The 46951-nt window shown below is 60.7% G+C and carries 44 protein-coding genes and 1 pseudogene; 20 read left to right on the forward strand and 25 right to left on the reverse strand.

The window, feature by feature from the left end:
* The 3 genes from ABR948_RS10520 to ABR948_RS10530 all read right to left on the reverse strand — a co-directional run.
* On the reverse strand, nt 1-618 hold a 618-nt coding region (locus tag ABR948_RS10520; protein WP_428116837.1), incomplete at its 3' end, for a cysteine hydrolase family protein.
* 3 nt (nt 619-621) lie between these two features.
* Nucleotides 622-1041, reverse strand: coding sequence for a cupin domain-containing protein (locus tag ABR948_RS10525; RefSeq protein WP_428116840.1), 420 nt, complete (start codon nt 1039-1041; stop codon nt 622-624).
* A 28-nt stretch (nt 1042-1069) separates the two neighbouring features.
* Entirely contained in the window at nt 1070-1888 is an 819-nt protein-coding gene (locus tag ABR948_RS10530; protein WP_428116843.1) for a creatininase family protein, read from the reverse strand.
* Nucleotides 1889-2107: 219 nt separating this feature from the next.
* Here ABR948_RS10530 and ABR948_RS10535 point away from each other — a divergent pair, with 219 nt between their 5' ends.
* Nucleotides 2108-3010, forward strand: coding sequence for a LysR family transcriptional regulator (locus ABR948_RS10535; RefSeq protein WP_428116846.1), 903 nt, complete (start codon nt 2108-2110; stop codon nt 3008-3010).
* 9 nt (nt 3011-3019) lie between these two features.
* On the opposite strand, the gene ABR948_RS10540 is transcribed toward ABR948_RS10535, so the two are convergent.
* Nucleotides 3020-3892, reverse strand: coding sequence for a Bug family tripartite tricarboxylate transporter substrate binding protein (locus ABR948_RS10540; protein ID WP_428116849.1), 873 nt, complete (start codon nt 3890-3892; stop codon nt 3020-3022).
* A 206-nt stretch (nt 3893-4098) separates the two neighbouring features.
* Here ABR948_RS10540 and ABR948_RS10545 point away from each other — a divergent pair, with 206 nt between their 5' ends.
* On the forward strand, nt 4099-5328 hold the full coding sequence (locus ABR948_RS10545; RefSeq protein ID WP_428116851.1) for an FAD-dependent oxidoreductase: 1230 nt from the start codon (nt 4099-4101) through the stop codon (nt 5326-5328).
* A 13-nt stretch (nt 5329-5341) separates the two neighbouring features.
* Here ABR948_RS10545 and ABR948_RS10550 read toward each other — a convergent pair whose 3' ends face one another.
* From ABR948_RS10550 to ABR948_RS10590, 9 genes are all read right to left on the reverse strand, one after another.
* Nucleotides 5342-7030, reverse strand: a complete 1689-nt coding sequence (locus tag ABR948_RS10550; protein ID WP_428116854.1) for a GMC family oxidoreductase — start codon at nt 7028-7030, stop codon at nt 5342-5344.
* An 81-nt stretch (nt 7031-7111) separates the two neighbouring features.
* Nucleotides 7112-8443 (reverse strand): MFS transporter, encoded by a 1332-nt coding sequence (locus tag ABR948_RS10555; RefSeq protein WP_428116856.1) that lies wholly within the window; start codon nt 8441-8443, stop codon nt 7112-7114.
* Nucleotides 8444-8477: 34 nt separating this feature from the next.
* Entirely contained in the window at nt 8478-9284 is an 807-nt protein-coding gene (locus tag ABR948_RS10560) for an enoyl-CoA hydratase/isomerase family protein (protein WP_428116859.1), read from the reverse strand.
* 32 nt (nt 9285-9316) lie between these two features.
* A complete protein-coding gene (locus ABR948_RS10565) occupies nt 9317-10864 on the reverse strand; it encodes an AMP-binding protein (RefSeq protein WP_428116862.1) in 1548 nt (515 codons plus the stop codon).
* Nucleotides 10857-11375, reverse strand: coding sequence for a (2Fe-2S)-binding protein (locus tag ABR948_RS10570; protein WP_428116865.1), 519 nt, complete (start codon nt 11373-11375; stop codon nt 10857-10859). Before ABR948_RS10570 ends, ABR948_RS10565 begins: the two co-directional genes overlap by 8 nt.
* Nucleotides 11372-12184, reverse strand: coding sequence for an FAD binding domain-containing protein (locus ABR948_RS10575; protein ID WP_428116867.1), 813 nt, complete (start codon nt 12182-12184; stop codon nt 11372-11374). Before ABR948_RS10575 ends, ABR948_RS10570 begins: the two co-directional genes overlap by 4 nt.
* Nucleotides 12181-15213, reverse strand: a complete 3033-nt coding sequence (locus ABR948_RS10580; protein WP_428116870.1) for a xanthine dehydrogenase family protein molybdopterin-binding subunit — start codon at nt 15211-15213, stop codon at nt 12181-12183. The genes ABR948_RS10575 and ABR948_RS10580 overlap by 4 nt, the downstream gene beginning before the upstream one ends.
* A gap of 128 nt (nt 15214-15341) precedes the next feature.
* Nucleotides 15342-16181, reverse strand: a complete 840-nt coding sequence (locus ABR948_RS10585) for an AraC family transcriptional regulator (RefSeq protein ID WP_428116873.1) — start codon at nt 16179-16181, stop codon at nt 15342-15344.
* A 123-nt stretch (nt 16182-16304) separates the two neighbouring features.
* Entirely contained in the window at nt 16305-17723 is a 1419-nt protein-coding gene (locus ABR948_RS10590; RefSeq protein ID WP_428116875.1) for a UbiD family decarboxylase, read from the reverse strand.
* Between the two features lie 251 nt (nt 17724-17974).
* Here ABR948_RS10590 and ABR948_RS10595 point away from each other — a divergent pair, with 251 nt between their 5' ends.
* Nucleotides 17975-18895 carry a LysR family transcriptional regulator gene (locus tag ABR948_RS10595; protein WP_428116878.1) on the forward strand — a complete coding sequence of 307 codons (921 nt, stop codon included), beginning with the start codon at nt 17975-17977 and terminating at the stop codon, nt 18893-18895.
* A gap of 11 nt (nt 18896-18906) precedes the next feature.
* Here the strand turns inward: ABR948_RS10595 and ABR948_RS10600 are convergent, their stop codons facing one another.
* From ABR948_RS10600 to ABR948_RS10610, 3 genes are all read right to left on the reverse strand, one after another.
* The gene (locus ABR948_RS10600) at nt 18907-19746 is read right to left on the reverse strand and encodes a helix-turn-helix domain-containing protein (protein ID WP_428116880.1); all 840 of its coding nucleotides are present in this window, start codon (nt 19744-19746) and stop codon (nt 18907-18909) included.
* A 161-nt stretch (nt 19747-19907) separates the two neighbouring features.
* A complete protein-coding gene (locus tag ABR948_RS10605; protein WP_428116883.1) occupies nt 19908-20549 on the reverse strand; it encodes a DUF1989 domain-containing protein in 642 nt (213 codons plus the stop codon).
* Between the two features lie 102 nt (nt 20550-20651).
* A complete protein-coding gene (locus tag ABR948_RS10610) occupies nt 20652-21590 on the reverse strand; it encodes a haloalkane dehalogenase (protein WP_428116886.1) in 939 nt (312 codons plus the stop codon).
* Nucleotides 21591-21717: 127 nt separating this feature from the next.
* Here ABR948_RS10610 and ABR948_RS10615 point away from each other — a divergent pair, with 127 nt between their 5' ends.
* The gene (locus tag ABR948_RS10615; protein WP_428116889.1) at nt 21718-22647 is read left to right on the forward strand and encodes a LysR family transcriptional regulator; all 930 of its coding nucleotides are present in this window, start codon (nt 21718-21720) and stop codon (nt 22645-22647) included.
* A 110-nt stretch (nt 22648-22757) separates the two neighbouring features.
* Entirely contained in the window at nt 22758-23576 is an 819-nt protein-coding gene (locus ABR948_RS10620; RefSeq protein WP_428116892.1) for a sterol desaturase family protein, read from the forward strand.
* A gap of 793 nt (nt 23577-24369) precedes the next feature.
* On the opposite strand, the gene ABR948_RS10625 is transcribed toward ABR948_RS10620, so the two are convergent.
* Nucleotides 24370-24720, reverse strand: a complete 351-nt coding sequence (locus tag ABR948_RS10625) for a hypothetical protein (protein ID WP_428116895.1) — start codon at nt 24718-24720, stop codon at nt 24370-24372.
* Here ABR948_RS10625 and ABR948_RS10630 point away from each other — a divergent pair.
* The 4 genes from ABR948_RS10630 to ABR948_RS10645 are packed head-to-tail and all read left to right on the forward strand — an operon-like array spanning nt 24694 to nt 28994.
* On the forward strand, nt 24694-25593 hold the full coding sequence (locus tag ABR948_RS10630; protein WP_428116898.1) for a hypothetical protein: 900 nt from the start codon (nt 24694-24696) through the stop codon (nt 25591-25593). The genes ABR948_RS10625 and ABR948_RS10630 overlap by 27 nt on opposite strands.
* A gap of 57 nt (nt 25594-25650) precedes the next feature.
* On the forward strand, nt 25651-26370 hold the full coding sequence (locus tag ABR948_RS10635) for a hypothetical protein (RefSeq protein WP_428116901.1): 720 nt from the start codon (nt 25651-25653) through the stop codon (nt 26368-26370).
* 10 nt (nt 26371-26380) lie between these two features.
* Complete coding sequence (locus ABR948_RS10640; RefSeq protein WP_428116903.1) at nt 26381-28312, forward strand: GMC family oxidoreductase; 1932 nt, start codon at nt 26381-26383, stop codon at nt 28310-28312.
* A 25-nt stretch (nt 28313-28337) separates the two neighbouring features.
* Nucleotides 28338-28994 (forward strand): HAD family acid phosphatase, encoded by a 657-nt coding sequence (locus tag ABR948_RS10645; RefSeq protein WP_428116906.1) that lies wholly within the window; start codon nt 28338-28340, stop codon nt 28992-28994.
* Here ABR948_RS10645 and ABR948_RS10650 read toward each other — a convergent pair.
* Nucleotides 28979-29299, reverse strand: a complete 321-nt coding sequence (locus ABR948_RS10650) for a hypothetical protein (protein WP_428116909.1) — start codon at nt 29297-29299, stop codon at nt 28979-28981. The two genes, ABR948_RS10645 and ABR948_RS10650, sit on opposite strands and share 16 nt — an antisense overlap.
* On the opposite strand from ABR948_RS10650, the gene ABR948_RS10655 reads away from it, so the two are divergent.
* Nucleotides 29292-30935: a PQQ-dependent dehydrogenase, methanol/ethanol family gene (locus ABR948_RS10655; protein WP_428116911.1), complete on the forward strand. Its 1644-nt coding sequence runs from the start codon at nt 29292-29294 to the stop codon at nt 30933-30935. The genes ABR948_RS10650 and ABR948_RS10655 overlap by 8 nt on opposite strands.
* A 158-nt stretch (nt 30936-31093) precedes the next feature.
* A complete protein-coding gene (locus tag ABR948_RS10660; protein WP_428116914.1) occupies nt 31094-31444 on the forward strand; it encodes a c-type cytochrome in 351 nt (116 codons plus the stop codon).
* A gap of 33 nt (nt 31445-31477) precedes the next feature.
* On the opposite strand, the gene ABR948_RS10665 is transcribed toward ABR948_RS10660, so the two are convergent.
* From ABR948_RS10665 to ABR948_RS10675, 3 genes are all read right to left on the reverse strand, one after another.
* The gene (locus ABR948_RS10665; protein WP_428116917.1) at nt 31478-33340 is read right to left on the reverse strand and encodes an acyltransferase family protein; all 1863 of its coding nucleotides are present in this window, start codon (nt 33338-33340) and stop codon (nt 31478-31480) included.
* Between the two features lie 144 nt (nt 33341-33484).
* The gene (locus tag ABR948_RS10670) at nt 33485-33787 is read right to left on the reverse strand and encodes a hypothetical protein (RefSeq protein WP_428116920.1); all 303 of its coding nucleotides are present in this window, start codon (nt 33785-33787) and stop codon (nt 33485-33487) included.
* Between the two features lie 135 nt (nt 33788-33922).
* Nucleotides 33923-34639, reverse strand: a complete 717-nt coding sequence (locus tag ABR948_RS10675; RefSeq protein WP_428116922.1) for a Crp/Fnr family transcriptional regulator — start codon at nt 34637-34639, stop codon at nt 33923-33925.
* Nucleotides 34640-35084: 445 nt separating this feature from the next.
* On the opposite strand from ABR948_RS10675, the gene ABR948_RS10680 reads away from it, so the two are divergent.
* On the forward strand, nt 35085-35777 hold the full coding sequence (locus ABR948_RS10680) for a Crp/Fnr family transcriptional regulator (protein ID WP_428116925.1): 693 nt from the start codon (nt 35085-35087) through the stop codon (nt 35775-35777).
* A 1090-nt stretch (nt 35778-36867) separates the two neighbouring features.
* Here the strand turns inward: ABR948_RS10680 and ABR948_RS10685 are convergent.
* A complete protein-coding gene (locus ABR948_RS10685; protein WP_428116928.1) occupies nt 36868-37077 on the reverse strand; it encodes a PRC-barrel domain containing protein in 210 nt (69 codons plus the stop codon).
* Nucleotides 37078-37183: 106 nt separating this feature from the next.
* Here ABR948_RS10685 and ABR948_RS10690 point away from each other — a divergent pair, with 106 nt between their 5' ends.
* From ABR948_RS10690 to ABR948_RS10710, 5 genes are all read left to right on the forward strand, one after another.
* Complete coding sequence (locus ABR948_RS10690; RefSeq protein WP_428116930.1) at nt 37184-37600, forward strand: HPF/RaiA family ribosome-associated protein; 417 nt, start codon at nt 37184-37186, stop codon at nt 37598-37600.
* Between the two features lie 76 nt (nt 37601-37676).
* Nucleotides 37677-38066 carry a hypothetical protein gene (locus ABR948_RS10695; RefSeq protein WP_428116933.1) on the forward strand — a complete coding sequence of 130 codons (390 nt, stop codon included), beginning with the start codon at nt 37677-37679 and terminating at the stop codon, nt 38064-38066.
* Nucleotides 38067-38242: 176 nt separating this feature from the next.
* The gene (locus ABR948_RS10700; protein WP_428116935.1) at nt 38243-38437 is read left to right on the forward strand and encodes a hypothetical protein; all 195 of its coding nucleotides are present in this window, start codon (nt 38243-38245) and stop codon (nt 38435-38437) included.
* A 97-nt stretch (nt 38438-38534) separates the two neighbouring features.
* Nucleotides 38535-39002: a hypothetical protein gene (locus ABR948_RS10705; RefSeq protein ID WP_428116938.1), complete on the forward strand. Its 468-nt coding sequence runs from the start codon at nt 38535-38537 to the stop codon at nt 39000-39002.
* A gap of 36 nt (nt 39003-39038) precedes the next feature.
* Complete coding sequence (locus ABR948_RS10710; RefSeq protein ID WP_428116941.1) at nt 39039-39254, forward strand: hypothetical protein; 216 nt, start codon at nt 39039-39041, stop codon at nt 39252-39254.
* Nucleotides 39255-39376: 122 nt separating this feature from the next.
* Here the strand turns inward: ABR948_RS10710 and ABR948_RS10715 are convergent, their stop codons facing one another.
* Genes ABR948_RS10715 through ABR948_RS10725 form a run of 3 tightly spaced genes read right to left on the reverse strand, consistent with a single transcriptional unit; the run spans nt 39377 to nt 43094 of the window.
* Nucleotides 39377-40477, reverse strand: coding sequence for an alpha/beta fold hydrolase (locus ABR948_RS10715; RefSeq protein WP_428116944.1), 1101 nt, complete (start codon nt 40475-40477; stop codon nt 39377-39379).
* Nucleotides 40474-41706 carry an acetate/propionate family kinase gene (locus tag ABR948_RS10720; protein WP_428116947.1) on the reverse strand — a complete coding sequence of 411 codons (1233 nt, stop codon included), beginning with the start codon at nt 41704-41706 and terminating at the stop codon, nt 40474-40476. The genes ABR948_RS10715 and ABR948_RS10720 overlap by 4 nt, the downstream gene beginning before the upstream one ends.
* Complete coding sequence (locus tag ABR948_RS10725) at nt 41703-43094, reverse strand: bifunctional enoyl-CoA hydratase/phosphate acetyltransferase (protein ID WP_428116954.1); 1392 nt, start codon at nt 43092-43094, stop codon at nt 41703-41705. The genes ABR948_RS10720 and ABR948_RS10725 overlap by 4 nt, the downstream gene beginning before the upstream one ends.
* 577 nt (nt 43095-43671) lie before the next feature.
* Here ABR948_RS10725 and ABR948_RS10730 point away from each other — a divergent pair.
* From ABR948_RS10730 to ABR948_RS10740, 3 genes and pseudogenes are all read left to right on the forward strand, one after another.
* Nucleotides 43672-43932, forward strand: a pseudogene (locus ABR948_RS10730) (helix-turn-helix domain-containing protein); the annotation flags it as partial.
* A 161-nt stretch (nt 43933-44093) separates the two neighbouring features.
* The gene (gene hyfB, locus ABR948_RS10735) at nt 44094-46109 is read left to right on the forward strand and encodes a hydrogenase 4 subunit B (RefSeq protein ID WP_428116949.1); all 2016 of its coding nucleotides are present in this window, start codon (nt 44094-44096) and stop codon (nt 46107-46109) included.
* A partial coding sequence (locus tag ABR948_RS10740; protein ID WP_428116951.1) for a respiratory chain complex I subunit 1 family protein occupies nt 46100-46951 on the forward strand: 852 nt, incomplete at its 3' end. The genes hyfB and ABR948_RS10740, both read left to right, overlap by 10 nt.

Raw genomic sequence — 46951 nt, forward strand, 5'->3', positions numbered from 1 at the left:
GGCATTGACGCCCGCAAACATCAGCGTGGTGACGCCGAGATTGCGCAGGATGCTGTCCAACTCCGTATCCTGGAAACCCGACATCCGGTATTTCGCGACATGGATATCGCTGGCATCGGGGGCGAGTTCATCGACGATCGCCGCGGACCAGCTGCCACGCTCCAGAACCTTGGCGCCGGAGCCCGGCAGCGCATCGCCGAGGCCGACGCCGTCACCGCTGGGCTTGTAGACATGCAATAATGCCGGGCTGAGATTGAGCCGGTCGGGCCGGTTGCCCCAATTGACCCAGATCACCGGGACATCATGACGGCGCAGCGCCGGCAGCAGCGATTGCAGCGGCGCGATTGGCGTGCGGGCCGGCGTGACATCGACGCCGAGATGGCCGAGCCAGCCGTCCTTGTGGCAGAAATCGTTCTGCATATCGACGATGACGATGGCGGTGCGCGCGAGGTCGAGTGTCACGACCTTGCCGTCCGCCTGCACCGTGATCGGCCGCGGCGGCACGGGTTGGCGCACCAGGTCGGCGCGGGTCGCCGAGACCGCCCAGCGATTGCGCGCGGATGATCCCAGCGGTCGCAATTCCTCGTCGTCCGTGCTGTGGGTCGGCGCGACGTTCATGGCTCAGTTTCCCTGCAGTATTCGTATATCGTCGGCGTCGAGTTCGACGCGTTCGCCGCCGCGGATCAACTCGGCAAAGCCCTCGTTGGGCGTCATCACGGTGAGCGTATAGAGCTTGCCGGCGCCGGTGTTCTCGATCACATGCTCGGCACCGGGATGCAGCAACAGCGAATCGCCCTTCTTGATCGGCAGCGTCTTGCCGTCGCAGCGGGCAACGCCCTCGCCGTGCAGCACATGGAAAAATTCATGCGCCGCGGCGTGTTCGTTGGGCGGCGTCGCGCCGCCGGCCCTGAAGATTTCGATGACGAAGATGTTGTCGATCTTGTCGCTGTCCTTGTCGAACAGCATCACGAAGTAATTGGTATCCTCCGGCGAAATGCGGAACGCCTCTGCTCCCTTGATGTCGGCAACGCTGAACGCCATGGGATAACTCCTTCGATCTCTGGTTCGGTTAGCGCTTGTCGAACGCCGTCTGCGTGGCAATGCGTGACAGCGGATAGCGGGCAATTTCGTCGATCAGCACCAGCAGCCGGGCGGCTGTGCGATCCACCGCCAATTTTCCAAGTTCGGCGGTGGCCTTGGTGGCATCGCCGCAGGCGCCCTTGGGATGCAGGTCCTGGGCCTGCCAGCCGAACCGGGCGCCGCCCTCCGGGCTCAATATGTCGGACTCGCGCTCGATCTGGACTGACAGCGGCACGAAATTTTCGGCGCGGTCCATCTCGACCAGATCGGGATGCAGATGCAGCATCACGCTGGTTTCGCTCTGGCCGCCATGGATGCCATGCCGGTTTTCGGCGGCGTCGAACAACCCGTTCATGTCGATCAATCGCGGCCACATCACGCTGACCGCAAACATGCCGAGCTTGACGCGCAAATCGCGGCAGACGATCTCCAGCAATTGCGGCTGACCGCCATGCGAGTTCAGGAACAGGATCTTGCGGATGCCGGCGCGATGCACGCTTTCGCCGATTTCGTACCAGACCCGGCCCAGGGTCTCGTGCGACAAGGTCAGCGTGCCCGGAAACGCCAGATGCTCGTCGGACTTGCCGACCGGCAGCATCGGAAGCACCAGGGCGGGACAATCCGGCGGCATCAATTCAACCGCCCGCGCGATGATGCCGGCATTGATCGCGGCGTCGACCCTGACCGGCAAATGCGGCCCGTGCTGTTCGACGGCACCGACCGGCAAGATCGCGACCATGCGCTCGGCATCGAGGCCCGCGAAATCCCGCGTCGTCAGATCCCACCACCAGTGCGATTTAAGGACCATGCGTCATCAGTCTCCGGTGACCCTACAAGTGGTCGTCTGGGGTGGATTTTCGGCGCGGAGCAAGGGCATGCGCAACGATCCCGCCCGGATTTATCCTTCGGCCCGATTGAGCACGCCAAAGCGTCGGTTTGAAAGCGCTTTAATTCGGCAAGCCCGTTGCCTTTTAGGCAACGTGAAGCCATGTTGATGGCTTAAAACGCTCACGCTTGGTTCCGAAAAATGCTGCACAGCCGGCTCTTGACCTATGTCGACGAGGTTGCCCGCACCGGATCGATCCGCAAGGCCGCCACCCATCTCAACGTCGCGGCCTCCGCGATCAGCCGCCAGATCCTGGCGCTGGAAACCCAACTGGGCACACCAATATTTCAGCGTCTGCCGAAAAAACTGATCCTGACCGCGGCGGGAGAAGTGCTGATCGGCCATATCCGCCAGACCCTGAAGGAAATGACCCGCGCGCAGGGCAAGATCGAGGAGTTGAAGGGACTGCGGCGCGGCGAGATCACGGTCGCGATGATGAGCGGCCTCGCCTCCAATCTCGTGCCGGGAACGGTGAAGCAATTCCGCCTCGCCAATCCCAGGGTGAAATTGATCCTGACGCTCTATACCACCGGCGATGAAATCCAGTCCGCGGTCGCCAACGGCGAGGCCGATCTCGGGATCGGCTTCGACTTCACCAAGGACAGCAACCTGAAAGTGCTGGCCCGCGCCGTCGGCAAACTGGGCGCGGTGATGGCGCCGAGCCATCCGCTCGCCAAGCGGGTCAGCATCCGCCTCAGCGATTGCATCGACTATCCGCTGGTGGTGGCTGACACCAGCAGCGCGATCAGGCCCTATCTCGACGCCGCCTTCACCCGCGTCTCGCTCGATCCGCAGCCGATCATCGAAACCAACGCCATCGAAATCATGCGGCACGCCGCGATCCTGGAAAACGGGATCACCTTCCTGACGCCGTTCGATATCGAGTTCGAGCGGCGCGCCGGACGCCTCGTCTATGTCGCGGTCCGCGAATTGTCCCAGGACACCCAGGCGCTGATGCTGATCGGTCACGAGCGCGGCAGCAGCGCGATCGCCAGCGTGCTCGCCGAAATGCTGAAAACCATGATGCAGCAGGCGGCTTCCTGATCTTCAGTGTCAATTCTCCTGCTTGAGCCCTGCTGAACCGACCGCTTTCGCCCAAAGCGGCAAATCACGGCCGATCCGGACTGCAAAATCAGCCGTCGAGCCAACGTCCGGTTCAACACCCAGCATCTCGAACTGCTTCGTCACGGCGGGCTCCCGAAGATGGTCAGCCAGCGCCGCCGCGACACGCTTTGTAATGTCCTCGGGAAGGCCCGCCGGCCCAACCAGCCCGTTCCAGGTCGTCGTTTCAAAATTCTCGATTCCGCTCTCGGCGATTGTCGGCGTGTCCGGCAATTGCGCAACGCGTGTCTTGCTGGTCACGGCGATGATCTTGATATTCGGGTTGGTCGATTGCGCCAACGCCTCGGACAGATTCGCGAACATCATCGAGACCCGGCCGCCGATCACGTCGTTCAGCGCCGGGCCATTACCCTGATAGGGCACGTGAGTGGCCTCGGCGTTGATGGCTTTGAAGAACATGGCGCCGGACAGATGGCTGATGCTGCCGGCGCCGGCGGATGCGTAACTGAGTTTGCCGGCATTCGCACGCGCATAGGCGATAATCTCGCCGAGAGTCTGCCCCGGTACCGAACGGCTCACCACCAGCACGAATGGGTTGGTAGCGATATTCTTGACCGGGGTGAAATCCGTTACCGGATCGAAGTCCATCTTCTGCAATGCCGGCGAGATCACCATTTGCGGCGCGGCGGCAATCATCAGCGTGTATCCATCCGGCTCGGCGCGGGCGACCAGGCGCGCGGCGATGGCGCCGTTGGCGCCGGTGCGGTTGGTCACAATAAAGGGTTGCCCGAACGCCTTCTGCAGATACTCGGCGGCGATGCGCCCGATCACGTCGGTATTGCCGCCGGCGGCGAATGGGACCACGACCGTGACCGGCCGTATCGGCCATTCAGCGGCGTGCCCATGGCTGGTCGAGAACAGACAAGCGGCAAGTGCGGCACCGAATATGGCTTTTATCACCCCGCGACGACGGCGGGATCCGCATGCGACCTTGCTTGACATATTGTCAGACAATATGAACAACTGCGATGAAGTCAATTCACGACCCTTTGAGATCACCTGATAACCGAATGAATGAATTCGACGTTGCGGTGATCGGAGCTGGGCCTGTCGGCGTCATTTGCGCGCTGGCGCTGGCGCGGCGCGGTCACTCCGTCCTGCTCGTCGAGGCGGAGCAATCCGTCAATCGCAGCCCGCGCGCGGCGACAACGCATCCTGCGACGCTCGAAATGCTGGCCGACCTTGATCTCGTGACCGACGTCATCGGATCCGGGGTAGTCGCGCGGTACTTCCAGTTCTGGGATCGCGCCAGCGGCCGGATGATCGCCCAGTTCGATCACCAAATTCTATCCAACGACACGCGCTATCCTTTCGTCGTGCAATGCGAACAGCACAAGATCGCTAACTTCGGACTGACGCGCCTGCAGGCAATGCCCAAGGTCAGCATCGCGATGCAAACCCGCTTGTCAGGTTTTTCGGATGATGGCGAACGCGTCACCCTCGAACTTGTATCGGGCAGCGAAACTCGACGTCGCGTCGCGGCGTCGTATCTCGTGGGCTGTGACGGCGGCCGCAGCTTTGTCCGCAAAGGCGTCGGGATCGCGTTTGATGGTTTCACACATCCCGAACGGTTTGTCGTGCTGACAACCCCGTTTGATTTCGAGGCCGAGAAGGGATTCTGCTATCGCAACTATTTCTCCGATCCCGATGAATGGGCAAATCTGTTCAAGGTTGCGGGCGACGACGGCCATGGTTTGTGGCGCGTGGTATTTCCGACCCGGATCGACGAAACCGACGAACAGGCGTTGTCTGACGCCGCGGTTCAACATCGGCTGCAAAAATTCTTTCCGCTTGATCGCCCCTATGAGGTGGTTCATCGGAATATTTACAGCGTGCACCAGCGTGTCGCCGCGTCGTTTCGAAAGGGTCGCGTTATGCTCGCCGGCGACTCTGCTCACGTGAATAACCCCATCGGCGGGCTCGGCATGAATTTCGGGATTCACGACGCGGTCAGTCTTGCCTCGTCAATCGACGCGGTGCTGCAGGGCAAGACTGAAGTCGACACTGAAGTCGACCTGGACGCCTATGATCGCTTGCGGCGCCCGCTTAACGTCGAATTCGTGCAAACCCAGACTATTCAGAACAAAAAACGGCTGGAGGAAAAAGACTCCGCCGTGCGCGAGAAGAATTTCGCCGACCTCGCCGCTATGGCAGCCGATCCCATTCGACACCGTGCATTTTTGATGCGCACCTCGTTGTTGGAAAGTGTTCGCACCGGTCCGGACAAAACGTCTCGCTGACCTCGAAAACGCTCTAGAGCAGGGCATCGCTTATTTTTTCAGCGATCATGATGGTCGGGATGTTGGTATTCGCCGTAGGCAGGCGCGGCATCACGGAGGCATCGGCCACGTAGAGATTTTCGCTCCCGATCACCTTGCCGCCGGGATCGACGACCGCGTTGATGTCGGCGGGATCGCCCATCCGGCATGTGCCGGTCGGATGCCAGACACCGAATACGTTGCGACGCACGAAATCCGCCAGTTTTTGCTCGTCCTCGACCACATTCTCAAACCCGGTCCCGTTCAGCAGAAACCGCTTGATCACGAGACGGCGTAGCCCTGCCGGAAGATCGAGAAGCGCGCCCAGCGCTGACGCCGCCAGACCGTTGGCGCGGTTGAATTGGCTGAGCCGCTTGATCCGCGGTGAAAACGACGCCGGAAAGAAATCGCCGGCGGCCGGATTGAGCGCGGGATGAACCACCAGGGCGAACAGCATCTTCACCGCCGCCATCATCCGCTCAAGATCGCGCGGATCCTCCAGCAGATTGAGATCGACCGAGGGATATTGCCGTGGATCCGAAGACGCCAGCGAAAGCCGGCCCGCGGAATAAGGCCGGTTGCACCAGAGAAAATAAAGACCGAGCCGGGCGCCGAGCGCGTGCCACCCGGCACGGGCCGACGCGGTGATATACATATCGGAGCGGTCGCAACCATCCAGCGCGGAAGAATAGCGCAGCGCGACGAAGCTCGCCCGCCGCTGTGAGATGGGCAACCGCAGCGGTCGCGGCAGGAACTGACAAAAAGTCAGCGCGGGATGGTCGCGCAGATTGCCGCCCACACCCGCGCGGTCGATGACAACATCGATCCCAAGCGCGCGAAGGGCTGGGGCCGGTCCTATTCCGGCCCGCATCAGGATCGCCGGAGACAGGATGGCGCCGGCCGTGACGATGACCCGGCGAGCACGGATGAAGATGCTCTCGCCGTCCCTGATGACGCGAACCCCGTCGGCGCGACGGCCGTTCATGACGAGACCCTCGACGTGAGTGCTGGTCCAGACCGTCAGATTGCGGCGCCGGCGCGTCGCGCTATCCAGATAGGCCGATGCGGCCGAAACCCGGCGATCTCTCAGGTTCGAGAAAGCCGGCGGGAAGATGCCGTCCTCGAACTCGCCGTTCTGGTCCTGCCGGAACGGAACGCCACTGGCCGCGAAGGCCTCGCCAACAGCCGTCCCGAACGGCGGCCAGTTCGGTTGAGAAATCCGGCGAATCGGGATCGGCCCGTCGCTGCCGTGCAACGGTCCCTCGAAATCAAGATCGGTTTCCAGCTTGCGGAAATACGGCAGCACATCGTCCCAGCCCCACCCCCGGGCGCCGAGATCACGCCACTCATCATAGTCGCGCGGCAGGCCGCGATTGGCCGACTGGACGTTGATGCTGGAGCCGCCGCCGATCACGCGGCCTTGTTCATAGGCGCGCGATAGCGTCTGCCCGTCCTTTGCTCTCCCCGTCGACACGCTCAGACCGGGCCAGATGTAGCGATCGCCGAAGAACACCGGCATCGGATAGCTGTCGAGGATCTCGGCAGGCTCCGCTCCCGGCAGGGTATCCTGGCCCGCCTCGATCAGCAGCACGCGGCGATCGCCATTGGCCGAAAGGCGATTGGCCAGCACGCAGCCGGCGGATCCGCCGCCGACAATGACGTCGTCAAACTGCGGATCGTTCATCGTTTCGGTGCTTTCACGGAATCACAAAATCAAGTCTGGCAACCAATCGCGGCCGGGTTTCCCCCGCCGCCGCTTCCGCGATCAGCGGAAATCTCCCTTGGTTTCGGGGATCAAAAACGCGCCGATCAGGTAGATCGCGAAGATCACGGCTACGAAAATCGACAAGGACATCGGGATCTGTGCCGGACCTGCGCTCGCGAGCGAAACAAAGGTCGGCATCATGCCGCCCAGCGCGAAACCGATATTCCAGGACAGCCCGGTACCGCTGGCGCGGATCTCGGTCGGAAATCGCTCATTGAGAAAGATGAGGATCGGCGCGTAGCCGGCATTTCCGAGAAAGGCGATCGCCAACGCATACAGCGTAATGGTTGATGTGTCGGTGGCTTTCGCGAGGCCGAGATAGCAGACCGGCAACAGAACCAGCATGCAGACCCCGACCAGAAGAAACGTCTTCTTGCGGCCGATCATATCGCTCAGAGCACCGAAAAATACTGCCGAGATCAGCGCAATCACGCTCGCGCCCATCAGGATCAGCGACGAGATGCTGTTGGGAACGGCGTTCACCACCTTGAGAAAGGACGGCAGATAGCCTGACGTCAGGTAATAGCCGGCGCCGCCGCCGAACGTAATCAAGAGGTTGAGCAGCAGGACGTTGCGGTACTGGCTCGAAAACAACAGCTTCACCGGCGACTGCGTCGCTGTGATCGTGCCGGCGGCCTTGCGCTTCTGCTGCTCCTTGAAGAATGGCGACTCCTCGAGATTGTTGAAGATGAACCAGCCGAGCAGCGAACTCAGCAACCCCGAAAAGAACATGCAGCGCCATCCCCACACCGCGAACGCGTCCCCGGGAAACAGCGATGACATGACCAGGAATATGGACGAGGCCAGCAAGGCCCCGATGCCGGCGCCGCCGCCGCCGACCAGACCGGACATCGCGCCACGCCGGTTGGGCGCAGCCCACTCCGTGCCGATGGTATGGGTCGAGGCGACCACACCGCCGACAAATATACCTTGAACTAGACGCAAAATCAGGAACAGGCCGGGCGCGAAAAGTCCGGCCTGGGCGATCGTCGGCAGCAAGCCGAACGCCGCGGTGCTGATCCCGACGCCGACGATGGCCACGAACATCGCGTTCTTGCGGCCGTGAACATCGGCATAATGACCGAACACCGCCGAACCGACCGGGCGCATCAACAGCGTCACCGCGAATGACGCATACACCGCGGCCAGCGACAGCGTGGGAACGCTTGAGGGAAAGAACAGCGCGCCGACGACCGGCGCCACATACAACAGGATGAACAGGTCGAACAGATCGAGCGACCATCCCAGCACCGACGCTATGATCGCAGTCCTCATCTGCCGGCCTGCAACGGGGGACACCGTTTCGGCGCCCTCTAGATTCGCGATGGTCATTTCATTCCTCCCTGTTTCACCCCAACCTTATTCCTCAGCGCCCGATGAATTTCGGCGGGCGTTTGGCGTTGAAGGCCTCGACGCCTTCCTTGAAATCCTCCGATTGACGCAGACGGCTGTAGCAATGGCCTTCCAGCTCGATCGCGACCGTCAGCGTCGAGTCTTCCGTGTCGTTGAGCAGCTTCTTTGCGGTGCGCTGCGCCAGCGGCGCGAAGGTACGCAGCTCATCGACGAGCTTGTCGGTGGCCTTCTCGAGCTCGGCGTCGGGCACGCATTCGGTCGCAATGCCCCAGTCGAACGCTTGCTTGGCGGGAATGCGCTTAGAGCGCATCACGATGTCCTTGGTGCGGGTGATCCCGATCATCTTCTGTAAACGCGCCGAACCGCCCGATCCCGGAATCTGGCCGAGCTTCTGTTCCGGCAGCGCGTACAGCGTCGTCTCCGAGGCGATCCGGAAATCGCAAGCCAGCGACAGCTCGAAGCCGACCCCGAAGCAATAGCCGCGGTTGGCGACAATGACCGGCTTGGCGCAGCGCGTCGGCGAGGCGATATTCCAGGCCAGCTTGGAGACCTTCTCCGGGGTCGCCTCCATGAAGCCGCCGATATTGCCGCCGCTGGAAAAATGCTCGCCGACGGAGCGGACCACGATAATCCGCACGCGGTCATCCTCATCGAGCGTCTCGAACACCAGCCGCAACTGATCGCGCTGCGGCATCGAGACGACGTTGTAGGGCGGCCGGTTGAGAATGATGTCGGCGCGCTCATGCGCTTCATCGATTTCGACCTCGAAACCGTCGAGCTTGGCGAGACGCCGATCTTCAAAATTGTAGGGAGTGGACATCGTTGTTTCCTTTCTTGCTTTCTCGGGAGTTGTTACGCCGCGCTGGATGGCGGGGTGTGTTCGCGCTGGTAGTCGCCGGCGACGAGCAGGCGGCGCAGCAGCTTTCCGACCGGAGATTTCGGCAGGGCATCGACAAACACGAAGCGCCGGGGCCGTTTGAAGTTCGCCAATCCGGACGTCCTGCAGAACTGCTCGAGATCCTGCTCGGTGACGGGACCCCTGCGTTTCACGAACGCCGTGACGACCTTGCCCCACTTCTCGTCGGCCAGACCGACGACGGCGACTTCAAGCACGGCCGGGTGCAGCGAAAGGCAGCTTTCGATTTCGACCGGCGAGACGTTCTCGCCTCCGGTAATGATCATGTCGTCGACACGGCCGGTGACGAACAGATCGCCGTCGCGATCGACAAAACCAGTGTCGCCGGTGAAATACCAGCCGTCGCGCAGCGATTTGGCGTCCGCCTCGGGGCGGCGCCAGTAACCCTCGAACGATTCATCGCCGGCCAGCAGCGCGACGATTTCGCCCTCTTCATTAGGAGACGCCAATTCTGCCGCCGATCGGGCGTTCAGCCTCACCACCCTTATTTGCTGATTGATGCCGGCCTTGCCGGCCGAACCGGGCTTGGCCGGCGCGTTCTGGTCGATGGTGAAAGTGTAAATCTCCGAACTGCCGTAGTGATTCACGAACAGCTCGGGCCGGAACGCCTCGTTCAGCGTCTTCAACAATCCGTCGGTCATCGACGCGCCGGCAAAGCCGAGTTTTCGCACACTCGATACGTCGGTCGATCCGAACTCCCTTGCATGCACGAGATCGTGATAGAGCGTCGGCACCAGATAGAGATTGCTGATCTTCTCAGCTTCGATCAGCGCCAGCGCCCGCGCGGTGTCGTAGCGCGGCAGACAGACGAAGGTGCCGCCGATCAGCGACATCGCGATCAGCGAGCGAACGCCCATGGTGTGATAGAGCGGCATCACGCCGAGCGTGCACTCGCCCCGCCGGTACAGATTTTGCGCCACATGGGCGATGCCGGCGGACCGTTCGGCGCGGTGACGCCGCGGCACGCCCTTCGGCCTCGATGTGGTGCCGGAGGTGTAGAGCATGATCGACCAGGCTTCGGCGCTGACGCGCGGCGTCACGTCAACGGCCAGTTCCGCGACCATGCGGTCGAACAGGAAGGCGTCGGCCGCATCGCCGCCGCCCGCATAAATTCGCGGCAAATGGCGCGCGCGCTTTGACTGTTCAACGGTCTGCGCCGACACATCCTGGTATACGACGGCGCAAGATTCGGAATCTTCGATGCAGAAATCGAGTTCGTCCGCCTTGGCGCGCCAGTTCACCGGCGTGATCACGATGCCGGCCAGTTGACAGGCCCAATGCAAGGTGGCGGCCGCCTCGCAATTCTGCAGCATCGTGACCAGGTGATCGCCGGGCTTGAGGCCGATGCGGTCGAACGACGCGACCAGCGACGAGATCCGTGCGTACCACTGCGCGTAGGTCAGTCGAATGCCGTCATCGACGATCGCGGGCGCATTGGGATCACGCGCCACGCTGGCGACAAAGCTTGTTCCAAGATCAAGCATCTGTTTTCTCTCTGCTCTGATCCGCCAATTCCGCCGCGGCCTCCAGCGCCGCACGCACGATCGGCGCATAGCCGGTGCATCGGCACAAATGACCGCTCAACAAATCGCGGATGCTCTCCTCATCCGGCCGTGGATGTTCGCGCAGGAAGCTGTCGAGCGACATCAGGATCCCGGCGGTACAGAAGCCGCACTGCAGCGCGTGATTGCGCTTGAACGCCGCTTGCAAGACGCCAAGACTCCCCGCCGACGGCGCGAGGCTTTCCACGGTGCGGATTTCACAGCCGTCGATCTGCACCGCGAGCGTGAGGCAGGCCCGCGCCGGCTGGCCGTCGATCTCGACGGTACAGGCGCCGCACACGCCATGCTCGCAGCCGACATGGGTGCCGGTCACCCCAATCTGATGCCGCAGAAAATCCGTCAGCAGCAGCCGCGGCTCGGCCTCGCCGGCGCATGGCTTGCCGTTCAGCGTGAAGCGGACATCGTGTCGCCGGCCGGCCTGCAATCGGCTCATGGCAGCACCTCCCGCATCAGATCGCGGCCGATCATGCGCACGAGGTCGCGGCGATAGCGCGCCGTCGCGTGGACATCGTCGCGGGCGTTAAGCTCGTAGGCGAATTCATTCAGCGCGTCGTCGAGCGCGCTACCTTCGAGACGCGGAAAATCGCGCGCCGCCGGCATATCCGCGACGCCGCCGACAGCGAGGCGGACCCCATCAGCCGTTGCCACGGCCGCGCAGGCGACAATAGCGAAGTCGCCGTGACGACGCGCCACCTCACGGAAGGCACAGCGTCTCGCGGCGGCCGGAAGCGATATCGCTTCGATCAATTCGTCGTCGGTGCGCGTCGTCGCCATCATGCCGGCGAAGAAATCCTTGGCCGCCACCCGCCGGCGCTTTTTGGCGCTGCGCAGATGCACCTCGCCGCCGAGCGCCCGCAGCACCAGCGGCAACTCGGCGCTGGGATCGGCATGCGCGATCGATCCGCAGACCGTTCCCCTGCTTCGGGTCTGCACATGGCCGGTCCACGGCAATGCCAGCGCGACCAGCGGCAGGCTGCCGCCAAGATCAGGCCACGCCAGCAGCGCGGCCTGGCGGACACCGGCCCCGATCATGATCGCGTCGCCCTTGCGTTCGATGCGAGCCAAGTCCTGCAGCCGCATGATATCGATCAGCGTCCTGGGCCTGGCGAGACGCATGTTGAGCATCGCCATCAGCGATTGCCCGCCCGCCACGATGCGGGCGTCGGTGCCTTCGCGATCCAGCACCTCGAGCGCTTCGTCGAGATGTTGCGCCCTGACATAGTCGAATGCGGCAGGCTTCATCGCGGCCCTCCGAACCAACGGCGCAGTTTCAACAGCAGGGACGAAGGCGATGAATCGGCTGCGCCGCCGCCCGCCTGCCGCGCCAGCGCCGCGAAAAATTGCCCGATGATCACCCGCGCGGCGCCATCGAGCAGGCGGCCGCCGATGCTCGCCACCTTGCCGCCGATCGCTGCCTCGTAGACGTAGCGAATCGATGTGCCGCCATTCCCGGTCGGAACGAGCGTAATGCGTCCTTCGCCGCCGCCAAATCCGAGCGCGCCTTCGGCTGATCCCCCGAGCGTGACCGCACGCGGCGGATCGAGGTCCGACAATGTCACGTCAGCACGATAGCGTCCTTTGACGGGACCGATGCCGATGGTCACATCGGCGCGGAAATGCGTGTCCGATATTTTCTGAACGCTGTGGCAGCCGGGGATCACGGCCCGCAGCGTCTCGGGGTCGAGCAGCATCGCCCAGACCCGCTCGGCTGGTGCGCCGACTACAGCCTCGCCTTCGCCATGCAGGCGCCGGTCGCCACCCTGCTTCTGGATAGCCCCGCTCGCGCGGCCCACCGGTGGCGCGGGTTCTTCGCCGCGCACGATCTGCGCGAGTTTGGCCGGCACCAGCGGCAACGTGATGTCTTTCACGCCGAGTGCGTCGGCGACGGCATTGGCGATACAGACCGGCGTCGACATGCAATTGCCCTCGCCGACACCCTTGGCGCCCAGTGGCGTGACCGGTGACGGCGTCTGCATATGGAGAATGAGCGGGTCAGGTATTTCCGCCGTGGTCGGCAGCAGATAGTCGGCAAAAGTCCCGGTCAGAAAACTGCCGTCGGGGCCATAGGCGTATTCTTCATAGAGCGCAGCACCGACTGCCTGCGCGAAGCCGCCGCGAACCTGGCCGTCGACCATGGCCGGATGCAGGATGGTCCCGCAATCGTGCATGGTGACGTAGCGGTCGATCCGCGTCTGCAGCGTGGTGCGATCGATCTCGACGCCGCAAAAGTCAAAGATGAAGCCATGGCAGAGCGAAGAATTGATATGGTCGTCGTCGTCGGGCGCGGTGAGTTCCGGCGGACTCCAGAAAACGGTTTCGCGAATGGTTTGTCCGACGCCGTCGGGCAGCGCGCCCGGCGACCAGTGGCTCAGGCCCGCTACCCGTGAGAACGATACTTTATTGTCGGGATTGCGCTTCGATCTGACCTGGCCGCCGGCAAAGACGATATCGTCAGCTTCGGTGTTCAACTGGCTTGCGGCGATGCGCGCGAGTTTTGTCGCGATGCGCTCGGCGGCGAGCTTGGCGGTGCCGGCAACGGCCGGCGCGAAGCGGCTGGCGTAATTGCCTGACGCGATCGACCAGGCGTCCTTGGCGGTATCGATTTCGGTGTTGACCCTGACATCGCCGGGCGTGAGACCGAAGACATCAGCCACCACCTGCGACAAAACGGTGCGATGGCCCTGCCCTTGCGGCACTGAGGCGACGTGCACGGTGACGCTGCCGACCGGATCGATCGCGACCGTCGCGGTGGCCTGGGCGCCGTTCTTCGGCCCCGCCTTGCGGCGCTCGGCCGGAGTGAGCACGGTCGTGATGTAACCCATGTTGGATACACTGGGCTCGACCACCGCCGTAAAGCCGATACCGTAGAGACGCCCCTGCGCGCGCGCCGCGTCACGGCGCGATTTGAGCTCCGCCAGCTTGCCTTCGTTGACGCCGCGCCTGATCGCCTCCTGGTAATTTCCGGAGTCGAGCAACGCGCCGCTCGCGGTTCGGTACGGAAACGCATCGGCGGGAACGAGGTTGCGGGTGATCACATCCAGCGGATCGAGGTCAAGCTCGACCGCGATGCGCTGAACCAGGCGCTCAAGCGCGAAGTAGACTTGCGGGCCGCCGAAGCCACGGTTCAATCCGGTCGGCGTCTTGTTGGTGACGACGACGCGATTACGAACCGCGAGATGGCGGATGTCATAGGCACCGGTCAGATTGCCGTGCATGCGATACAATGTCGCCGGCTCCGGCGCGCGCAGATGCGCGCCGCAATCCTCGACCTGGTCCCAATCGAGCGCGAGGATACGGCCGTCATCGGCCACGGCAGCATGCAGCGTCGTGGCCCGGTTGGTGGCGGAAACCGAGGCGGTCAGGTGTTCGAGCCGGTCCTCGATCCATTTGACGGGACGCCCCGCCGCGCGCGCGGCCGCGGCAATCAGGACGATATAGGGGAATATCCCCTGCTTGACCCCAAAACTGCCGCCGGAATCCGGCGGCGTTCGCAATCGCAGCCGATTGCCGGGAACTTTCAGCGCGCGGGACAGTACCGCATGGATGCTGAAGGGGCCCTGGAAATTGGCGAGCACATCGTAGGCGTCCTCGCCCGGATCATAGTCGGCGACCAGGCCATAGGTCTCGATCGGCGTGCATGAATTGCGGGGATAGCGGATATCGATACTGATCCGATGCGCCGCCGACGCAAAGGCCTGCTCGGGGTTGCCATAACGAAAGGTCCGGTCGCTGGCGACGTTGCCCTTGAAGCCGTCGTGCAGCACCGGTGCATCCGCGCTCAGCGCGGCAAGCGGATCGATCACCGCGGGCCGCGCCTGGTACTGCACCTCGATCAGATCAACGGCGTCTTCGGCCAGATAGCGATCGGTGGCAACGACGACGGCAACGGGTTCGCCGACATAGCGCACCCGCCCGACCGCGATCGGCCAGCATTCCACTGGCGCCTTGACGCCGACCACAAGGCTGGAGGTGAGCGCCTTGACATCATCGCCGTCAAGCACGGCGACGACGCCTTGGGCACGTTTGGCAGCGGAGGTTTCGATGGAGACGATATCCGCATGCGCGTGCGGCGAACGCAGGATCGCGGCGTGGAGCGTACTCGCATGAACGCCGATATCGTCGATGAAGCGGCCGCGTCCGGTCAGCAGCGCCGAATCCTCGACGCGCGGAATCGACTGCCCGACCCACGCCGAGCCTTGTTCTTTGCTGGCCAAATCCTTGCTACCCAGGGATTCCTTGCCGGCAAATGCGTGGCTGGCGGCTTCCGCCATCCCGAAAAATCCTCCCGCGCATTCTGGATGCGTCAGGAGAAGTTATCTAACCGCGTCGCCCGTTGCGGCCATACCGTCCGATCTCAAAACTTACCATCCCGTCTCATTTTCGCGGTTGCAATGCAGCATCAACTGGCGAGACGGGAGACGTTTCGGAACTCGCGCGGACTGACCCCGGCATGATTACGGAAAAAGCGCGTGAAATGAGCCGGAGCGGCAAAGCCGAGCGTTTGGCTGATGTCGCACAGGCTTGCGGTTCGATTGAGCACCGCATCGACCGCCTGCTCCATGCGCACGACGTTCTGGTAAACCTTCGGTGGCACGCCGATCGAGGATTCGAACAACCGGAACAAATGCGACCGCGACAGACCCGCTTCCTTTGCCACGGCATCGAGCCCGACGTGTCGCGTTTCGGTCCGCATCGAGGCCGCCACCTTGCGGATGCGCCAGTCACCCGAGCGAACGTTCATTTCCCGGATCGAAGCCGGAAAACTGCGCCACGGCGTGAAGCGCTCGATCACCGCGATCATCAAATCGGATAGCATCGCTTCGTGGGCGGCCCGTGCGTCCGGACGCGCCATCATATCGGCCGCGAGATTCATCGCGAGGCCACGGATGCGCGGCGAGACATCGCCGGAGGGATGGGTGAAAAAGCCAGGCGCGCCGCTCGCGGCCCAGCCCGGCCGGAACGCCTTCAGCCATTCCGGTTCGATATACAGCGCCAGAATGACGGTACGCGGCCGCGCGGGATCATGGACGTAGGCATGCGGCTGCCAGCCATTGACCAGCACGGCGGTCTGGTTGGTGAGCGGGTAGACCTTGTCGCCGACGACAAACTGGGTGTCCGCGCCCTCGACCTTCAACAATACATGGCAATGCGGGTGCGCGTGGCGCACCAGCGACCAGTCCATATCGAGAAGCGCGACCCGGCCAAACGCTCCGTGCGCGATACGCAACGCTGTCGACATAGCCATCTCTCCCAGATTGAGACGGGCGCGCCAACTCAGGGCGCGCGGCCGTCTATCTCATTTCCCCGTTACACGTTCGCCGGCTTGGCCAGCGTTTTTTTTAATTGAACCGCTCGATTTTCCTCAGCTCGCGACGATCCGCGCAAAGGCGGCCTTGGAATCATCCTGAATCTCGCGAGCGAGATCGATATTTTCGATGCCCTTCACATGGATGCGCTTGAATTCCATCGGCTCGGTTGAGAGCGGCTTGGTCGCGTCGATGCCCATTTTGGCGCTGATGCCATCCGCCGAAGACGGATCGAGCTTCGAGCCCTGGGCACCGGAGACGACGACGAGATCACGATCGGCCTGGAAGCGCGTCGCAATCGCCCATTCGATCTCGTTGGGGTCATCGATATCGACATCCATGTCGACCACCACCACCTGCTTGATGTCGTAGTGACCGCCGAACGCACCCATGATGATGTTCTTCGGCTCGCCTTGGCTCGCCTTGTCGATCTTGACCGCGAGGTGATAGCGGCAGGTGCCGCCGCGGGTCAGGCGGACGTCGCGCACCGAGGGAAAGCTGCGTTGCAGATGTTCCAATAGCGTTGCTTCGCGGGGAATCCCGCCGAGCAGAAGATGCTCGACGCCGCCGCCGACGATGGTGTGAAAAATCGGATTCTTGCGATGCGTGATCGCGTCGACATGAATGACTTCGCGGTCGGCACGAGGACCATAATATTGCGGAAACTCGCCAAACGGCCCCTCCGGTTCGCGAACCTTAGGGAGGATCCGGCCTTCGATCACGATCTCGGCGTGGGCGGGCACGCGAACCGCGTTGGTCCGGCATTTGACCATTTCGATGGGCTGACCGAGCAGCGCTCCAGCGATTTCCATTTCGTCATCATCGAGCGCGGCGATGGCCTGCGATGCCAGAATGCAGGCCGGATGCACGCCGATGACCAGCGCGATCTCCAGCGCCTCGCCGGCCTCCTCGGCCATCCGGAAATAGTGCCGCGTGTGCCGCGGCAGCAGCAGCACGCCAATGCGATCGGGGCCGCTGACCTGGCAGCGGTGAATCGAAACATTCTGAATGCCGGTCACTGGATTGCGAGCGATCAAGAGCGCCGCCGTAATATAGGGGCCGCTGTCGAGTTCGTTGTGCTTTGGAATTGGCAATTGCCGCAGCAGATCGACGTCGCGATGGACGACGTCCTGCACCGGCGCCGCCGCCACCTCGATCCACGGCAGCGGATGACGGACGGCATTCTGGAAACGGGACAACAGTTCACCACTGGGAACGCCGAGGGAATCGGCGATCCAGCCGCGGTCGGCGAACAGATTGGCGACCACGGGAATGTCGTGCTGGCCCGGCTTGGGGAACAGCACGGCGCTTTCCAGTTCAAGCTTCTTGGCCACCGCCGCCAATTCGTCGATCAGCGAAACACCCTCGCGAGCGACCACCAGCCGATCGGTCGCTACCAGCCGCTGCAGCCAGCTCCGCAAATCCGGATGCTGCCAGTTGCGGGCGGTCGCGGGTTTAGCCCGGCCTGGTTCCATCATTGCCTCCATGGGGCGTTGCCCAAGCCTATGAAAATGGCCAGAGCACTTCGACGAGAGCACTTGGACCAGAGCACTGGAAATTCGGACGATCAAGCGCGGTTCCGCTGTGTTGCAGCGCAACCAGCATCAGCCGTCACATGGCCAAGCCCAAACGTAAGAGTCCAATCGGATCAGAACAAATAATTGATTTTTATGTTTATCATCATCAATAATGATAGCTTAACTGCGGCCCAAAAGCGAGAAGCGGCATGGATTTCAAGCAGATGCAATATTTCCTCTGTCTCGCGCAGGAGGGAAATGTCACCCGCGCCGCCCGTCAGCTCAATATCGTTCAACCGGCCCTAAGCATGCAGATCGCCAAGCTGGAGAAGTCGCTGGGCAAGCAGCTGTTCCACCGCGCCTCGCGCGGCATGTCGCTGACCCCGGCGGGTGAGGCGCTGGTGCAGCGCATCACCCCGATCATGACGGACATCGACCGCGTCCGCGACGAGATCACGCAACTCGACGGCCAGGTATCGGGCCGGGTCAGCATCGGCATGATCACCTCAGTGGCGCAAAGCACGCTGCCGGCGTCGTCGGCGAGGATCGCGGCCAAATATCCCGAAATCCATCTTCTGGTCTGCGAAGGCTATTCCGAGACTATGCTGGAGTGGGTGACGGCCGGACAGCTCGATATCGCCATCGTCAACACGCCGGCGCCGCGGCTGATGCCGGCCGCGCGGCATATTCTGGATGAAGAGATGTTGCTGGCGCACGGCGCGGGCAACCGGCTGGCGTTGCCCAAGGTCATCTCTTTCGACCGGCTCGAAGGCCTCGACCTCGTGATTCCGTCGCGGCGCCACGGGCTGCGGCGAATATTGGACGATGCGGCTGCGGAGGCGGGTTTCAGCCTGAAACCCAGGCTAGAGATCGACACGTTGTCGGCGATCTGCGAGGTGGTCGCGACCACGGATCTCCTGACCGTATTGCCCGGCATCGTGCTGCATTCGACCCTGTCAGCAGGACGGATCAAGGCGCGTCGTCTGCGCAATCCCTCGATCGTCCGCTCGGTGGCCTGGGTGACAAATCCGCGGCGCAGCGTGTCGGCGGCGATGGCAGCCGTCATGGACATCATCGCCGAGGATCTGACCAAGGCGGCAACCTCAGCCTCGCGTCTGGTCAGGCGCTGAGCAGGCGACGATCAGCCGAGATCGGCCATGACACGGCGATACTGGTTGGGCGACGTTCCCGTGTGCTGCTGAAAAAACCGGGTGAAATTACTCTGGGCACTGAAGCCCAGATCTTGCGAAATACTGCCGATTTCGTGTCCGTGTTGGCGCAGCCGGCCGACCGCGGTTTCCACCCGCAGCGCGTTGACATAGACGCGGGGGCTGACGCCGGTACAACTGCGAAAGAGATGATTGAAGTGAGGCCGGGACAGACCGCAGCCCCTGGCCAAATCATCGAGATCGACCGCGTCGGCCGCCAATTCGCGCATCCGCCGCAGCGCCCGGCCGATGCGATAGTCGCGCGGTCCGCGCGGCCTGTGCACGCCCGCGGCGCGATCGCGCCAGTCCGAAAACCCGTACGCGACGTTGAGGCAAAGCTCGAGAATCAATTCCCGCAGCTCGTCCTGCCGGTCGCAAGGATCCGCCATCCGCCGCACCACACCGGCGCGAAGCCGATCGATCTCGCTTGATATCGCGATCCCGGCGCGCGGAAAGAAGCCGGGCTCGGAGCAATGGACGAAACTGCGATCCGCATCCGCGAGCCAGCCGGGTTCGATATAAAGCGCCAGGAACAGCGTCCGCTCAGCGCCGTCGCGATGCACATAGGCATGCGGCTGCCACGAATTGACGGCGACAAGGGTGTCGCCTCGCAACGGAACTGTCTGCCCCTCGACCACGAAATTCTGGTCCGGGCCGCTCGCCTTGAAGATCAGGTGATAATGCGGATGCGCATGGTCCACCAGCGAGGTATCCATGTCGAGAAGCGCGACGCGTCCAAAGCGGCCCCGCACGATGCTCAAAGCCCTGGTCAAACTGATATCTCCGACCGGAGGTCATCCAAATCCGGTTTAGTCAGCTTCAAGGATACGCCGGATCGCCGACGACCGGTATGTGTCCGGGGCCAGAAAATCATCCGAAATGACAAATCGGCCGCGCCGCAGCAAAGCGCCGCCGCAGTGAACCAGGCCGTCGACTAACCGCCAACCTCCGGCGCGTCGGCCACGATCACCTCAACCGGCGTCGGTTCAAAACCGGCGGCCGGATTGTGCTGCTGCGGACAGTTCGAGATGACCACGAGGACCGGCATCTCGGCTCTCAACACGACGTAATCGCCGGCTTTGGAGATGCCCTCGGCGATAGTGACGTCGCCCTCGGCGGTGAATGGCACCCGCATGAAGAAATTGATGTTGGAGACGATTTCCGAGGGAGCCAGCGCCCATTTGGCAAGTTCCGCGATGAAATTCGTCCGGCAGCTTTCGGTCTTGATGACGCCGTACCGCACCTTGTCGATCTCGCAGCTACAGCATCCGGCGAGCGTATCGTGATAGCCGCAGGTATCATCGAGCACCGTCATCATCACGCGGGCGAGGTCCGAATAGATCTTCGAGCCCTTGGTAATGTAGAGCGACTTGTTCAGCTTGACGGTGTTCGGAAGGTTGATGCGGTCCAGCGGCAATTCGGCGCTGTAGCACAGGAAATCGATCGCCTGCTGGCCCCTGGTGTCAATCAGCGTCAAGGTCTGGCCGGGTTCGAGACGCGCAGACCATCGTCCTTTCGCCGCTACCGTTTCGCGCCGAATGATTGTGCCCTGATTGGCTTGCGTGCCAGCGCCCATTTTTTACCCTTGCATGTCGTGAGACGAACGCCTGGCGGCCGATCCGGCGCCAGTCGCGTCGTTTCAGCATTCCATAAAAATAGCGATATGTGAATGTTTACATCAAGTCCTGGAGAAGCAAGTTCTGGAGAAGTATGTGTCAGCTGGCGCCTGCGATGGGCGGTTCGCGATGGAGCCGAGCCATGCGACGATCGCCTGCCCGATCTCGTGCGGCGAATCTTCCTGCAGGAAATGCCGGCCGCGCACGGTCACTTCCTGCTGGTTGTTCCAGGTGCGGCAATAATCGCGAAGATTCCCGAAAATGACGGCGCCGGGATCGCCGTTGATGAACAGCTTCGGGACATCGCTGGTTTCCATCCAATGCGCATAAGCCTCTACAATCCCACGCATGTGCTCCGGTTCTCCACCGATCAGGATTTCGCGGGGAAACGTCAGCATCGGCCGCCGGTCTTCGCCGGGTTTGAGGAACGGCCGGCGATAGGCGTTCATTTCCTGGCCGGACAGCGGGCGAATGATCCACTGAGGAAGCAGGGTTTCGACAAAGACGTTTTGCTGCAGCACCATGTCCTCGCCCTCGGATGAACGAAGCCGTTCAAACAAGCCACGTTGAACCGGATTGAACTCGTCCCAACTGCGTGGCCGCACGGTGGTCTCGAAGTAGACGATCCCGCGCATGGCGTTCGGGTGGCGGCACGCCCAGTCCATCGACAGAGCCCCGCCCCAGTCGTGCCCAACCAGGACGACATTGTCGGCGATGCCGAGTTTTTCGAGCAGGCCCTCGACATAGCGCCGATGCTGCAGAAAGCCGTAACGCTGGGGATCGCTGCCACCGAGCTTTTCGGAATCTCCCATTCCGATCAGGTCTGGAGCGATACAGCGGGCGCCTTGCGCCACCATCGGCATGATGTTGCGCCAGATGTAGGACGACGTCGGATTGCCGTGAAGGAACACAACCGGCGGCCCGATGCCAAGTTCGACATAGGCCATGCGCTTGCCGTGAACATCGCAAAACTTCTTCGGAAGCTCTTGCGTCGAAAACATGTCGTCCCTCCTTTTCCTCTGTTCCCGCGGATTCGCCCGCCCCCGGTCCACCGCACATAACCCTTCCAATTTTGGCTGCTAGCTGCGAAAATCGGCAGGTATCCTTCCGATTTTGGTTGGGGGTTGAATGGATCGTCTTGAAGCCATGTCCATCCTGTTAGCCGCCGCCGAGACCGGCAGTCTTTCGGCGGCGGGCCGGCGGCTGGGAAAACCTCTCACGACAATCAGCCGCAAAGTGGTCGAGCTCGAAACGCATCTGAACGTTCGATTGCTGAATCGGTCCGGCCGCCGGCTCTCCTTGACCGACGCCGGCCGATCCTATGCGCAGGCGTCGAAGCGCATTCTGGAGGACGTGCGCGAGGCCGAACGCAGTGCGTCCGGCGAATATTCCGAGCCGAAAGGCGACCTCGTGATCACCACGTCATTGATCCTGGGACGTCAGCACGTGCTGCCGATCGTCGCCGAATTCCTTAAAGCCAATCCAGGCATCAACGTCGAGCTGCTGCTCGCCAATCGCGTCGTCAATATGATGGAAGAACAGGTCGATCTCGCGATCCGCATCGGCAACTCACCCGACAGCAGCCTGATCGCGATCCATCTGGGTTCGACCCGGCGCGTCGTTTGCGGCAGCCCCGCCTACTTTAGCACGCATGGTATTCCCAGAACGCCGGCCGATCTCGCGAAGCATGATTGCGTGACGATCGGCGGCTTCATGTCGCCCGGCACCTGGACATTCAGGTCCGGAAAGTCGGAAATAAAAGTACCGGTTCGCTCGCGTCTGGTCGTGAGTACGGCGGAGGCCGCGCTGGACGCCGCGATCGCGGGGGTTGGCATTGTCAGCGCCCTCTCGTTCCAGCTCCCGGCGGCGATCGCGGCCGGGCAGCTCAAAATCGTGCTTCGGGATTTCGAACCCGAGCCGATGTCCGTGGATATGCTCTATGTCGGCGGCCGCCTGATGCCGCGGAAGCTTCGCGCCTTCTGCGACTTCGCCGCGCCACGTCTGCGGGCAACGCTTTCCCGGCCCATCGACATCAGACAAAAAAATCATCCGAAATGATAAATCGGCCGCGCTGCAATAAAGCGCAGGTGTCCGCGGCGGACTATGCTGTCCCTCAAACACCAAGCGCCGGACCACGCCGGCCAGCAAAGCCATGAGGGAGAGAGACGATGGATGTCGTATTTCAGGATTCAGAGCGCGACCGCCGGGAACAGCAACGTCAGCAACTGTTCCGCGACAAATTCGTCGCGGAAACCCCACCCTGGTATCATGGCGCCATCCACCTCGGCTTTACGCTGCTGGTCACGGGCGTTGCGATGTGGCTGTGCTGGAACCGCATCCACCACGCCGGCCTCGAATGGCTGCTGGCGATCCCGATCGCGCTGTTCGGCAACTGGATCGAATGGGCCGCGCATCGCTATATCCTGCACCGTCCCGTCAAGGGGCTGGAGATGATCTACAAGCGCCACTGCACGGTGCATCACCAGTTTTTCACCCATCACGACCTGACCTATCACGGCCACAAGGAGTGGCGCGCGTTGTTGTTCCCGCCTTTCGCTCCGCTCGGTTTCGTGCTGGCCGCGCTGCCGCCGGCATTCCTGCTCGGCATCGTGATCTCGGCCAATGCCGGATACATCACCGTGTTCACGATGGCGGCCTATTACCTCATGTACGAGGGCCTGCACACGCTGTCGCATCTCGACGACGCGCGGCATCCCTATCTTCGATATATCCCGCTCATCAATACCGTGCGCCGGATGCACACCATTCATCACGTGCTCGGCTTCATGCAGACGCGGAATTTCAATCTCACATTCCCGATTTGCGACGCCCTGCTCGGCACCAGCGATCTCGACCGCGGGCTGGTCGGCACGTTGTTCAACGGCAACTCCAACAAATACATGCGCAAGGACCTGTTGCCGCATGATCCCGGCATCGCCGTGCCACAGCTCGACGGCCGCGAGAGCGAGCATCCAAAGATCGCCTGATCTGGCGATGCAGCGAGCGTGGCCCCATCGGCGCGCAAGAAGTTAAACAAACAGCGCCATCAGCGGCCTCGACGAGTTCCCACCTGATGGCGACAGCGACGATCAGTTTAAAAATCGCCTCAAATGCGGCCAAAACCAAGCGACATACCCGTTTGATTGTAATCAAACCGTCTTGTTGTGACGGTAGTTGCGTCGCCATTGATCCGCATGGCGGCTTCGGAAGGCGCCTCTTCTGCGCTGCGTCAGGTTTTCGTATTGACAATTTCCAGTTGTAAGATTTAATTCTACCTGAAAACGCAGCCTAGGGATTTTGCTCGAATATTTGAGAGCGCGAATTCATTCTTTTTTGATGCAGATCGCAAATTTGGTTTCGCTGAAGTGGTTCCGCTGAAGTCCTTGCTTGATTAGCTCTGGATTCCGCCTGCCCGAAAGGGGATGCCGATCATGCGCGATACCCGTCTGTTCGTCGTTGGACTCACAACTGCCGTGGCCCTGATGTCGCTGCCCGGTTTTTCGGCGCCGGCATCGGCGCAAACAGCCGCCGCCGCATCTGAAATCAAGCTGCTGACGCCAAGGCTGAAGTGCGATCCGGTACCCATTCAAGGGGAAACTCGCCGGCCCGCAGCTCCCATCGGGGATTATCCCCGTCAGCGACGAGGACAAGTCCAGGATCCTGTCGTTGGATTTGCCGTGTCAGGACAGAGCGCTCCCGACGGGACCCGAGGACGTTGGGTTGGAAAATCTTCAGCGGACTTTCGATTTCTATTCGTGGCGGACTTTCATCGCGCTGAATTCACCGGCAGGTGGAAAGACCACCATCGACCATTCGCAACCGGAAATGCCGACCCGATGGGAGGATATGGACAATTTCAAGCAGCTTCTCGACGTCATGCTGCCGCCCAATATGCAGCCGCCGAACTGGCCGAATGACAAAGCCGGGATGGAAGCCGCGCGCGAGCGACTGATGCCGGATGAGTGCCGCGCGCTGCATAAGGAAATGCCCGAGCGAATGGTCGTCAAGATGATCGAGGAAAGCTTCAACGAGCCATTCAAGACCGGCCCGTTGATCGACCAGCAGGGCCATTACGCCATCTTCGATATCCTGATGAACCGGCCGATGTTCGACTACATCATGCTGCATCATCTGAACACCAAGGCCGGACAGATGGCCAATTCCGGCCTGGCGGTCGACTTTCCCCCCGGCCAAAATTCGGACGGCACGCTCGGTGCCTTCATGCTCAAGGTCTCCTGGAAGATTCTCGTGCCCGACGAGATTCAGGCGAGAAACTTCCACATGGTGAAAGCGCTGGTTTTGATGCCACCGGGCGATCCGAAGGCGAAGCGGCCGTGTTTGCCTGAAACATTGGGCCTGATCGGCTTTCATGCGGTGCATAAGACCGCGAGCCGTCCGCAGTGGATATGGACCTCGTTCGAGCACGTCAAAAACGTCCCGGACAAGGATGAGGTCGCCGCAAGCAAGCTCGATGGCCCGTACAATTTCTTCAGTATCAATTGCAAAGACGACTGTCCGGCTCCGAATGCGACGCCTCCGCGGCCATGGGATCCCGATCCGGCGCTGCAGCTGAAGTTCAGAAAGAACGACTCGTTCAAGAGCCAGATCGTTCGCGAGACTCCGCTGACCGACGCAGCCAAGCATATGAACGATATTTTTCACGACATCCTGAAGGGCACAGTCTGGGTGAACTACATGTTGCTCAGCACGCAATGGCCGAGCGTGTTCGGATGCACGATATTGCACTCACAGAGTTTCGACGCACCATTGCCCAAGACGGATTTTGTAAAACAGCCGGATATGACGTGTTCTCCCGCGCCGACATTTTTCGCAAACTCGACGCTGGAAACCTACAGTCAGGGAGAAATTCCTCTCGCTTCATCCAGTTGCATCGCCTGTCACGGCAATGCCGTGAGTTTTCAAACAAACGCGTCGAATCAAAAGCCCGGTGAAGTCCGTTTAAATCAGTCTGATTTTACCTTCATTCTGGAGAAGGCGCAGTAGTCGAGGTCGTGCCATCAACGCAAGTGCTATTCAAATTTGAAATCATTGAGGGCCATTATGAGCACGTCACCGCTTCATGAGCACCATCGAATTGCACCGGTCCCGCCCCCCCATGAACAGGCCGGCGACGTTTCCCGGCGCGCAATGCTCGCCGGCACGGTGGCCTCGACAGCGGCGGCAGCCGTCGGACCGATCAGCGGATCAGCCTATGCCCAGGGCGCCGATCCCATGCAGGATATGATGAAGTTCCTGGTGCTTTCCGGGGCACTCACGGGAATTCAGATCGCCAAGCTGGCGCCCGAATTTCAAGCCGACCCGAAGAAACCCGGGATCTTGAATGCCGATCCCGGCGTCGACCCGATCAATGTCAAGAATGACTACTTCAAATGGATCAATGCGAGTGACGGAGCGACATTCGGAAAATTGCTGCAGATCGCCAGTGACAATAGCGATTCGGCGCCGGACATCATCAACGCCGTGAACGCGAGCGACGACACCAAGTTTCTGGCGCGCAGCATCGTTTTGCTCTGGTATCTCGGCTCCTGGTACGAACCGAAAGACTTGCAAAAAAATTCCGCACCTGGGGCCCGCGCATTACTTGATTCCCAGGTTCTGTCGGCCAAAGCCTATACCCAGGGCCTGGTCTGGCAGATCGCGCAGGCCCATCCGATGGGCTACAGCAATCTGCAGTTCGGCTACTGGTCGCGCGAGCCTAATGATCTGAACGATCCGGGTGACAGATCCAATCTCGGCCTCATCACGCAAACGATTCCCTGAGGAACCAGCCATGGCCGACAATAATTGCATCAAGTGCGATGTTGCGATCGTCGGGTCCGGTTTTGCCGGCGCGTTGATCGCCAATGAATTGAGCGGGAAGGGTATTAGCGTCGTAATTCTCGAGGCCGGCCCGGGCGTTCAGCCCAATATCAACGACTACATGAAACGCTTCTATACCGCTCCCGTTAAGGTGCCTGAGAGCGCCTATCCTCCGGAGTTGTTCGGCGATCCGGCAAAACTGGCTGCCGGCAGGCCGACGTCGGTGACGCTGGATGCCAAAAGCTGGAACAATCCCAAACAAAGCTATCTCGTTCAAAAGGGGCCGCGACCCTTTACCAGCACCTACGAACGCGTCGCCGGCGGTACATCACATTGGCTCGGTACTTCCTTGCGGCTGGTACCGCGCGATTTCACCATGAAAGCGAGCTATGGCAAGGACCAGTCGGGTTTCCCGTTCCCGGATTGGCCAAAGGCCATTACCTCTCAATCTCTGAGCTCGTGTTACGAGCGGGCCGAGGCCGAACTCGGCGTCTCCGCTGACGTGAAGGAGCAGAGCTTCCTCGGTATCGATTTTCGCAAGGACTACACTTATCCGATGCCGAAGATACCGGCCTCGCTGCTCGATCAGCGTATCGGCGAAGCGCTCTCGCAATTGACTGAAGACGAGACCAAATTTCTCGGAATGGAGAAGCCCGTCACCTCGGTCAAGGTGCGAAGCCTGCCGGCGGCGCGCAATTCCCAGCCCTATCGGAATCGCCGCGCCTGCGCCGGAAATACCAATTGCATTCCGATTTGCCCGATCGAGGCCAAATACGATCCGACTATCACGTTGAACGAAGCAACCAACAGGGGCGCTCGGCTTGTCGACCACGCGGTCGCCAGCAAGATCATCGTTGAGGACGGGCGCGTCAGCCAGATCAAGTTTATCAAATACGAGAATGAGGCCGGGCCGAGGACCGGAGAAGGATGCGTCCAGGCAAAAATCTATGTCATCGCTGCGAACGCCATCGAGACACCGCGGCTGCTCCTGATGTCAAACAATGATGGCCGAACCAGCAAAGGCGTCGCCAACAGCAGCGACATGGTCGGGCGTCATTTGATGGATCATCCGTATTACGTCGCCTGGGCGCTGCTGCCGCCGACGGCAAAGCCGGTATTTCCCTATCGCGGCCCGCTGATCACCTCAGGCATCGGCGACCTCTGCGATGGCCCGTTCCGCGCCAAGCGCGCCGCATTCCGGGTCGACATCGGCAATGAAGGTTGGAATTTTGTGGTTGCAGGCGCAGCGTTCGGGGCCGACCCTCACGTCACCACCATTGATTTTATCAATGGAATGAACTCGGGCGGCCTGAATTCGAAGGATTTCAACCAGCTCGGCAAGGATAATGTTGCGCTGTTTGGCGCTGACCTCGCCCATAAACTGAACGATCTGATTACGCGGCAGTTCCGGATCGGATTCCTGGTCGAGCAGGATCCGGATCCAAACAATCGGGTGACGCTATCGTCGGAATTCAAGGACGCTCTGGATCTGCCGCGCCCGGAAATATCCTACAATATCTCGGATTACACGAGACGGGGCTTCGTCGCCGCCTATCGAATGCGAAAACTCATCTTCGACAAGATGGGCGCGATGGATTTCACCCATCGTGCACCCGATCCCGCAACCAACAGTCCTGGACGTTTCGAGGAGACCATCGACGGTCACCCCGTCACGCTCACCTATGGCGGCGCCGGCCATATCATGGGAACTTACCGGATGGGCGATAACCCAAAGACGTCGGTGGTCGATTCGTTCCAGCGCTCGCACGATCACAACAACCTGTATCTGGTCGGCAGCGGCACGTTTCCGACCGGCGGCACCGCCAATCCGACGCTCACGCTGTCGGCGCTGGCGCTGCGGACCGCGGACAGCATTGTCGGCGACCTCAAATCGCACGGCTAGGCGCCGCATTGTCGCGGAGGAAAATATGACGCGCACGGACCGGTACAGGAAGCTGCTGATCGCAACTTGCGCTGTCGCGGCACTTTCGATGACGCCAAATCCTGCATGGACCGCGGACACGTGTCCGGCACCGGTGCCAAACCACGTTCCCGAACCACCGCCGCCGCCGCTCAATCTCGGCATTATCAAGAACCAGCTGCGCGACTATCAGACGAAGTACTACAATGATGATGTCACCGCGGTCTTCAGTTCGGCGCAAAAGTACGTGGAGCAGAACGCGGCCGGGTCGAAACGGCCTGCGCTTGTGCTCGATATCGACGAAACATCACTCACCAATTGGCCGAATCTCGCTGCCGACGATTTCGGCTTCATCGCGGACGGCTCTTGCGATGTACTACCGGCGGCGGTGATTTTCATCACTGGCCGTCCTGACAAGCAACGGGATGCCACCATCGTCAACCTCGATCATGCGGGGTTTGATGGATGGACCGAGCTTCGAACCCGACCTGACCGGGACGACCGCACGGTGCAGAAGTACAAAATGGAAGAGCGAATCAAGGTCGAGGCTGAGCCCGAGGGCTACACGATCATCGCTAATGTCGGAGACCAGCAGAGCGACATCGATGGCGGCCATGGCGGTTGCACCTTCAAGGTACCCAACCCGTTCTATTTCATCCCCTGAAAAGACCTGACGCCGCTGTTCAATGGCAGCAGCTCCAGCGCATGCGCAAGGGCCTGCTGCGGCATGATCCGGGCAGCGTCGCGCCGCAGCACGAAGGCCGCTTCCTCCTGGTTCTTCCAGTTGCGGCATTGCAGCAACGAGCCGCCCGCCCCCCACACGCGGGACCGGTGCATCAATGCGGCAATGGTGCCGATGCGAAAAATCGAATAATGGTGGGTTAAGAAACCAAGAAACCAACTTTGGGGAGGACCTATCGTGAAGCGATCGATGCTTTTTGCGTTGTTGCTGAGTGCCGCTGTGCCCATTGCCGCGCTCGGCCAGACCGCCGACGAGTTGAAGAACGACGAGAATACGCCTGGCGACGTGCTGGTCTACGGCATGGGGTATTCGGCAAACCGGTTCAGTCCGCTCACCCAGATCAACAAGGAGAATGTGAGCAAACTGGTCCCGGTATGGGCCTATTCGCTCGCCGACCTGCAAGGCGGCGAGAGTTTTCCCATTGTCAAGGATGGCGTCGTCTACGCAACGACCCACAATGCGACGGTGGCCGTCGACGCGATGACGGGCAAGCAGATCTGGCGGGTCGTGCACGACTATCCGCCGGAGACCTTGCGCGTCGTCTGCTGCGGCATCGTCAATCGCGGCGCCGCTATCTACGAAGGCATGGTCATTCGCGCTTTGATGGACGACCGGATCGTCGCGCTGGACGCCAAGACCGGCAAAGAGATCTGGACGGTGAGTTCGCCCGAGCCTGCGACTGCCGCAAACGGCTACGCAATGACGGGCGCGCCGCTGATCGTCAATGGCGTCGTGATCATGGGCGTCGCCGGCGCCGAGTTCAGCCATCGTGGCTTTCTCGAAGGATATGATGCCAAGACCGGCAAGCATTTGTGGCGGCAATACACGGTTCCGGCCAAGGGTGAGCCGGGGTCCGAGACCTGGGAGGGCGATTCCGGGCTCACCGGCGGCGGCAGCACCTGGCTCACCGGCACCTACGATCCGGAGCTCGACCTCGTCTACTGGGGCGTCGGCAACCCGGCGCCGTGGAATCCGCGCGCCCGCAAGGGCGACAACCTCTTCACCAACTCGGTGTTCGCGGTCAGGCCGAAGACCGGCGAACGCGTATGGTATTTCCAGACGTCACCGCAGGATCCTTTCGATTATGACGCCGTGCAGACGCCGGTCATTGCCACGATCAATGTCGACGCGAAGCCGCGCAAGGTCGTCATTCAGGCCAACCGCGGCGGCTTCCTCTATGTGCTCGATGCCAAGGACGGCAAGCTGATTACCGCAAACCCCTACGGCAAGGTGAACTGGGCCAGCGGGATCGACATCAAGACCGGACGTCCCGTTGTGACCGATGTCTTTACCGGAGCTCTCGAGGGCAAGACCGTCACGGTCTGGCCGTCGGTCTCCGGGGTGACCAACTGGCAACACATGTCGTTCAGTCCACGCACCGGAATGCTCTACATCAACACGCTGCATGTCGGCATGACCTACCAGGCGGGCGATCCGCCGAAGCTGGAACCCGGACGCCCGTCCGGTGCCCCAACCGTCAAGCGAACGGTGGTCACCGACGACCCCAACGTCCGCGGCTATCTCAAAGCCGTCGACCCCATGACCGGCAAGTCGAAGTGGGAGGTGCCGTACCGGAGCCCGAACTATTCATCGACCATGGTGACGGCGAGCAATCTGGTGTTCAGCGGCGTCATGACCGGGGAATTCCAGGCTCTGGATGCCGACACCGGCAAGGTGCTGTGGAGCTTCCAGACCCCGTCGGGCATCATCGGCCAGCCGGTGACCTGGGAGCGAGGCGGCAAGCAATACGTCACGGTCATGAGCGGCATCGGCGGCGTCTATGCGCAGCGCGGCGGGGACCCGAACCTCAACAACCTGCCCACGGGCGTGTCGCTGTGGACTTTTGCATTGTTCGACAAATGACTTGTCGATAACTGACTTGCGCACTGTTCGACAAATGACCTGAAAATAAAGGCCACCTGCGGTGGCCTCCGTCACCACTACCTTCATCATCAGCCTATTCGGTCTGCCGGCCGCACATCGGCAGGCAGACCGAACACAACGCGTGAGCAATACCGAAAATGCCAATCCAACCAAAACCCGCCATCCGGCGTGTGCACGCATGTGCCGGCGCCATGATCGTGCTGGGCGCCACACTGTCGCCGATCACCACAGCGTCGGCACAGGACCAGGCCAAGATCGAGGCTGGCGAAAACGTCTTCAACACCAATTGCGCGATCTGCCACGGCGATCAACTGGTCAGCACCGGCCAGACCTTCGACCTGCGGCGGCTGAAGGACAGCGATCGCGCGCGCTTTGACAATTCAGTGCGCAATGGCAAGAACCAGATGCCGCCATGGAAAGGCAAGCTGACCGACGAAGAGATCGATCAGGTCTGGCACTATATTCGCGCCAATGCGTATCAAAAATAACTTGAGGCAGCCGAAAGTCGGCGAGTGGGAAAATTACGGCCGGACAAAGAGACGATCCGCAATCCCTGCGACAAGAAAGTTTGATCCCGCATCCGATAAATGGATGATATCGGTAGCTATCACGTCATCCGCGGTGGGACCCAGGCGTGTCGTGCAGCCATCGGAGTTGCACAGGATATGCCATGCCGAGATATATTCCACGCCGGCGGCGTTGCTGAAAGCCTGCATTCGTTCGTCGTCCGCCGGCCCGGAGACGCCTGTTGCGATCCTGTCGGGAATGGTGTGCCTCAGCCGATAGGAATTGACCAGTGCCCCCGGCAATGCGCGTTTCCATACCGGCACCGGCCCCAAAATGACAATTCGCGGGACATGGATCGCCTTCAGCTGTCTGACAGTTTCCATGAGCTTGCCGAGATCGCCAACCTGGCCCCACATCGCATGAAGCAGCACGGTCTGCGGAGCAGACGACTTGATAAAGCCGAACACCAGGTCGTTGAACGGATCGCAGACGGACCCGGCCGCCACAAGCGGCGGGCAGCCCGGGGCGGCAAACCGAGCCATGCGAAATGGTCCGCTTTGCCGGGCTTCTCTTATTGCCCGATAGATCGCCGCCGCCGAGGAGTCCCCCCAAATAAACAAAAGAGGTTTCTCGCCCTGCTCGACGCAATTCGGACCGAGGTGGGCACCAGGCGCCTCCGAAAAACATTCGTCGCGCAGTCCGGCATTGTTCTGCGGCCGGATTCGCGCGATATCGCGAACCTCCGGGGCGAAGCGAAAGACAAAGCCGGACGCATTGGCCGTCAGAATTCCCGCCACACCGATCGTTATCAATCCGAAACACAATCGCGGCACGACATTCGGCCTTCCACGAAGCGGTATCTCGACGAAGCGGAAAGTCGCCCACGCAAGACCGAAAGCAACGATGATGACCGCCCAAATCTCCAGCAGGGTCGGGTTCCCGCCTCGCAAAATCCACAGATAAGACAACAGCGGCCAGTGCCAGAGATAAAGCGGATAGCTGATCAATCCGATCAGAACCATCGGCCGGCTTGACAGCAACACCCGGTTTACTCCGGCGTTCGGCGAGATGATGATCAAAACCGCGCCGAGTACCGGCAGCAGCGCTTCCAGCCCGGGATAGATGCTTTCCTTCGTGAGCCAGATCGCGGCAACGACGATCGCCGCAAGTCCGGTCGCCGCAAGCAGATGGTCTGATTGGCCTGGCTGTTCCTCGCTTTTACGACGGCAAATGGAGCTGTTGGCGATGAGGCCGCCCGCCAGCAACTCCCACGCTCTCGGTATCGGCGAGTAAAACGACCATTCCTTGTAGCCGAAGAAGATCAGCAGGTTGACGCTGAACGATGCGATCGCGATGGCGGTGATCCAGAGAGATCGCCGGTTTGAGCCGAACAGCATCAACAGGACCGGCGGCCAGAAGATGTAAAACTGTTCCTCGATACCCAGCGACCAAAGGTGAATGAGCGGGTTTTCCGTCGCATCCGAGGCGAAATAGCCGAGTTGCGTCAGTTGAAACAGATTGGACACAAAGGCGACGCCCGCCGCCATACTCTTGCCGAGCAGGCTAAACGCGTCGGGCAGCAGAACAAACCAGCCGACAACATAGGTAGCGGCCAGCACAACTGCGAGCGCAGGAAATAGCCGTCGAATCCGGCGCCCGTAAAACCCGGTGTATGAGAAATCTCCGGCCTCGACCTGCCGGAGAATGTTGCGGGTAATCAGAAAGCCGGAAATCACAAAAAAGATATCAACGCCAATAAATCCACCGGGAACGAGCTCGGCGTGATATCCGACCACCAGCATGATCGAGATGGCCCGCAGACCATCGATGTCGGCGCGGTAGGCGGTGGCGTTGTTGGGGCTGGGACGGGCGATCATATACATTCGAAGGCTGGAGCCGCTTTCCCTGCCGGGAGCGTCATGATTGTCGTTGAGTCCAGCGCTGTGTAAGGCCAAATTCGCTGCGGTGCCATCCCTTCCCCCGGCGACTCAATGAAAACGACGCCATCAAGTCGAAGGTTGCTATTCTTCCGCGCAGCTTTTGAGAAACTCCCTCCTTTGCGGGCCAACAATTTTTTGATCAATGGCTTGTTTGAGGCAATCCAGGCGGGCTTGCGCCATACAAAGCTGCATCTGGTCTCTTTTGTCTTGACCTTTGAATCCCTGCGTTGCGGCCTGACAAGCAAATCGCTTGGTGGCGGCCACGGGCACTGCGGCAGTCGGGTCGGTTGGGGTAGCCGGGGCCGATGGATTGGATTGCGCAAATGCAGCCGGTGCGACCGTGAGCAACCCCGCTGCAACGACAGCACTCAATAAAAGTCTCATCCGTAGCCTCCACTCGAGGAGACGTACGTTAAATATGCTGAGCTGAATGAGTCGTGAACGGGTATTGCGTAACGCCCCGCGCCATCAGCGAACGAAAGCTCGCTCCTGCCCGATCAAGGACAGACCGGCGCGCTATCAATCCTGCTCCGTTTTCTGGTCTTCCGGAGCGTCCTTCGGATCCCGATTTATCTCGGGCTTATCGTATAGGACGGCATTTAACAGTGAATTGTGAACTTCAATTTTTCCGTTGTAACTGATGAGCCCAAGTTTGCGGAATTTGTTCATGAAGAAGCTCACGCGAGACCGGGTCGTACCGATCATTTCAGCCAATGTTTCCTGGCTGATGTTCGGACTGATAAATTGTGGACTGCCTTCCTTTCCAAAATTCGCGAGCAGAAGCAGCAGGCGAGCCAATCGTTTCTCGCTCGAGTTAAAAAGCTGATCGATCAAATCTTCTTCAATCCGGCTATTTCTGGTCAGCAGATATGCCATGAACATCTCGGAAAATGTCGGTTCGCTGTGAAGCACAGCCAGCATGGCTTTTTTCGTGATAGCCGTGATCAGGCATTCTTCCATCGCGGTCGTGGTCGCGATACGCACGGAATGGCCGTTCATGCAGCCTTCGCCAAAGAACTGGCCGGGCTCCAGGATCCCAACGACGGCTTCTTTGCCGTGTTCGGATATGACAACGACCTTGACCCTGCCCTTTTGAATGTAAAAAACCGTGTCCGCCACATCTCCCTGGGCGAAGACGACCTGATCCTTGCGATATTCAAGTATCGTTTTTCCCTCACCCACCCTGGCCAGGAACGCCTTGGGGTCGAATGGAGTCGGGTTTTTCTGGCTTGCCATATCGGTTTGGTCCGTGGTGAGACGCCCACAATAGCCAATCGGGCCGCGAACGTCCGAAACAAAGCCCACGCAAAGGAGGTCTTGCGCGGCCTTTGGAAAAGGAGGGAGCCCGCCAGGGGCGAGCGGAAACTCCCTCCTAAACCAGGCGAGCGACGGCGGAAACGGCTCCCCCGGAATTCTACAACGATTTCAGGCTGGCACATGACGAAATCGCCGTCTGAGCAATTTTGACCACTGTGCAATATTGACCACATTTATTTTCGCCGCTCGCTGCACAGCGGTGAGCCGATCTCGAGATTAATCGTCGTTCTCGGTAACGAGCTCAGTGCAAGCAATGGCCATGGGAACTTTTATGCTGCTGATCCATTGACAAACATCACCGCGCGATTCTCAGCTTACCGGTGACTGAGAGTGTTGTGCTCCCGCCTGAGCAGGGACCGACACTGTGGCCATTTCACCGCGCAGTCAGCAATCGAACACGTCGTTTAATGCCAAGGCTTTTCTCGGCTACGCTGGCTTGGGCAAAGTACTGAAGAAATACACGACAAACGAGGTCATTTTCACTCAAGGTGACGTTGCCGGCGCGGTCTTCTATATTCAAAAAGGAAAAGTCAAAGTCACGGTATTATCCGAGCAAGGCAAGGAAGCCGTGGTCGGAATTCTGACGCAAGGGCAGTTCTTTGGCGAAGGATGTCTTGACGGTACAAAACTACGCACCTCGACAACTCATGCGATGGGCGAATGCCTTCTCACATCGATAACGAAAGTTACGATGAATACGATGCTGGCAGCCGAGCCGACGTTTTCCGCGTTCTTCATGGCATATCTGTTATCGCGCAACAGCCGAATCGAAGAGGATTTGATCGACCAATTATTCAATTCCAGCGAAAGGCGGCTCGCCCGGCTTCTTCTGCTTCTCGCGGATTTCGGCAAAGAGGGATTAGCTCAACCTGTCCCGGTCATTCTGAGTCAGGAAACCCTCGCGAAAATGATCGGTACGACCCGGTCTCGCGTAAGCTTCTTTATGAATAAATTTAGAAAGAACGGCTTCATCAGCTACAACGGAAAAATCCAGGTTCATCGGTCGCTGCTCGACGCCGTCCTGCGCGACAAGCCTCAAATCAAGGAAGACGAATAGCCGCAAAACCCGATCTTGAGATGGCCGATGGGGTCGGTCACCCGGTTATCGACCGGCTATCCGCCGGCGGCCCCGTCGCACGTGTGAGCGTCCAGCCATTTCTTGTCCTTGAACAATCTTCGTAACGACAGCGCAATCTCCCGACGCTGATTCCTTTCAAATCCGGGCGGAAACGAACGGGCATAACGCAAAACGTTTCGTCTCAGCTCGATAAGCTCCGCCTTGCTGTGGAGCGGCGGATCGCTCGAGTGCTCAAGCGCTGCAGCAACAGACAGCACGGCAGCCACCTATTTCGATTCTCAAGCGCCGGGTGATGCCGGCGATTCGAAAAGATTGTCACTGCGATTTTCCGATTTGTGGTCAATATTGATCACTCTCGGGGGTTTGATGACGGTGGCTAACGCCACCTTTCAGCCATCGCGCGACTTCGGGGCGGTCCAGATTGAACTCAATTATTTCCGCGGCCTGCCTCGCTTGGCAACGGTCAATCCCTGATCGTCGGCGACACGACGAAGCAAGCCCGCTCTTTTAAGCGCATCGGTTCGCTGCGCACCCGGCGGCATTTCCCGCGCTTGCTGGAGAGCATCCAGCGCGCGTGCGTCCCTGCTGCGGCTGTCGGGCGAGGCTTCCTGCTTCACGACGTTCGATCTTACGTCGGCGGCACTGGATAACCGCGGGCCCAGCCTTGAGCTTCCGACTTCATTGGGTCAGCGTTGACCTGCGCCTCATGGATAAGTCCGCATTTGGTGCATCTCAGTGTCCAGTGTTCAAAACCGGAACGGGCGGCGCTCATGCGCTGGACTTCCGTGCGCGACTGGCATTTGGGACAATGGGGCCTTGCCGCTGCGCGAGGCGACAGGGTGGGCGTTTGTGGTTCGAGCATAGCGTTTCCCCGTATGTGGCGGGAGCGTTACAGAACGCTCTGTCACCGGAAACTGCCTGGGGCGGGTCGGTGATGCCTCATCCTGCCGTCTGAGAGGTCAGGGCACTGGTCAATATTGCTCAATCTTCGAAAGAAATTTCCGACGCGGCATTGCCGGATATTACAGCGAGCGTTCCAACGGACGATGGAGCGGCGAGGCTTAACGATCTAGCGCTGCGCCAGCTTGATGGTTGAGATCGGCCACTTTCCACCGTGACCGGCGATCGAGATTCGCAGGCCATGGTGTTCATCAAGCCAAACGCTCTCGACCGTTCCAGCCTTTCCGTCGGTTAGAACCACCGCTTTGCCGACAAGTCCTGACCGTGCCTCCTCGACTGCGCTGAGGATCGTTGCTGCACGGAAATTCATAGTAGGCATCAGGTATTCCCGAATTCGGATGTGGATTCGGGGCCGTGGTTAGATTTGAAAGGCGCGTAAATCGTGACCGGCACGCAGCAAAGGGATGTCCCCGCGGATCCCGTGATTGGATAAGAAGGTTCCGTTGTTGGCTCAGGCTTGGATGCAACCATTCGGTTGGTCGCGGATTGGAATGGGAAACAATGGCGTCGCCAGAAGGACTGAAATGCAAATAGCCCCAGAAATCACTTTCGATGGTTGCGAACCATCGCCTGCTGCACGCACGGTGATTCTAAAGGAGATCGAACGGCTGGAAACACACAACAAGCGCATCACGGGATGCCGCGTCGCCGTTATCGCTCCAAGCCAAAAGCATCGCCATGGCGTCGGGTTTCAAGTCAACATTTGGTTGACGATTCCGCCGCACGAGAACATCGTTGTTAATCATTCGGCCACCGATGACCCACGTCATGAACATGCCAACGTAGCGATAAAAGACGCCTTCGCGGCTGCCCGGCGTCAGATCGACGACCTTGCAGCTTAGCAGCGCAATCGCTGCCGAGTATTGAAACAGGCCAATCGCGCTCTTACCTTTGATTCGATACACAACAGGAGTTGCCTTGCGAATACTTCCCGGCTTGGCCGTTCTCGGCCCCCTTCTCCTGATCGGTACACTTCCCGCCGCAGGTCAATCGATTCAGCCCACGGCTTCCTCAACAGTGGCGGCGGCGGACTGGAAAGCCGAACGAGACACTTACCTCCAGAAAGCCCGCGACGAAGTGCAGGAGTGGCAACGCAAGCTGCATGACCTCAGGGAGGAGAGGCGGAATTCGGAGGCAAATATCAAGACCCGGAAGCATTTCAACACGGCATGGACGAAAGTCGAGGAAGCGTCCCGCAAATTGGAGACCGCTGGCGCGGAAAATTGGGAGAGTGCCAAGGTTTCCTTCCACAAGGCATCCCAGAGGCTTGCCGCGGTTTGGGAAAAGATCAAAAGCCAGGACAAATAAGCGGGACAAATAAGCGAGGCAGGGAACGGCTTGCCCTCACCAGAGATCAGTGGCCACCTCCCTCGCCCTTGAGCACGTTCACGGCCGTCCGGTGCGAATGCATGCATCCCGCCGGTAGTCCAACGCAGGTGTTGACATGGGGCGATAGTGAGCGCGGGGTTCACGTCGGAGACGACATGGCCAATAAATCGCAATTTTCGATCGTTACTTACCAGCGCAGTCCGGGGAATTGGCGAGCGGCCATCAGCCCGCACGCGCATTCCGGAATTTCTATCCAGGGCCGGACCACGGTCAGCTTTGTTACGCCGGATGATTACGCGTCCGAATCAGATGCCGTGTTCGCCGCCGAAAAGATCATCAAGGCGCTTTAGGTGACACGCGGTCCAATCGCTGCCGCGACGGAACCGGGCCGGAACAACGGATGCTTCGGACTGGACCGCCCCGACGAACGGAAAAGCGGGTAGATTGATGACCCCCAAAACCCCACCTAAAACCCCTGGACCGAAGGCCGAAGATTATTCCGTGGTTCCGGGCTCGTCAGGTCCCAGGCGTGATTTTCGTATCAGCGTCGGCTTGCGAGAGGGCTGGGACGCCGACGGCCGTGTCTTCGACGTTTCGGAGGCCGTCCGCACAGCTCGTGCCTGGATGAAACGCCGTGTCGAAGCCGGCCAGCCCGCTTTATCCGGCATGTTCACCCGCGCGGAAGTCACCTACGCGTGGCCCCGCCCGGATGGCACGGTCGGCTCGGACCGCGAACCGGTGGCGCTGTTCACGGGCGAAGCCGTCCACGCCTATCTGGGCCATCTGTCCGACGCGACAATCGAGGCGATGCTGAACGAACTGTCGATCGAGCTTGGCGCTGCCCTCGGGCAGGAGCGGATCTATGTCGCATTCGCCGACCGGACGTGGATTTTGGATGCCGGAGAACGAAAGTAGATAGCCTGCTTGCTATCCAATGAGCCATCGTCCTTTGTGAATATCGAACTTGACCAAACCCTCGCCTCGCATTTTCAACAGCAGGGACTGGCAGACTTCCTCGTTCGCGACGTTGGCGCGTTTCATGATCTCATGGATTTTGAGCGGCTTCTCGCGCAGCGCGCTCAGGATATTCTCTCGGTCATTCAGCATAATCAAACTCCAACCGTCGCCGACGGCGCACGAAGGTGCTGGTCGACCGAGCGGCTTTGATGGGCTTAGAGACGTGAAAAATGAAGCCCATAAACTGATTATATCTGTATAACGCCTGAAATCAGGCCGGAAGTCCGAATTGGCGCGACCTCAGCCGGGCGGCTTCCCGGGGCCGCAGCCGTCTACTGCGCCGCGATCCACCGCGCGATCTTCGGCCAATGGTCCCTTAGCGTATTCGCGCCCATGAACAGCCCGATATGGCCGCCCGGTACAACCTCCTGAACGATGCGGTCCTTTGGCGTCCCGATATATTTTGCCGCATCAAGGACCTGCTCCGTTGTTGTGATGTCGTCGTTTGCACCCGCCAGCAAATAGACCGGGCAAGTGATGTCATGGAGATCGAGCCTGCGGCCGAGGCCGACGAATTCGCCCTTGGCCAGGCGATTCTCCTTGAAAATCTGACTGATCACCTGAAGATACCAGCGCCCCGGCAGGTCGATCGGATTTTCATACCAGCTCTCGAACGTCTCTTCCTTGGCGAGGTATGCCGGGTCGTCGATGTGCTCATAGAGATCGATATGATCCTGAATGTAGTGCTGCCCGGGATGCATGTTCTTCCAGCCCTGCAGCATGAATTTTCCCTTCATCAAGCCGCCGCCCAGCGCTACCAGTTGTTCGTAAAAGGATGCCGGGGACTCATGAACCATGCGCTTGATCGATCCGTTTCCGGCATCCGTGTCGATCGGCGCACCAGCCAGCACCAATGAGTTCACCTTGTCGGGAAACCGCGCGGCGACCATCGCGGACATCCAGCCACCCTGGCACAGCCCGACCAGGTTGACCCGATCGCCGAGATCGTCGATCGCCACAATGACCTCGGCGAGGTAGTTGTCGACCTCCAGATCCTTCATATCCTCCGTGGCCGACCTCCAGTCGGTCAACGCCACGTGGTTGATCCCGTTGGCCAGCAGGGTCTGCACCAGGCTCTGACCATCATAATAGTCGGCGATCACCGCGGTATGGCCGGCATGGGGCGCATCGATCAGCGTCGGGATCCCGCCCGGCTTTCCGTAATCGCGCAGCACCATGGTCCGCAGATCGAGACGCACCTGGTTCGGGGTCGCCAGTTTGGGCCTCAACTCGCCGTGAATCCTGATCTCTTCCTCGACGAATTTGAGGTTCTTGGCGTAGAGCTCGCTCCCCTGCTTGAGCAGCGTTGCCGCCATCGCCATCGGCCAGAATGCCGGGACGCTCGGCAATGGTGAATTTTCGGGGTTGGTCATGCTTTGCTGCTTCCGTGATTGCCGTGCGAACCGGGAGGCGAGCCCCCGGCGTTCAACAATGTCCATGCGTGCAGGGCGATCATCAGATCCTCATCCGTCGGAATCACCCAGGCCGAGGTGCGGCTGCCTGCACGGCTGATCATTGCCGCGCCGGCCAGATTGGCGCGTTGATCCAGATCGACGCCGAGCCACGCGGCGTCCACGCAGACGCGGCTTCGAATTTCCGCAGCGTGCTCCCCGATTCCGGCGGTGAAGACCAAAGCGTCGATCCCGCCGAGCGCGGCGGCCATCGAGCCCAGCTCGCGGCCGATGCGGTACACGAACAGAGCGACCGCCTGCTTCGCCGACGGATCGTCGCTCGCCAGCAAAGTTCGCATGTCGTCGCTGATGCCGGACACACCAAACAGTCCAGATTCGTTATAAAGGAGATGGCTCACTTCGGTGACGGTCATCCCCTTCGCCTGCATCAGGTAGAGAACGACGCCGGGATCGAGGTTACCGCAGCGGCGGCTCATGGGCAGGCCATCGAGCGCCGTAAATCCCATGGTCGTCGCCACGCTGTTGCGGCTTCGGATCGCACACAGGCTTGCGCCGCTGCCGAGATGCGCCACAACGACACGACCGTCGGCGGCTCCCGGACCGAGAATGTCGGGCAGCACGCTTGCGATGTATTCATAGGAAAGGCCGTGAAATCCGTACCGCCGGATGCCCTCGGCGGCGAGCCCGCGCGGCAGCGCGAACGCGGTGGTGAGCTCGGACTGGGTGTGGTGAAAGGCGGTGTCGAAGCAAGCGATCTGCGGCAAAGCGGGATGAAGCTTTGAGAGCGCATCGATCGCGGCAAGATTGTGAGGTTGATGGAGCGGCGCCAGCGGGATAAGGCCGCGCAGCCCGGCCATCACCGACGCGTCGATCAGGACCGGCGCGGTATAGAGTGAACCGCCATGCACCACCCGATGTCCGGCCGCGACCAGTTGGTCGCCTTGAAAGCGGGTTTCAAGCCACCGCAGCAGCGCCGCCAGCGCGTCTTCGTGGCTGGCGCCTTCCGCCAGATACTCATCGGCCAGCGACGCGCCGGCGCGGTCTTTCGCCTTGAAATGAACGCGATGGCCGATGCCCTCGCACTCACCTTCGCATAGGATGCCCTGCCGGCTTGGACTTTCATGCGCCGGGAACAACGAGAACTTGAAGCTCGATGAGCCGGCATTGAGGACGAGAATGGCGTCGCTCACGTTTTCGTCCCCTTGTGACGCGCCAACAATAAGGCAATCGCGCAGGACCCCAACCTGGCCAGCGTCCCATCGGAACGGCTGGTCAGAATGATCGGCACGCGCGCGCCCAGCACGATCCCGGCCATCTGCGCTTCCGCCAGGTACTCGAGTTGCTTCGCCAGCATGTTGCCGGCCTCGAGGTCCGGCACCACGAAGATGTCGGCACGGCCGGCGACTGGCGAAACGATCCCTTTGGTTTTGGCCGATTCGGCCGAGACCGCATTGTCGAAGGCAAGCGGGCCATCGAGAATACCGCCGGTGATCTGGCCTCGATCGGCCATTTTGCAAAGCGCCGCCGCGTCGAGCGTGGATTTGATTTTCTCGGTAACGACCTCGATCGCCGACAGGATTGCCACGCGCGGTACCGGTATCCCCAGCGCATGGGCCAGATCGATCGCGTTCTGGATGATGTCCCGCTTGTCCGCCAGGGTGGGATAAATATTGATCGCGGCGTCGGTGATGAAGAGCGATCTCGGATAGTCCGGCGCGTCGATCGCAAAGACGTGGCTCAAGCGCCGGGCGGTACGCAGTCCGCATTCGCCGTCGACGACCGCATGCATGAGCTCATCGGTGTGGAGGTCGCCCTTCATCAGCGCTTCGACCTTGCCGGCGCGCGCCATCGCGACGGCTTGAGCGGCCGCGGCCTCGCTGTGCTCGGTCGACACAATCTCGTAAGGCGCCAAGTCGAGCTGCGCCAGCGCGGCGGCGGCGCGAATCCTGGACTCCGGCCCCACCAGCACCGGCGTGATAAGATTGATGCGGGCCGCTTCCACGGCGCCAAGCAAGGACGGCACGTCGACCGGGTGGACCACGGCAGTGCGGATAGGGTCGAGGCCGTGGGTCATCCTGATCAGGAGTTCATAGCGCCGCCCTTTCTGCCGCAGCTCGACTTCCGAGAGAGCCATGCGGGGTCGAGAAATCTTCTCGGTCGGCGCTATGACATCGGCCGTACCGGTGACAACCACCTCCGCTTTTTGATTGACGGCCCGGCAATCGAAAATGACCCGGTGCGTTTGTTCGATCTTGTCCCTCACCTTCACCGTGACGGTGATCGTGTCACCAGGTCCAATGGCCCCCTGGAAGTGCAAGGATTGATCGACATAGACGGTCCCCGGCCCGGGGAGCTGCGTTCCAAGCACCGTGGAGATCAGCGCGCCGCTCCACATGCCATGCGCGACGACCTTATGGAACATATCGCTCTTGGCGAATGCGTCATCCAGATGGGTCGGATTGATGTCCCCCGACATGATCGCAAATATTTCAATGTCCTTGGTGGTGAGCGTTCGGACCAGACTCGCGGTATCGCCGAGCTTGATCTCGTCGAACGTCCTGTTTTCGATAAGTTCCATTCCGCTACTCCGAACCCGCCCGTCAACCGACGATGTAATAGCCTGCGTCGACATATTCGAGGTCCCGGTGAGCACAGCCGCACCATCGCAGGCCAGCAACGCCGCCAGCGGCCGTTGGATGTGGTCTTCCGGTTGAGGTCCGATCCATCCCGTCATTGATTGAACGGACATAAGCGAGCGACGTTGACGCAAATCAACACGGCGACTCCCGGATACTGCATTTTTATTGCGACCGTCGTTTGAATCGGCTTCTCGATGGTTCTCGTGACCATTCAGGTGGGCCATTAGGCACCAGGCGACCCGGACCTCCTCTCCAACAGGTGGGCGGGCCGTCCAGAATTCGACGCGGCGACACCGAGCGCCTCTTGGCGTCCGGGCCGAGCGCCTCCTGGCGTCCGGCAAGTTCGGGAATTTCACCGGCACTGCGCTCACCGACCTGGCGAGCCACGCCGGAAGGGCGCCCAACATCCCTTAGAATAGATATCTGAGATATCACTTCTTGACAATATAACATCATTAATTAGAATGCAGGAATGATGTTTGATATTGGCCGGAGTCCCGACAGTGAGGCAGACCAATGATCACGGCGGCTCAATTGCGAGCTGCCAGGCTGCTTCTTGGAATCGATCAGCGCCGGCTAGCAGAACTCTCCGGGCTTTCCGTGCCCACCATTCAACGCATGGAGGCGAGTGAGACGATGGTTCGGGGCAATGTCGATTCACTGGTCAAGTTGATTGCGGCATTCAACACGGCCGGAATCGAGATGATCGACGAAGGAGCCGTCAGCAGTTCGCAGGGACGTGGGGTGCGACTGAAGATGAATTCGAGTCCAGCCAAAGACCATCTGGAGCGTTTTCGAGCGAAGTGGATACCGGTTCGCGGGAAGAAAACGCGTCAAAACAAAAGATTAGAGCCCGGTTCTGATTCAATCAGAACCGATAAGGCTCTGGACCATCAGACCGAGCCAAAAGCATCTGGTGGAACGAGGGGACGCGCTTGATGTCTCCTGTCGTCTGGCAAATGTCGTGTGTCGCAGGATTGCTGGCGATCGCCATTCTCGCGATCGTTCTGAGCCGCACCAAGAGCTCCACGGCGATTGTCTACAGCGTCACACTGGCGGTTTCCCTGGTCGCTTTACTCGGGTCAGTTCGCTGGCTGGTCGCCGGCGCCCACAATGTCTCCGACCTCACTCTGCCGATCGGACTGCCATGGCTTGGCGCGCATTTCCGCCTCGACGCACTGGCTTCGTTTTTCCTGGTCGTGGTCAACCTGGGTGGGGCCGCGGCGAGCCTTTATGGTCTCGGCTACGGCCATCACGACCCGGCGCCGCATCGCGTCCTGCCTTTCTTCCCTGCTTTTCTGGCCGGCATGAATCTTGTGGTGCTGGCGGATGACGCGTTTTCCTATCTGCTTTGCTGGGAGTTCATGTCGCTTGCTTCCTGGGCGCTGGTCATGGCGCACCATCGCGAAGCCGGCAATGCCAAGGCGGGCTACGTCTACCTTGTGATGGCAAGCTTCGGCACGCTCGCGCTGCTGCTGGCGTTCGGCTTGCTGGCGGGGCCGGCGGGTACGTACGAATTCGCGGCCATTCGCGCTGCGCAACACACCCCTCACGCGGCGGCCCTGGTCTTGATCCTGATGTTGCTCGGAGCCGGCTCAAAGGCCGGTCTTGTGCCGCTGCACGTTTGGCTGCCGCTCGCTCATCCCGCCGCCCCCAGCCATGTTTCGGCGCTGATGAGTGGTGTCATGACCAAGGTCGCGATCTATGGCTTCATCCGCGTGGTATTCGATCTGCTGGGACCGCCGACCTGGTCGGCGAGCGTGATCGTGCTCTTCCTTGGCGGCATCACTGCCGTCATGGGGATTCTGTATGCCATGATGGAAAAGGACCTCAAGCGGCTGCTCGCCTACAGCACGATTGAAAATGTCGGCATCATTTTCGCAAGCCTTGGCCTCGCGCTGGCCTTCCAGGCCAACGGCTTGAAGCTGGCGGCGGCGCTGGCTTTCACGGCCGCACTGTTCCACGTTCTCAATCACTCGTTCTTCAAGAGTCTGCTGTTTTTCGGGGCCGGCGCCGTCCTGACGTCGACAGGCGAGCGTGACATGGACAAGCTTGGCGGCCTCATCCATCGGATGCCGCTCACCAGCTTCGTCTTTCTGGTCGGCTGCGTCGCCATCTCGGCGCTGCCGCCATTCAACGGCTTTGTCTCGGAATGGCTGATCTTCCAGGCCGTATTGCAAAGTCCCGAACTGCCGCAATGGGCCCTGAAGATCATGGTGCCGGCGGTCGGGGCGCTGCTGGCCCTGGCCGCCGCCTTGGCCGCTGCGTGTTTCGTCAAGGCATTTGGCGTGACCTTTCTGGGACGACCGCGCAGCCCGGCGGCGGAGAACGCCGGGGAAGTCGACCGCTACTCGCTTGCGGCGATGTTCATCCTCGCGGCATTTTGCCTGCTGGCCGGGATCCTGCCCGGACTGGTGATCGACGCGCTGTCGCCGATCACGCTGGCGATTCTCGATAGCCGCATGCCGATACAGAACAACGAGCCGTGGCTTTCGATCGTGCCGATCGCGGCGAGCCGCAGCTCATACAATGGTTTGCTCGTGATGGTATTCATCACGCTTTCCGCGTCATCAGCGATTCTTGTCATCCATCGCTTCGCCTCGCGCGCCTTGCGACGTGCGCCGGCCTGGGGCTGCGGTTTTTCCGAGCCGACCCCCGCCGCCCAGTATTCCGGCGTGAGCTTCGCGCAACCGATCCGCCGTGTCTTCGGCACGCTGATGTTCCACGCCCGCGACCATGTCGATATGCCGGCTCCGGGCGATATCAGGCCGGCGCGGCTCAGGATCGAACTGCATGACCTGGTCTGGGAGGGAATCTATCTGCCGCTCGCGGGCGCCGTGGCATACGCGGCCGACAGGCTCAATCGTCTGCAGTTCCTGACCATCCGCCGCTACCTCGGTCTGGTTTTTGCCACCCTCGTCACGCTGCTGCTGGTGCTCGCGATATGGTCGTGATCTCAGAGATTCTGGTGCAAGGCATTCAGATGGCGCTGGTGCTGCTGCTGGCCCCGCTGCTGACCGGCTTTGTGCGCAAGATCAAGGCCCGGCTGGTGCGTCGCAGGGGTGCTTCGGTTTTTCAGCCTTATCGGGATCTGCTGCGGCTGCTGCGCAAGGAAGTGGTGCTGGCCGACAACGCGTCGTGGCTGTTCCGGGTGACGCCCTACGTGACCTTTGCCGCGATCTGGGTTGCCGCGGCCTTGGTGCCGACGTTCGCGACCGGACTGCTGTTCAACTGGACCGCGGATCTGATTGCCATCGTTGCCCTCTTGGGCAGTGCGCGCTTCTTCCTGGCGCTCGCCGGCATGGATGTCGGCACCAGTTTCGGCGGGATCGGCTCCAGCCGCGAAGTGATGATCGCCGCACTGGCGGAACCGGCGATGCTGCTGATCGTGTTCTGCATGGCCCTGGTGGCCGGCTCGACCGAGCTTTCGACCGTCGCCAATTTCATGGCCTCGTCCCATGTCGGCTTACGGGTATCGCTGGGGATGGCGATGATCGCGCTCATCATGGTGGCGCTGGCGGAAAACGCGAGAATCCCGGTCGACAACCCGGCGACACACCTGGAGCTCACCATGGTGCATGAGGCAATGGTGCTTGAGTATTCGGGCCGCCATCTCGCGATGATCGAATTTGGCGCCTTTCTCAAGCTGCTGCTTTATATCTCCCTGATCGCCTGCGTGTTCTTCCCGTGGAAGATCGCGCTGTTCGGCGCCGGACCTCTGTCGTACGCCGTGGGCGCGGGCATCTACATCCTCAAGCTGGCGGTAGCAGGTTTTCTTCTCGCTATGTTCGAGACC

This window comes from Bradyrhizobium sp., from assembly GCF_050014615.1.
In the GTDB taxonomy this organism is placed as follows: Bacteria; Pseudomonadota; Alphaproteobacteria; order Rhizobiales; family Xanthobacteraceae; genus Bradyrhizobium.

Excerpts from the sequence above, each read along its gene's own strand:
- ABR948_RS10715 (WP_428116944.1), bottom strand. The coding sequence starts at position 40,477 with ATGACCAACCCCGAAAATTCACCATTGCCGAGCGTCCCGGCATTCTGG.
- ABR948_RS10635 (WP_428116901.1), top strand. The coding sequence starts at position 25,651 with ATGAGCACGTCACCGCTTCATGAGCACCATCGAATTGCACCGGTCCCG.
- ABR948_RS10665 (WP_428116917.1), bottom strand. The coding sequence starts at position 33,340 with ATGATCGCCCGTCCCAGCCCCAACAACGCCACCGCCTACCGCGCCGAC.
- ABR948_RS10610 (WP_428116886.1), bottom strand. The coding sequence starts at position 21,590 with ATGTTTTCGACGCAAGAGCTTCCGAAGAAGTTTTGCGATGTTCACGGC.
- ABR948_RS10725 (WP_428116954.1), bottom strand. The coding sequence starts at position 43,094 with ATGGAACTTATCGAAAACAGGACGTTCGACGAGATCAAGCTCGGCGAT.
- ABR948_RS10570 (WP_428116865.1), bottom strand. The coding sequence starts at position 11,375 with ATGAGCCGATTGCAGGCCGGCCGGCGACACGATGTCCGCTTCACGCTG.
- ABR948_RS10605 (WP_428116883.1), bottom strand. The coding sequence starts at position 20,549 with ATGGGCGCTGGCACGCAAGCCAATCAGGGCACAATCATTCGGCGCGAA.
- ABR948_RS10545 (WP_428116851.1), top strand. The coding sequence starts at position 4,099 with ATGAATGAATTCGACGTTGCGGTGATCGGAGCTGGGCCTGTCGGCGTC.
- ABR948_RS10645 (WP_428116906.1), top strand. The coding sequence starts at position 28,338 with ATGACGCGCACGGACCGGTACAGGAAGCTGCTGATCGCAACTTGCGCT.
- ABR948_RS10560 (WP_428116859.1), bottom strand. The coding sequence starts at position 9,284 with ATGTCCACTCCCTACAATTTTGAAGATCGGCGTCTCGCCAAGCTCGAC.
- ABR948_RS10620 (WP_428116892.1), top strand. The coding sequence starts at position 22,758 with ATGGATGTCGTATTTCAGGATTCAGAGCGCGACCGCCGGGAACAGCAA.
- ABR948_RS10625 (WP_428116895.1), bottom strand. The coding sequence starts at position 24,720 with ATGATGCAGCATGATGTAGTCGAACATCGGCCGGTTCATCAGGATATC.
- ABR948_RS10550 (WP_428116854.1), bottom strand. The coding sequence starts at position 7,030 with ATGAACGATCCGCAGTTTGACGACGTCATTGTCGGCGGCGGATCCGCC.
- ABR948_RS10705 (WP_428116938.1), top strand. The coding sequence starts at position 38,535 with ATGACCCCCAAAACCCCACCTAAAACCCCTGGACCGAAGGCCGAAGAT.
- ABR948_RS10660 (WP_428116914.1), top strand. The coding sequence starts at position 31,094 with ATGCCAATCCAACCAAAACCCGCCATCCGGCGTGTGCACGCATGTGCC.
- ABR948_RS10555 (WP_428116856.1), bottom strand. The coding sequence starts at position 8,443 with ATGACCATCGCGAATCTAGAGGGCGCCGAAACGGTGTCCCCCGTTGCA.
- ABR948_RS10700 (WP_428116935.1), top strand. The coding sequence starts at position 38,243 with ATGGCCAATAAATCGCAATTTTCGATCGTTACTTACCAGCGCAGTCCG.
- ABR948_RS10530 (WP_428116843.1), bottom strand. The coding sequence starts at position 1,888 with ATGGTCCTTAAATCGCACTGGTGGTGGGATCTGACGACGCGGGATTTC.
- ABR948_RS10535 (WP_428116846.1), top strand. The coding sequence starts at position 2,108 with ATGCTGCACAGCCGGCTCTTGACCTATGTCGACGAGGTTGCCCGCACC.
- ABR948_RS10675 (WP_428116922.1), bottom strand. The coding sequence starts at position 34,639 with ATGGCAAGCCAGAAAAACCCGACTCCATTCGACCCCAAGGCGTTCCTG.
- ABR948_RS10565 (WP_428116862.1), bottom strand. The coding sequence starts at position 10,864 with ATGCTTGATCTTGGAACAAGCTTTGTCGCCAGCGTGGCGCGTGATCCC.
- ABR948_RS10595 (WP_428116878.1), top strand. The coding sequence starts at position 17,975 with ATGGATTTCAAGCAGATGCAATATTTCCTCTGTCTCGCGCAGGAGGGA.
- ABR948_RS10630 (WP_428116898.1), top strand. The coding sequence starts at position 24,694 with ATGTTCGACTACATCATGCTGCATCATCTGAACACCAAGGCCGGACAG.
- ABR948_RS10525 (WP_428116840.1), bottom strand. The coding sequence starts at position 1,041 with ATGGCGTTCAGCGTTGCCGACATCAAGGGAGCAGAGGCGTTCCGCATT.
- ABR948_RS10590 (WP_428116875.1), bottom strand. The coding sequence starts at position 17,723 with ATGGAACCAGGCCGGGCTAAACCCGCGACCGCCCGCAACTGGCAGCAT.
- ABR948_RS10650 (WP_428116909.1), bottom strand. The coding sequence starts at position 29,299 with ATGGGCACAGCGGCACTCAGCAACAACGCAAAAAGCATCGATCGCTTC.
- ABR948_RS10670 (WP_428116920.1), bottom strand. The coding sequence starts at position 33,787 with ATGAGACTTTTATTGAGTGCTGTCGTTGCAGCGGGGTTGCTCACGGTC.
- hyfB (WP_428116949.1), top strand. The coding sequence starts at position 44,094 with ATGTCTCCTGTCGTCTGGCAAATGTCGTGTGTCGCAGGATTGCTGGCG.
- ABR948_RS10615 (WP_428116889.1), top strand. The coding sequence starts at position 21,718 with ATGGATCGTCTTGAAGCCATGTCCATCCTGTTAGCCGCCGCCGAGACC.
- ABR948_RS10585 (WP_428116873.1), bottom strand. The coding sequence starts at position 16,181 with ATGTCGACAGCGTTGCGTATCGCGCACGGAGCGTTTGGCCGGGTCGCG.
- ABR948_RS10640 (WP_428116903.1), top strand. The coding sequence starts at position 26,381 with ATGGCCGACAATAATTGCATCAAGTGCGATGTTGCGATCGTCGGGTCC.
- ABR948_RS10685 (WP_428116928.1), bottom strand. The coding sequence starts at position 37,077 with ATGCCTACTATGAATTTCCGTGCAGCAACGATCCTCAGCGCAGTCGAG.
- ABR948_RS10580 (WP_428116870.1), bottom strand. The coding sequence starts at position 15,213 with ATGGCGGAAGCCGCCAGCCACGCATTTGCCGGCAAGGAATCCCTGGGT.
- ABR948_RS10575 (WP_428116867.1), bottom strand. The coding sequence starts at position 12,184 with ATGAAGCCTGCCGCATTCGACTATGTCAGGGCGCAACATCTCGACGAA.